General features: G+C 67.6%; 49 protein-coding genes and 1 pseudogene (2 of these 50 cut by a window edge). 11 read left to right on the forward strand and 39 right to left on the reverse strand.

Annotation, left to right across the window (positions count from 1 at the left end; all coding sequences use genetic code 11):
• Window positions 1–179: the 5' end (the start) of a methyl-accepting chemotaxis protein gene (locus DES41_RS39605; protein WP_114469949.1), read on the reverse strand. The gene continues 1,540 nt to the left of window position 1, outside the view; the window shows 179 of its 1,719 coding nt (coding positions 1–179); its start codon is at window positions 177–179; its stop codon lies off the left edge, out of view.
• Between the two features lie 153 nt (window positions 180–332).
• Here DES41_RS39605 and DES41_RS22830 point away from each other — a divergent pair, with 153 nt between their 5' ends.
• Complete coding sequence (locus DES41_RS22830; RefSeq protein ID WP_245965827.1) at window positions 333–998, forward strand: response regulator transcription factor; 666 nt, start codon at window positions 333–335, stop codon at window positions 996–998.
• Between the two features lie 32 nt (window positions 999–1,030).
• On the opposite strand, the gene DES41_RS22835 is transcribed toward DES41_RS22830, so the two are convergent.
• The 8 genes from DES41_RS22835 to DES41_RS22870 form a co-directional block, all read right to left on the reverse strand.
• Complete coding sequence (locus DES41_RS22835) at window positions 1,031–3,007, reverse strand: sensor histidine kinase (protein ID WP_245965828.1); 1,977 nt, start codon at window positions 3,005–3,007, stop codon at window positions 1,031–1,033.
• Window positions 3,008–3,839: 832 nt separating this feature from the next.
• Complete coding sequence (locus DES41_RS38495) at window positions 3,840–3,992, reverse strand: hypothetical protein (protein ID WP_170168260.1); 153 nt, start codon at window positions 3,990–3,992, stop codon at window positions 3,840–3,842.
• A 130-nt stretch (window positions 3,993–4,122) separates the two neighbouring features.
• The gene (locus tag DES41_RS22845; protein ID WP_114469953.1) at window positions 4,123–4,371 is read right to left on the reverse strand and encodes a hypothetical protein; all 249 of its coding nucleotides are present in this window, start codon (window positions 4,369–4,371) and stop codon (window positions 4,123–4,125) included.
• A gap of 912 nt (window positions 4,372–5,283) precedes the next feature.
• The gene (locus DES41_RS22850; RefSeq protein ID WP_147282932.1) at window positions 5,284–5,523 is read right to left on the reverse strand and encodes a hypothetical protein; all 240 of its coding nucleotides are present in this window, start codon (window positions 5,521–5,523) and stop codon (window positions 5,284–5,286) included.
• Window positions 5,524–5,544: 21 nt separating this feature from the next.
• Entirely contained in the window at window positions 5,545–5,961 is a 417-nt protein-coding gene (locus DES41_RS37935; protein WP_147282933.1) for a hypothetical protein, read from the reverse strand.
• A 272-nt stretch (window positions 5,962–6,233) separates the two neighbouring features.
• Window positions 6,234–6,935, reverse strand: coding sequence for a nitroreductase (locus DES41_RS22860; RefSeq protein WP_114469956.1), 702 nt, complete (start codon window positions 6,933–6,935; stop codon window positions 6,234–6,236).
• A complete protein-coding gene (locus DES41_RS22865) occupies window positions 6,932–7,501 on the reverse strand; it encodes a 4-hydroxylaminobenzoate lyase (RefSeq protein ID WP_114469957.1) in 570 nt (189 codons plus the stop codon). The genes DES41_RS22860 and DES41_RS22865 overlap by 4 nt, the downstream gene beginning before the upstream one ends.
• A 2-nt stretch (window positions 7,502–7,503) precedes the next feature.
• Window positions 7,504–8,493 (reverse strand): tripartite tricarboxylate transporter substrate-binding protein, encoded by a 990-nt coding sequence (locus DES41_RS22870; RefSeq protein WP_114469958.1) that lies wholly within the window; start codon window positions 8,491–8,493, stop codon window positions 7,504–7,506.
• A 121-nt stretch (window positions 8,494–8,614) separates the two neighbouring features.
• On the opposite strand from DES41_RS22870, the gene DES41_RS22875 reads away from it, so the two are divergent.
• Window positions 8,615–9,583, forward strand: coding sequence for a LysR family transcriptional regulator (locus tag DES41_RS22875; RefSeq protein ID WP_114469959.1), 969 nt, complete (start codon window positions 8,615–8,617; stop codon window positions 9,581–9,583).
• On the opposite strand, the gene DES41_RS22880 is transcribed toward DES41_RS22875, so the two are convergent.
• The 13 genes from DES41_RS22880 to DES41_RS22940 form a co-directional block, all read right to left on the reverse strand.
• Entirely contained in the window at window positions 9,580–10,287 is a 708-nt protein-coding gene (locus DES41_RS22880; protein WP_114470029.1) for an HD domain-containing protein, read from the reverse strand. The genes DES41_RS22875 and DES41_RS22880 overlap by 4 nt on opposite strands.
• A gap of 64 nt (window positions 10,288–10,351) precedes the next feature.
• Entirely contained in the window at window positions 10,352–10,807 is a 456-nt protein-coding gene (locus DES41_RS22885) for a carboxymuconolactone decarboxylase family protein (protein ID WP_114469960.1), read from the reverse strand.
• Window positions 10,804–11,199 carry a cupin domain-containing protein gene (locus DES41_RS22890; RefSeq protein WP_114470030.1) on the reverse strand — a complete coding sequence of 132 codons (396 nt, stop codon included), beginning with the start codon at window positions 11,197–11,199 and terminating at the stop codon, window positions 10,804–10,806. Before DES41_RS22890 ends, DES41_RS22885 begins: the two co-directional genes overlap by 4 nt.
• Before the next feature lie 94 nt (window positions 11,200–11,293).
• On the reverse strand, window positions 11,294–12,037 hold the full coding sequence (locus tag DES41_RS22895; protein ID WP_114469961.1) for a nitroreductase: 744 nt from the start codon (window positions 12,035–12,037) through the stop codon (window positions 11,294–11,296).
• Between the two features lie 610 nt (window positions 12,038–12,647).
• Window positions 12,648–13,658, reverse strand: coding sequence for a LacI family DNA-binding transcriptional regulator (locus DES41_RS22900; RefSeq protein WP_170168261.1), 1,011 nt, complete (start codon window positions 13,656–13,658; stop codon window positions 12,648–12,650).
• Between the two features lie 33 nt (window positions 13,659–13,691).
• Window positions 13,692–14,891 (reverse strand): L-talarate/galactarate dehydratase, encoded by a 1,200-nt coding sequence (locus DES41_RS22905; RefSeq protein ID WP_114469963.1) that lies wholly within the window; start codon window positions 14,889–14,891, stop codon window positions 13,692–13,694.
• A 31-nt stretch (window positions 14,892–14,922) separates the two neighbouring features.
• Window positions 14,923–15,891 carry a Bug family tripartite tricarboxylate transporter substrate binding protein gene (locus DES41_RS22910; RefSeq protein WP_114469964.1) on the reverse strand — a complete coding sequence of 323 codons (969 nt, stop codon included), beginning with the start codon at window positions 15,889–15,891 and terminating at the stop codon, window positions 14,923–14,925.
• Between the two features lie 120 nt (window positions 15,892–16,011).
• Window positions 16,012–17,535 carry a UxaA family hydrolase gene (locus DES41_RS22915; RefSeq protein WP_114470031.1) on the reverse strand — a complete coding sequence of 508 codons (1,524 nt, stop codon included), beginning with the start codon at window positions 17,533–17,535 and terminating at the stop codon, window positions 16,012–16,014.
• Window positions 17,536–17,624: 89 nt separating this feature from the next.
• Window positions 17,625–18,851 (reverse strand): UxaA family hydrolase, encoded by a 1,227-nt coding sequence (locus tag DES41_RS22920; RefSeq protein ID WP_114469965.1) that lies wholly within the window; start codon window positions 18,849–18,851, stop codon window positions 17,625–17,627.
• Between the two features lie 382 nt (window positions 18,852–19,233).
• The gene (locus DES41_RS22925; RefSeq protein WP_114470032.1) at window positions 19,234–20,829 is read right to left on the reverse strand and encodes an aldehyde dehydrogenase (NADP(+)); all 1,596 of its coding nucleotides are present in this window, start codon (window positions 20,827–20,829) and stop codon (window positions 19,234–19,236) included.
• Window positions 20,830–20,993: 164 nt separating this feature from the next.
• Window positions 20,994–21,287 carry a Dabb family protein gene (locus tag DES41_RS22930; RefSeq protein ID WP_114469966.1) on the reverse strand — a complete coding sequence of 98 codons (294 nt, stop codon included), beginning with the start codon at window positions 21,285–21,287 and terminating at the stop codon, window positions 20,994–20,996.
• Window positions 21,284–21,742, reverse strand: a complete 459-nt coding sequence (locus DES41_RS22935; RefSeq protein ID WP_114469967.1) for a nuclear transport factor 2 family protein — start codon at window positions 21,740–21,742, stop codon at window positions 21,284–21,286. The genes DES41_RS22930 and DES41_RS22935 overlap by 4 nt, the downstream gene beginning before the upstream one ends.
• Before the next feature lie 16 nt (window positions 21,743–21,758).
• On the reverse strand, window positions 21,759–22,586 hold the full coding sequence (locus DES41_RS22940) for an RraA family protein (protein WP_114469968.1): 828 nt from the start codon (window positions 22,584–22,586) through the stop codon (window positions 21,759–21,761).
• A gap of 147 nt (window positions 22,587–22,733) precedes the next feature.
• On the opposite strand from DES41_RS22940, the gene DES41_RS22945 reads away from it, so the two are divergent.
• From DES41_RS22945 to DES41_RS39615, 3 genes are all read left to right on the forward strand, one after another.
• Window positions 22,734–24,344 carry an IclR family transcriptional regulator domain-containing protein gene (locus DES41_RS22945; protein ID WP_114469969.1) on the forward strand — a complete coding sequence of 537 codons (1,611 nt, stop codon included), beginning with the start codon at window positions 22,734–22,736 and terminating at the stop codon, window positions 24,342–24,344.
• A 170-nt stretch (window positions 24,345–24,514) separates the two neighbouring features.
• Window positions 24,515–24,823: a LysR substrate-binding domain-containing protein gene (locus tag DES41_RS39610; RefSeq protein ID WP_281277226.1), complete on the forward strand. Its 309-nt coding sequence runs from the start codon at window positions 24,515–24,517 to the stop codon at window positions 24,821–24,823.
• Window positions 24,774–25,130, forward strand: coding sequence for a LysR substrate-binding domain-containing protein (locus DES41_RS39615; RefSeq protein WP_211333053.1), 357 nt, complete (start codon window positions 24,774–24,776; stop codon window positions 25,128–25,130). Before DES41_RS39610 ends, DES41_RS39615 begins: the two co-directional genes overlap by 50 nt.
• A gap of 582 nt (window positions 25,131–25,712) precedes the next feature.
• Here the strand turns inward: DES41_RS39615 and DES41_RS22955 are convergent.
• Window positions 25,713–26,297, reverse strand: a complete 585-nt coding sequence (locus tag DES41_RS22955) for a DUF2889 domain-containing protein (protein WP_114470033.1) — start codon at window positions 26,295–26,297, stop codon at window positions 25,713–25,715.
• Between the two features lie 181 nt (window positions 26,298–26,478).
• Between DES41_RS22955 and DES41_RS22960 the strand changes: the two genes are divergently transcribed.
• Genes DES41_RS22960 through DES41_RS22970 form a run of 3 tightly spaced genes read left to right on the forward strand, consistent with a single transcriptional unit; the run spans window position 26,479 to window position 31,673 of the window.
• On the forward strand, window positions 26,479–28,284 hold the full coding sequence (locus tag DES41_RS22960) for a long-chain-fatty-acid--CoA ligase (RefSeq protein ID WP_114469970.1): 1,806 nt from the start codon (window positions 26,479–26,481) through the stop codon (window positions 28,282–28,284).
• Window positions 28,285–28,304: 20 nt separating this feature from the next.
• Window positions 28,305–29,858 carry a class I adenylate-forming enzyme family protein gene (locus DES41_RS22965; RefSeq protein ID WP_114469971.1) on the forward strand — a complete coding sequence of 518 codons (1,554 nt, stop codon included), beginning with the start codon at window positions 28,305–28,307 and terminating at the stop codon, window positions 29,856–29,858.
• 6 nt (window positions 29,859–29,864) lie between these two features.
• Window positions 29,865–31,673, forward strand: a complete 1,809-nt coding sequence (locus DES41_RS22970) for an acyl-CoA dehydrogenase (RefSeq protein WP_114469972.1) — start codon at window positions 29,865–29,867, stop codon at window positions 31,671–31,673.
• Window positions 31,674–31,791: 118 nt separating this feature from the next.
• Here DES41_RS22970 and DES41_RS22975 read toward each other — a convergent pair whose 3' ends face one another.
• Genes DES41_RS22975 through DES41_RS23015 form a run of 9 tightly spaced genes read right to left on the reverse strand, consistent with a single transcriptional unit; the run spans window position 31,792 to window position 41,404 of the window.
• Window positions 31,792–32,580, reverse strand: coding sequence for a crotonase/enoyl-CoA hydratase family protein (locus DES41_RS22975; protein ID WP_114469973.1), 789 nt, complete (start codon window positions 32,578–32,580; stop codon window positions 31,792–31,794).
• Window positions 32,577–33,563, reverse strand: coding sequence for an acyl-CoA dehydrogenase family protein (locus DES41_RS22980; RefSeq protein ID WP_114469974.1), 987 nt, complete (start codon window positions 33,561–33,563; stop codon window positions 32,577–32,579). Before DES41_RS22980 ends, DES41_RS22975 begins: the two co-directional genes overlap by 4 nt.
• A gap of 24 nt (window positions 33,564–33,587) precedes the next feature.
• Window positions 33,588–34,751 carry an acyl-CoA dehydrogenase family protein gene (locus tag DES41_RS22985; protein ID WP_114469975.1) on the reverse strand — a complete coding sequence of 388 codons (1,164 nt, stop codon included), beginning with the start codon at window positions 34,749–34,751 and terminating at the stop codon, window positions 33,588–33,590.
• 1 nt (window position 34,752) lies between these two features.
• Window positions 34,753–35,691: an SDR family oxidoreductase gene (locus DES41_RS22990; RefSeq protein ID WP_114470034.1), complete on the reverse strand. Its 939-nt coding sequence runs from the start codon at window positions 35,689–35,691 to the stop codon at window positions 34,753–34,755.
• A 14-nt stretch (window positions 35,692–35,705) separates the two neighbouring features.
• Complete coding sequence (locus DES41_RS22995) at window positions 35,706–36,689, reverse strand: Bug family tripartite tricarboxylate transporter substrate binding protein (RefSeq protein ID WP_245965830.1); 984 nt, start codon at window positions 36,687–36,689, stop codon at window positions 35,706–35,708.
• 29 nt (window positions 36,690–36,718) lie between these two features.
• Entirely contained in the window at window positions 36,719–37,843 is a 1,125-nt protein-coding gene (locus DES41_RS23000) for an acyl-CoA dehydrogenase family protein (protein ID WP_114469976.1), read from the reverse strand.
• Window positions 37,844–37,846: 3 nt separating this feature from the next.
• Window positions 37,847–39,040, reverse strand: a complete 1,194-nt coding sequence (locus DES41_RS23005; protein WP_114469977.1) for an acyl-CoA dehydrogenase family protein — start codon at window positions 39,038–39,040, stop codon at window positions 37,847–37,849.
• Between the two features lie 13 nt (window positions 39,041–39,053).
• A complete protein-coding gene (locus DES41_RS23010; protein ID WP_114469978.1) occupies window positions 39,054–40,241 on the reverse strand; it encodes a lipid-transfer protein in 1,188 nt (395 codons plus the stop codon).
• 23 nt (window positions 40,242–40,264) lie between these two features.
• Window positions 40,265–41,404: an acyl-CoA dehydrogenase family protein gene (locus DES41_RS23015; RefSeq protein ID WP_114469979.1), complete on the reverse strand. Its 1,140-nt coding sequence runs from the start codon at window positions 41,402–41,404 to the stop codon at window positions 40,265–40,267.
• A gap of 178 nt (window positions 41,405–41,582) precedes the next feature.
• Here DES41_RS23015 and DES41_RS23020 point away from each other — a divergent pair, with 178 nt between their 5' ends.
• The gene (locus DES41_RS23020; protein WP_114469980.1) at window positions 41,583–41,891 is read left to right on the forward strand and encodes a type II toxin-antitoxin system RelB/DinJ family antitoxin; all 309 of its coding nucleotides are present in this window, start codon (window positions 41,583–41,585) and stop codon (window positions 41,889–41,891) included.
• 94 nt (window positions 41,892–41,985) lie between these two features.
• Window positions 41,986–44,856, forward strand: a complete 2,871-nt coding sequence (locus DES41_RS23025; protein WP_114469981.1) for a winged helix-turn-helix domain-containing protein — start codon at window positions 41,986–41,988, stop codon at window positions 44,854–44,856.
• A gap of 238 nt (window positions 44,857–45,094) precedes the next feature.
• Here the strand turns inward: DES41_RS23025 and DES41_RS23030 are convergent, their stop codons facing one another.
• The 3 genes from DES41_RS23030 to DES41_RS23040 form a co-directional block, all read right to left on the reverse strand.
• Window positions 45,095–47,014 (reverse strand): UvrD-helicase domain-containing protein, encoded by a 1,920-nt coding sequence (locus DES41_RS23030; RefSeq protein WP_114469982.1) that lies wholly within the window; start codon window positions 47,012–47,014, stop codon window positions 45,095–45,097.
• Window positions 47,011–49,365, reverse strand: coding sequence for an AAA family ATPase (locus DES41_RS23035; RefSeq protein WP_114469983.1), 2,355 nt, complete (start codon window positions 49,363–49,365; stop codon window positions 47,011–47,013). The genes DES41_RS23030 and DES41_RS23035 overlap by 4 nt, the downstream gene beginning before the upstream one ends.
• 252 nt (window positions 49,366–49,617) lie before the next feature.
• Window positions 49,618–50,019, reverse strand: a complete 402-nt coding sequence (locus DES41_RS23040; protein ID WP_114469984.1) for an OsmC family protein — start codon at window positions 50,017–50,019, stop codon at window positions 49,618–49,620.
• Window positions 50,020–50,251: 232 nt separating this feature from the next.
• Between DES41_RS23040 and DES41_RS23045 the strand changes: the two genes are divergently transcribed.
• Window positions 50,252–51,823, forward strand: a complete 1,572-nt coding sequence (locus DES41_RS23045) for an AMP-binding protein (RefSeq protein ID WP_114469985.1) — start codon at window positions 50,252–50,254, stop codon at window positions 51,821–51,823.
• Window positions 51,824–51,900: 77 nt separating this feature from the next.
• Here the strand turns inward: DES41_RS23045 and fusA are convergent.
• The 4 genes and pseudogenes from fusA to DES41_RS23065 all read right to left on the reverse strand — a co-directional run.
• Window positions 51,901–53,310: pseudogene (gene fusA / locus DES41_RS23050) on the reverse strand (elongation factor G); the annotation flags it as partial.
• A 124-nt stretch (window positions 53,311–53,434) separates the two neighbouring features.
• Window positions 53,435–54,421 (reverse strand): Bug family tripartite tricarboxylate transporter substrate binding protein, encoded by a 987-nt coding sequence (locus DES41_RS23055; RefSeq protein ID WP_114469986.1) that lies wholly within the window; start codon window positions 54,419–54,421, stop codon window positions 53,435–53,437.
• 31 nt (window positions 54,422–54,452) lie between these two features.
• Window positions 54,453–56,375 carry a feruloyl-CoA synthase gene (locus DES41_RS23060; RefSeq protein WP_114469987.1) on the reverse strand — a complete coding sequence of 641 codons (1,923 nt, stop codon included), beginning with the start codon at window positions 56,373–56,375 and terminating at the stop codon, window positions 54,453–54,455.
• A 4-nt stretch (window positions 56,376–56,379) separates the two neighbouring features.
• A protein-coding gene (locus DES41_RS23065) for an SDR family NAD(P)-dependent oxidoreductase (protein ID WP_114469988.1) crosses the window boundary here: on the reverse strand, window positions 56,380–57,043 show its 3' portion. 161 nt of this gene lie beyond the right edge of the window; only the last 664 of its 825 coding nucleotides appear in the window; its start codon lies beyond the right edge, outside the window — the gene reads right to left on this strand; its stop codon occupies window positions 56,380–56,382.

Below are 57,043 nucleotides of genomic sequence, written 5' to 3' on the forward strand. Positions count from 1 at the left end.
GCCAGGATGCGGACGTTGACGGCCAGGCTCTCGCGCCGGGCCTCGCCCAGGACGTAGTCGGCAAATTGCCGGTTGACCTCGCCCAAGCTGCCCAGGGCGAAGTAGCACACGAGCAAAACTAGCAGGGCCAGTGTGCCGAAGGCGATGGCAAGCTGCCGTTTGATGGATGGACTCTTCATGGTGTGTGACCTCGGTGGAAAGCGGCCGGGAGATAAAATGCTCCTTTGCTACAAATTGTGCCACTCAATCATTTATTCGCGATGAGCGAATAAATGAATTGCGTGGAAAAGTCTTTGTTTTCCGGACCGTCGATGCTTCCTACCACCCTTGCCTTGGTCGATGACGACAGCGAGTACAGCGAATTTCTGTCGCAGTACCTGCGCGACCAGGGGGTGCAGGTCGACACCTTCGGGGACAGCAACGACCTGTTGGCGCACCACGACGCCTATGGGTATGGCTTCTACGTGCTCGACCTGATGCTGCCTGGCGTCGACGGCGTGGAACTCGTCAAGGTGCTGCGGCGGCGCACGGATGCCGGCGTGCTGGTGGTGTCGGGCCGGGTCGCGCCGGACGTCTTCACGCAGGTGCTGGGTGCCGGGGCCGACATGTACCTGTCCAAGCCCGTTCAGTTCGACCAGGTCGCCCTGGCCATCCAGTCGATCCACCGGCGCACGGGCCCGGCGGGGCCCCAGGGAACGGTGTGGAAGCTGGACCGGCGCGCGCGCCAGTTGGTGGCGCCGGACGGCGCCCGGGTGGAGCTTAGCGAGACCGATGTCACGGTGATCGAGTGCTTCCTGGAGGCCGATGGCGAAGTCGTCAGCCGCGAGACCCTGCGTAGCCGACTCGGCAAGTCATCGGGTGCCGATGCGGCAGACGGCTTGAACGCCACCATTTACCGGCTGCGCCGCCGCATCGAACGGGCTACGCCCGAGCTGGTTCCGCTGCAGTCGAAGTCGGGCGTGGGGTACGTGTTCCGCGCAAACCTGAAAGCCTACTGAACCTAGGGCGGGCCGCTGGCCTGCTCCGCGGCTCAATCGTCCAGCGACTGCTCGACGATCAAGCGCATGGTGCTGCCATGCGGAGTATTGCGCACCAGTTCGACACGGCCGCCGTGCAGCTCCATTACCCGGCGCACGATGTACAGGCCCAGGCCGTGGCCCGGCTTGCCGGGTGGGTGCCGACCGCGGTTGCCGCGCTCGAACAGGCGACCCACCAGCTCGGCGTTGAAGCCGGGGCCCTTGTCCTCGACCTCGATCAGCAGCGCCAAGGGGTCGTCCGAATCGATCAACCGCACGACGACCGGCGCCTGCGGCGGGCTGTAGGTCAGCGCGTTAAGCAGCAGGTTGCGCAGCGCCAGGCGCAGCAGGCTCATATCGGCCGACACCGTGCGACTGGTCGCGATGCGCTCGACCCGGATCCGGTGGCGCTCCGCCGCGGGCATGTCGGCCAGCACCACCGCCACAAGCGTGTCGATGTCGGTGTCCGCCCCTTCGACAGCATACTGGCGGGCCAGCAGCGACGCCCCGGCGAGGGTGTTATCGATGCTGGCCAGCACCTGCCCCATGACCGCCTGCGCGCGCCCCAGGCGCACAGACGCTGCCTGCTCGCCCACGTCCACCAGCACAGCAGCCGCGCTCTGTAAGGCCGCCGATGCGTTATTGAGCGGCTGCCTCACCTCGTGGGCCAGCACCTGGGTCATCTCCTCGCGCTCGCGCAGAAGCTCGCCGAGCGCCTTCGCATGCTCCTCGATCTGCAAGCGCAAAGTCTGCTCGCGCAACAGTTCGGCCTTGCTTGTGCGGCGTTCCGTGATGTCCTGCACGGCCCCGGTCAGGCGCACCGCCCGGCCGCCTTCGCGTTCGACGTCGCCCACCAGCCGGACCCAGAGCTCCTTACCCTTGGCCGTGGTCAGGCGCAGCTCCAGGTCCCACGGCTTGCCCTCGGCAACGCTGCGGCGGATGGCTTCCTCGGCTAACGCGCGGTCGCCTTCTGCCAGGAAGCCGATCGCCTCGTCCAGGCTCAGGCGGTGACCCAGCTCGACCTCGTGGATGCGGCATGTTTCGTCCGACCAGCGCATGGCACCGGTCGCCAGATCGGCCTGCCAGCCACCAACGCGGGCAATGCGGCCCGTGCGGTCCAGGAATGCCTCGCTTTCGCGCAACGCCAACTCGGCACGCTTGCGCGAAGTGATGTCCGTGCCAACACCGCGCAAGAGCCATCCATCGCCATCGCGTTCCCGTTGGCGATTGTTGGACCAGGAAACCCAGCGGTCCTCCCCATCTGGTCCGGTGCTGCGCGTCTCGCAGACGACGCTCTCTCCGCTGAGGAGGACGTGCTCTAACACCCCTTGCACCATGGCCTGGTCGTCTTGACCCAAGAAAGCGAAAACGTTCGATCCGATGGCTTGCGCGGCATCGACGCCGTAGTAGCGCAGCCAAGCCGGGTTGGCATAGACGATCTCGCCGCGGTCGCGTACGAGTGCGACCAACTCACGCTGTTCCTCGACGAGTGCACGGTAGCGGGCCTCGCTCTGTGCAAGTGCTGCCTCGTACTTACTCCGGACGGACAAGGACCGGCGAATCAGGTCTCGTCTCATCATCAGCGCCTCGCCCACCATGTCGGCCAACATGCGCAGCATGCTGGCCTCGCGTTCACCCAGGTGCCCGGGCGTGCGGTCGATCACGCACAGCGTGCCGGCGCGGGAGCCGCCCGGCAGGATCAGCGGGGCACCCGCGTAAAACCGGATGTCCGGCGCCCCGGTAACCAGTGGGTTGTCGGCGAAGCGCGGATCGAGCGCAGCATTCGGCACCTCGAGCAGGCTGTCGCTCTGGATCGCGTGGGCACAGAAAGCGACGTCGCGCGGTGTCTCGTTGACGCCGGGCAGGCCGACGTTGGCCTTGAACCACTGACGCTCTTCGTCGATCAGGCTGATCAAGGCGATGGGGGTGCCGCACAGCTCGGCGGCGAAACGCGCCATGAGGTCGAACAGCGGCTCTGGCGGGCTGTCCATGATCAGAAGATCGGTGAGCGCCGCGAGGCGAGCGGCCTCATCGGGGGGAAGTAACGGTGGTTGGCGCATTTTTCCAGCTAGCGCTGCAGGTGCAGCAACGCTCGACTCTAACGTTGACTACAGCAGTTTGAACCTGCCCGGGCGGTTCAGCGTGCGCTGCTCATCGCGGGGCTGGCAAAGCCTCCGCGAGTCCCCGGTACGATTCTGGCCGCCCCTTCGGTAGCGTCACTCCTTGGATCGCCAGAAAAGTACCTGGCCAGGCAGCTGACACAGATCCTCCACATTCTTGAGCCGCAGGTTTCTATAGTAGTGCGCACCCTTGTCAGGGGTGGACCCAAATAGGAACTATGCGATGCCACGATGGGATGGTGATGGCGAAAGCCCAGATGTGTTCAGCGTATTCATGATGGTGTCCATTTGGTTTTCGGTCTTCTTCCTGCTGTTCATCATCCTGGAGAGCTAGTACCGACATTGGCTGCTACAGGTCCGCATCGATTGGAGGTTCGCTGCGCGGTCGGCGCGATGCATCAAGAGCACCGAGCAGCTCTCAGCCTGCTTCGATTTCGTACTGTCTTGGCGCCCAGTCACTCCACTGGGTGTCGCGAAGTCAGAGTCAAAAGACGGCCGGGCGTTACGACCTTCACAATTTGACCCGACGCCCACGGGTGCAGCGGGTTAGCGCCGTCGCAGTCCTGGCCCCACCGTTGCAAACCATTGCTCCACATGAGCCCGTGGCGTCGGCCCGCCCTTCGCAAGATCAGCGGGCCTTTCCCTTTGAAGTGCGTCAAACATGGCGGAGCGACCCACGGCGCGCAGTGCCATCGGCCTTGGCTCACGCCTGCACCGTACTCAGCACTCTTAGGACGACGACGAGGACGATCACGGCGGCGACAGCGCCGCAGATGATCAGCATGCGCTTGTTGGCGTATCGGTTGCGGCTTGACGAGGTGGGGACTGCGCCGTTTTCGGGCTTCGTTTCGAGCATGGAAGGCTTTCTGGAGTGGTGGCCCATTCCCGCGCGGTTTGATGCCCGCATCCGTGGGTCAACCAGCCGAAAGGGTGCAGGACAGGTCCCTGGCTGAGGTCAAATTGGAGACGCCGCCAACGTCCGGCCGCTACATGCGCATCAGCCAGCCCTGTCTGATGCAGTACCCAAGGAACGCGTGCGGGTGCATCGCTTCCTGGCCTGGTCCAGCTTCTTCGAGCGCTTCCGCTAGGACCCAGAAGCTCAGCGAGTCCACAGGTGCCGAGAACGCCGCTTCGACCTTGGCCCAGGCCGCCGCCCGTTTCCCCCGATACATGCGCGGCTGCCGGGCGATTCGGTAGTACCCGGTGTGGATTGAGTGATCGAAGAACAAGGTCATGTGAAGGCCGCACCGGCAAGCCTTGGGCCAGCCCCTTCCAGGCCGACCAGCAATGACTCTGCCGCGGTCAGCTCCGCATTCACGGCCGCTTCAGGACGTCGATGCCGCGAGAATGGTGGTGCGCCAGACCCTGGCAGCCCGGACAGCAGCAGGTGTCGGCAGCAGTGCGGTCTCCACAGGGCTTGCATCCTGTCGTTGAATCTCTAGGAATGCGTTTCGGGCTGCTTTCGGCTGCAGGCCTGAGGTCACTAGGACCGTGCTCACAGCTGCGGCGGCGGCAGCAGAAGCAGCCATGTCACGTGGTTGTGAAGGCCTCGTCAAGTTGAGATCAGAGGTTGGCACGTCTTGCCTTTCGCCGTCATTTGTAGTCCAGCGATCTTGCGTGATATGCCCCGAGCCATCGTGGAGACATCGTGACAGGCTCAAACTGGCCACGGCGGCGCACATAACAGCAGGGCAGCACCCAGGCGGGCCAGCACCAGCAGGCCCGATGTACATCAACCGAACCCCGAGAGTTACGCCATGCTCGTGCAGACATCTGCATGACTGGAGGCACGCGGGACCGACTACGTCATCGTGGTGGAAGGCCTCGGCCTGTCGCGCGAGAAAAACGGGCTGTCCGACGGACATGGCACGGACAAGCGCGATCGCCTGCTGGAGGTGTTGGTGCAAGCGCAGCGTCGCTACGGCTGCTGTTGACCGGTTTAGGCTTGACAGCCGAACGACGCGCTTTTCGAACGTGAATGGCAGGTTTCGCGAGCGGAGGTCACTTAGCTCAAAAAGCTCAAGGGCAGCACGCAGTCTGAAGCTGACGGTCGCAGCTGACAGGCACGTGACAGCTCCCGCCCGGGAGCGGCATTTGACTTTGAAACCGCTAGATGGACGCAGCCCACGATGCGTCGTCTGGCAGGTTCATACGGCGGTGCCAGTGTTGGACGAACGCTGGCCGCCACGCCAGAGGCCGATGAAATCCCGGGTGCCATTGATCGCCCTGGAATAGAGCCAGGTCGGTGTCAGCTTCTGATGCGGTAGCTTCCAGATGGGCTTGTAGCGGTGTACGTGTTCGTTGCCGATGAAGATGTATTCCTCACACGAGGCAATGATGGCCGCTTCGTCCACGCCCGTTTCGCTTCCTCCGGCACTGGGTGCCATGGAGTCGAAGCGGTGGGTTATTCAGCAGGCGATCACGACTTGTGGGCCGTGCTGTTCAACCGCGCGATGCGCATCCAGCTTCTCCACGTCCGGTCCATACGGGACGGTGGGTTGCCCGAGGCTTTGGTAGTGCGCCCTTATGGCTGGGTCTTCCTGTTGGCGGTTGTCGGTCGCCGCGATACCGAGCGTGCGCGCGAGAATACCTGTTCCCGCGCCGATCTCTATGGCGGTGCGACCACCGATTCGGTCTCCTAGGAAGTCGCATAGTTCGGCCGTGGGTAGACCATACACACCGTGCCGAACGCAGAACAGCATTCGTTCCTCCGCTGAGGTTTCGGCCAGAACCGCCGCGGGTACGACCTGCAGCCGGCCGTGTGCATCAAGTAGCTCCCCTGAGATGTCGCGGACGCGTGCCGGGTCGAGGCAAAAACTTTCCATGCCCCATTTTCCCGAATTGCCGGTCAGGCGCGATCAAGCGACGCACTAGAAACGCAAGACGCGAGGGGCAACAGCCCCGATAGCTGCTGCCCGGCCGAGAAGGAGCACGACTCGCGGACACGTTCTCAACATCTGTTCAAAAGCACCCGAATGGACAAGCGGCGTTCGCCCTGAGTCGAGAATGGCGGGAACAGTTCAACGGACAGGGCGCGAACCATTGCAGTGGCGGTCTCATCTGGCGCCGCCCCTTGCATTTCGGCTTCTTGGCGCGCTCATGGATCCGCGAAGTGCTGAAAGCTAGCGAACTCATGCACGGGCCGACGCGGTGTGGCCACCTGGTTGACAGGCATGTCGCGGTCGGGGTAGCCGAGTGACATGCCGCACACCGTCAGCTCGTACTCCGTGAAGGCCAGGTGCCGCGCGATGACCGGATGGAACCGCGCGAACGACACCTGCGGACAGGTGCCCAGGCCGCGCGCTGCGGCGGCAATCATCACGTTCTGGACCAACAGGCCCAGGTCGAGCCAGCTGTGGGGCGCCAGGCGCCGGTCGATGGTGAAGATCAGGCCGACCGGCGCGCCGAAGAACACGAAGTTCTTTTCGGTCTGCCGTATGCGGCTGGGCATGTCGGCGACGTCCACGCCAAGTGTCTTGTAGTAGGTCGTACCGAAATCGCGCTGCCGCTGGGCGTATTCGTCGGGCAGTGGGTCGGGGAAGTGCGGGGATGGCGGAAGCGTGTTGTCGCGGCAGGCGCGCACCAACGCGGCGCCCAGCGCTGCCAGGTGCGCACCGGCGACGGCGTGCACCTGCCATGGCTGGGTGTTGGAGTTGCTGGGCGCGCTCGATGCCACGTCCAGGACCTCTTCCAGCAGGGAACGCGGAACGGGGTCCGGCTTGTAGGCGCGCTGACTGCGCCGCGCCCGCAGTACACCGTCGACCACGCGCGTGGTGTGCGCGATGTCGCCCTGTGTCATGGCCGCTCCTCGGCCTGCGCTTCGACCGGTGGCGCGTGGTACGCAATGCGCCCGGCAGGCAGGTAGAACAAGGCGATGACCGCGCCGCCGCGGGCTTCCGGGTAGTGGTGGCTGCCCGGGCCGGGTGCCGTCCAGCCCGCTTCGCACCAGCCGTTGGGGCCTGCCAGCGCGGCGCCGGCGTTGAGGGGGACCACCATGTTCAGCTCTCCATAGGGATGCGCGTGGTACTGCCCGCGCAAGGTGTTGCCCGGGTTGCCCTGCGTGTTGGCCGTGCTGTCCATGTACACGGCCGTGATGCTGAACCAGTGCGTGCGCTCCGACGGCTCCACGAGGCGGCTGCGCCGGTAGTGCGGTCCGGTGATCTCGACGTTGGCGGCCCAGCCATCGTGCACGCCGGCCTTCACCAGGCGCGCGAGCTGCTCGTACACCGCGCTGCCCGGGCCATGGGACTTGTTCAGCCAGCGCTCGACGTCCGTGCCTGCGGTCATGTCCTTCACTTCGCCGAGGAAGGCGATGCTGCGCGCTATCAGTTCGTCACGGTCTTGGTTGCTGTCGTGGCTGTTCATGGTCACTCCTCTGATGTGAAGCCGGAGGCCCGGACCACCGGGCCCCATTTGTCGCGTTCGGCCCGGATGTGGCTTTCGTAGGCCTTGGGCGTGAGCGCGAACAGCTCCATCCCGACCTCCTCGAAGCCCGCCACCAGGGCCGGGTCCTTGCTGGCCGCGAGCACGTCGTCGTACAGCTTCTTGACCACGGCATCGGGTGTGCCCGGGGGAGCGAAGACGCCGTAGGATTCAACGGCGGTGATCGCGGGGTAGCCCTGCTCGGCAAACGTCGGGACGCCAGGCATGGCGCGCGAGCGCCTGTCGCCGCTCACGGCCAGGATGCGCAGTTTGCCGCTCTGCAGATACGGCAGGAAGTCGGCAACAAAGCCCAGGTACGCGGGGATCTGGCCGCCGAGCAGGTCATTCATGGCCGGCGCGGAACCCCGGTAGCCCACGTGCTGCAGCTTGAGAGCCGCCGCCTCGGACAACTGGAAGCCGAGGAAGTGCGCCATGGAGCCCGCCGCCGGCGACGCGAACATGGCGCGGCTGGGAGCCTGTTGCGCCCACCGCACGTAGTCGGCGAGGGTCTTGACGGTCGCGGGGACGGCGTTGCTGACGGCCAGGGCGCAGGTCGCCGAGACGACCGGTGTGATGGGCACGAAATCGGCCACCGCGTCGTACGCAAGCTTGGTGTAGACGTGCGGGTAGATGCTGAGCGCCGAGGTGTGCGTGCACAGCAGCGTGTTGCCGTCTGCGCGCTCGCGCTTGAGCTGTGCGTTGGCCAGGCGGCCCGCGCCGCCGGGCCGGTTGTCGACGATGGCGGTGATGCCTTGCTTGCGCCATGCCTCGGCCACGCGGCGCGCGGTCTGGTCCAGCGTGCCGCCTGCGGGGTAGCCCACGATGATCCGTCGCGGGGGCGCCGGGGCTTGCGCCCAGCCCATGGTCTGCAGTGCCGAAGTGGCCAGCGTGGCGAGGCCGAGGGCGCCGAAGCGCCGGCGTGAGAGTGGGTTCATGGGGGGGCTCCGCGAGGTTGCAAGGGGTTGAGGGCTCCATGATGGTCATCCGTCGCCATGAACGGAATCGCCCGTTTTGCAAGAGCACAATGCACGCCGTGCAATATCGGAGCCGCGCACCATGAGCATCGGACGCATCGACCTGAACCTCATCAAGGTGTTCGACGCGGTCTATGAAGACCGCAACCTGCTGCGTGCGGGCAAGCGACTGAACCTGAGCCAGTCGGCGGTCAGCCACGCACTCACGCGCTTGCGCGAGGTGGTGGGCGACGAGCTCTTCGTCCGTACGGCCAAGGGCATGGTGCCCACGGCACGGTCAGCGGCAATGGCCGACGGGCTGCGCAACTCGTTGCGCCGGATCGAGGCCACGCTGGGGGTGGAGCCCTTCGACCCGGGCAAGTCCACACGCCGCTTCGCGGTGGCCGCCAACGACCACCTGACGGCGGTGATGGTGGCGGAGCTGAGCCGGCTCATGGCGGTGGAGGCCCCCGGCATCGACCTGGTGGTGCGGCCGTCCACGCGCCTCGATCTTGCCGAGCAGATCGACGTCGGCAAGATCGACATCGCCGTGGGCATCTTCGCCCAGGTTCCGTCGCGCCTGAGCACGCGCATCTTGATGACGCAGGGCGAGCTGATCGTTCTGCGCAAGGGGCACCCGGCTGCACGCCGCAAGCTGGCGCTGCGCGACCTGGCGCGGTACCCCTTGGTGACGGTGTCGGTGGGCGGCCAGGAGGAGGGCGCGGTCGATGGTTTCATCCTGGAACGTGGCCTGGCACGACAGGCGGAGATGTTCGACCGCCATGCGCTGGAAGAGGCCTTGTCGGCCGACGGCCTGGCGCCGCGCTACCGCACAACCGTGCCGCACTCCCTGGCGATCCCCGCGCTGCTGCACGGCTCCGACATGTTGTCCATCATGCCGTCCTCGCTGGCGCGCAGCCTGGCAGGTGCGGGCGAGTTGCTGGTGCGCGAGCCGCCCTATCCAACCGCGCTGTCCACGTTCCGCGCGGTCTGGCACAGCCGCAATGACCACGACCCCGCGCACGTGTGGCTGCAAGAGAGCATCGCGCGGGTGGCGCAACAGGTGGCCTAGCCGTTTGCCGGGGGGTGTGGGTGGTCGTGGTGCGGGCAGCCGTCTGCGGCGTGGCAGATGGTGCGGCGCGTCCAGTCCGAAGCAAGGATGATGCTGCACATGTCCACGCGCTGGAAGGCGGGGTCTTTGAAAGCCAGGACATCGTCGTTGAAGGTGCCGAACGTGCTGAGCGGGCGGTGTTGCATGCCTTCGTAGAACGCGTCGATGATGCCCTGCGCGAAGTCTGCCTCCCGCGGAGAGGCGGCGACCACGGCCGCGCGCTGCGCCTCGGAAAACTGGTCGTAGCCGCGGCCCGCCACGTCCATGCCTGCCCCGGCCTGGACCAGCGCGATCTCCGGGCGCATGAACTGCGGGATGCCCGGCGTGGTGTGCAGCGCAACGGCGTTCCAGACGGTCTCGATGTCGGCATCGCGCACGCCGTGGCTCCGGAGGAATTCCCGCGCGGCATTCGCACCGTCCACTTCGAAACGCAGCTGGCTGTCGCGGTAACGTGCGGTGAGGCCGATGTCGTGGAACATCGACGCCGCGTAGAGCAGCTCCGGATCGAAGCTCAAGCCCGTGCGGGCCCCGGTCAGGTAGCCCCAGCAATACACGCGCACGGAGTGGTGGAAGAGCAGGTCGCTCTCGGTGTCGCGGATGTACTGGGTCATCTCCCGCGCGAGCTGGCTGTCGGGTATGTAGAACTCAGGAATGGCTGAAGGCATCATGGCGTGGTCCTCGTGCTGGTGGGTGTCGCTTGTGCGTGCGCGCTGCTGCAATGGTTCCGAATCACAGGGCGGCCAGGGCCTGGGGTGGGTTGCGGAATGCGATCGCCATCCGGTTGTAGGTGTTCATCAGACCGATCGCGATCGTCAGGTCCACGAGTTCGGGCTCGCCGAGCACGGAGCGGGCGGCGGCGAAATCGCTGTCGGGCACGCCGGTCTCTGCCACGCGGGTCACCGATTCCGCCCAGACCAGGGCAGCGCGCTCTTGCGCGTCGAAGAGCGCGCCCGCCTCGCGCCAGGCTTGCAGCAGGGCGATCTTTTCGATGGGCTGGCCCTTCTTCAGCAGGTCGCGCGTGTGCATGTCCAGGCAGTAGGCGCAGTTGTTGATCTGGGAAACGCGCAGGTACACCAGGTCGACGAGCACAGGCGACAGGCTGCTCGTCGTGATGTACCCATACACGCCGCCCAGCGCCTTGACGCCAGCCGGGGCGACCGTGTTGTAGTCGATGCGCTTGCTCATGGTCGTGATCCTCTGGTCGGTGATTGGATGGGGGTGGTGAGTGCCGTGTCGCCGCTGTCCACGACGAACACCGCCAGCAGTTTTGCGGGCCGGGTCTTGCTGGCATTCCGGCTGACCGAGTGCCGAGCGCCGGGAGGCTCATAGAAACTATCTCCAGCACGCAGGACCTGCCTGGGGCCTTCATTCACCTGGGACTCGATGGCGCCCGACACCACGTAGCCGTAGATGAACGCGGACTTCGCGTGCACATGGGAGGGCGAACCGGCGCCGGGCGCGTAGTCGACCACCAAGGCAACCAGCGACTTTCCGGGAATGTTCGCAATTTCCTGCCGCATCACAGGGGTGACTTTCTCGCCGGCGCCGTGCGCGTGTGTGACCGCGGTCGTCAGCATGCCGACGGTTGCGGCGGTGAACGTGATGGCACGAAGCCATGGTGCGCGCATTGATGTTCTCCTTGAAGGGAAATGGAGGGGGACGCGCTGAAGTTCAGCCGGCAAAACCGAGGATCTGCGCGAAGTCGTGCAAGCGCGCCCGTGGCATGACTGCCTGGTTCACCGGTGCCTGCGGATCGCCGTATCCCATGGACATGCCGAAGGCGGTGACGTCCTCCTCAGGCATCTGCAGGTACGACGCGATCTGATCGTGGAACTGTGCGAACGCCACCTGAGGACAGGTGTCAATCCCCCGTGCCTTGGCCGCAAGCATCACGGTCTGCGCGAACAGGCCGAGATCGATCCAGCTGTGGGGCTTCAATCGACGATCGATGCTGAAAATGAGGCCGACAGGGGCGCCGAAGAAGGCGTAGTTGCGCTCGGTCTGGCGCGTGCGCGCCGCGGCGTCGGAGCGTTCGATGCCGAGCGATGCGTAGTAGCGGGCACCGAAGTCCTGCAGCCGGTCGCGAAACCGATCGGGCAAGGGCTCAGGGAAATGCGCCGGTGCTGGCGCTACGCCGGCGCGTGACGCGGTGACCAGCTCATGCGTCAAACCGTCCTTCACCTCGCCGCTGACCACATACACGCGCCACGGCTGGATGTTGGCGCCACTGGGGGCGCAGGCAGCCTCGGCGAGGATCTCCTCCACGGCTTCCCGAGGGAGAGGGGCGGCATTGAATGCGCGCGTGGCCCGGCGCGAACGCACGACGCAAGAGACGCATGCTGCGATGGTTTTTGGCGACCATGGCGCAGCGGGGGCGCTCGGGACGTCGCGGTGTGGGGTGAGGGTTTCGGTCATCGTGTTCTCTTCTGATCGCTTGGAGAAACGCGATCTTCGAAGAGGTCCGACTTGAATGGAATTGATGTATTTGCAGATGCATATTGCAGGCGATGCAACTGCAGAGACTTGCCCTTAGGGGCTTGCCCATCGACAGCGGATCTACACCGACCTCAGCGCCCGCGGGGCGACGCCCATCCGAGAGCAACTACTTGCCAAAGCCCCGGCCGGCGTTGATCACTGTGGGATGGCGGCGAACCGCTTGCGGAGATCTGCGAGGGTGATGCCGACTTGCCGCATGAACGCTCTGCGCAAGACGTCCGCATCGGAGAACCCGGAGCTCACCAAGACCTGCTTCAGCGCCTGGCCAAGCGCTTGGAAAGACCTGTGGTCAGGGGCATGCGATCAGCAAGTCTTGCCGGGAGCTTCGTCAGCCTTGGCATCGTTCTCGGAGATGAAGGAGCGTTCGTGCTCCAGTGGTTGGTTGGCATCGCAAAGTCCGCCAAGCTGACCTTCCCCGCCGATGTCATGGGCGCCGGAGCGGCCAAATCTGTGCCCGATGAAGCTTCACATCGCTTTCAGTGTGAAAACACTCGGGCGTCGGGAATGCCTTAAATGGCTTGGGCGGCGCTCAGGTGCTGGCCCGGGCGATGACCTCGAAGCCGATGTCCACCGTGCGCGCGCCTTGGTTCTCGCCGGACAGTCTCGCCAGCAGCATCTGCCCGGCGCGCTCGCCGATCTCGGCGCGGCGGATCTGCACCGTGGACAGCCGCGGCGAGGCGGCGCGCGCGATGGCCAGATCACCGAATCCCAATACCGCCATGCGGCCCGGCACATCCCAGCCGTGCTGGCGGCATTCGAACAGCACACCGGCTGCGAGCAGGTCGTTGTTGCAGAACACTGCCGTGACCTCGGGCCGCTGCGCGACGATCTGCGCCAGCCGAGGGCCGGCGTCGTCAATCAAGGCAGGCGGGCGGATCAGTTCGGCCGGCACGTCGGAAACGCCGTGCTCAGCCGCCGCCGCGCGAAAGCCTGCCAACCGCTGCTGCGAACGCGCCTCCTGCGCGCCGATGAAGGCCAGCGCGCGGTGGCCGCGCGCGATCAGATGTTCAGCGGCCGCACGGCCCGCATCGTGGTTGGAGAAGCCGACCTGCATGTCGATGGCCTCGCCACCCAGCTCCCAGGTCTGCACCACGGGCAGGCCGGCGCGGCGCAGCTTGTCGCGCAGGGCAGGGGGTTGGCCTTCACCGGTGAGCACCAGGCCGTCGACGCGTCGGCCAAGGAAGGTGTCGACCAGGGCTGCTTCGTCGCCGGCGCGGTAGCCGCTCTGGCCCAGCAGCAGCTGGTAGCCGCCATCAGCCAGCGTGCGCGTCAGCGCCTCGATGGTCTCGGAGAAGACCAGGTTGGAGATCGTCGGCACGATGGCCGCGACGATGCGTGAGCGCTTGCTGGCCAAGCTGCCGGCCATCAGGTTGGGCACATAGCCGAGCTGCTCGATCGCGGAGCGCACGGCACGCAACGTGTCGGGCTTCACGCGTTCCGGCTCGTTGACCACGCGCGAGACGGTCACCAGCGAGACGCCGGCCGCGCGCGCCACGTCGCTCATGCGCACGCTGGAAGAAGAGATGGGAGAAGGGGGCACGCGCGGGATCATAGCCGCGCGATGGAAGCGTTTTCAGGGATGCTTGCCGAACTCTTCGAAGTCCGCGCGCCAGGCGATGGCCTGCTCGCTCAAGCTGTAGCCCAGGCCCGGCCGGTCGGACACGTGCATGCGGCCGTCCTTGAGCTGCATCTGCTCATTGAACATCGGGCCCAGCCACTCGAAGTGCTCCAGCCAAGGCTCGATCGGGTAGGCGGCTGCGAGATGCAGGTGGATCTCCATCGCGAAGTGCGGCGCAAGCTTGCGGCCCTTGAACGCGCCCAGCGCCATGATCTCCAGGAACGGCGTGATGCCGCCGACGCGCGGCGCGTCGGGCTGGATGAAGTCGCTGCCTTCGGCCATGATCAGCTGCGCATGCTCGCCGGCGCTGGTCAGCATCTCGCCGGTGGCGATCGCGGTGTCGAAGCGCGCGGCCAGCTGGGCGTGGCCTTCGAAGTCGTAGGCGTCCAGCGGCTCCTCGATCCAGGTCAGGTCGACGTTTTCGAAGGCGCGGCAGGCGCGCGTGGCCTTCTGCCGGTCCCATTGCTGGTTGGCGTCGACCATCAGCGGGAAATCGTGGCCAAGCAGGTTGCGCGCTGCGCCAACGCGTTCGATGTCGATGGCTAGGTCGGGCTGGCCTACCTTGAGCTTGATGCCGCCGATGCCGCTCTCGCGCGAGATGGCCACATTCCTGAGCACCTGGTCCAGCGGCGTGTGCAGGTAGCCGCCCGAGGTGTTGTAGCACTGCACGGAGTCGCGCTGCGCACCCAGCAGCTTGGCCAGTGGCAGGTGGGCGCGCCTTGCCTTCAGGCCCCACAAGGCAATGTCGAACGGAGCGATGGCCTGCGTGGTCATGCCGCTGCGGCCCATGCTGGCGCCGGCCCACAGCAGCTTGGTGAAGATGCGCGAGATGTCGTTCGGATCTTCGCCGATCAGGTTCGGCGCCAGCTCCTTGGCATGCGCATACATGCCGAGGCCCCCGGCACGCTTGCTGTAGCCGAAGCCGATGCCCTGGAAGCCGTCGCGCGTGCTGATTTCGGCAAAGATGAAGGCGATCTCGGTCAGCGGCTTCTGCCGGCCGGTCAGCACCTTGGCGTCGGAGACGGGCGTGGCCAGCGGCAGGAAGATCAGCGAGACCTTGACCCACTCGATGCGGTCGCCGGTCTCGGCGGCGGTGCGGGCGCCGTCCGCGATCTGGGCGTACGACACGATGTTGGATTCGACGGCTTGTGCCATGGTTGTGGACCTCGGGTTGCAGGGAGAAGAATCAGTCAGGCTTGAGCCCGCCCTTGCGGATCACCTCGGCCCAGCGGGCACTCTCGTCGTTGACGAACTTCGTATAGTCAAGGGACTTGGAGGCAACGACGACGAAGCCGTTGCCTTCCAGCTTGGCCCGCGCCGCGGGCTCGTTGAAGGCCTTGACCATGGCCGCTTCCAGCTTGTCGACAATGGCCTGCGGCGTGCCCTTGGGGGCGGACAGCCCAGTCCATGACACGGCGCTGAAGCCCGCGAATCCGGACTCGGCCACGGTGGGCACGTCCGGGTACTGCGGGTTGCGCTCGACGCTGGTCACGGCCAGCGCGCGCATCTTGCCGGCTTTCACGTGTGGCAGCGCGGCATCCTGGTTGGTGAACATCAAGGGAATCTGGTTGGCCAGCACGTCCGTCATGGCCGGGCCGCCGCCGCGATAGGGAATGCCCACGATGTCGATGCCGGCCACCTGCTTCAGGTATTCGGTCGTCAGGTGGCCCGACGAGGCGGGCACCTGGCCGTAGTTGACCTTGCCCGGGTTGGCCTTGGCGTAGGCAATGAACTCCTTGAAGTTCTTCGCCGGGAAATCGGGGTTGACCACCAACACGTTGGGGCCGGCCGCCAGCTGCGAGATGTGGACGAAGTCGCTTTCCTTGTAGCTGGGCTTGGGCGACTGGAAGCCATGGATCACCGCATTGCTGCCGATGCCCGACAGCAACAGCGTATAGCCATCAGCCGGTGCCTTGGCGGCCTGGTCCGAACCAATGGCGCCACCGGCTCCCCCCTTGTTGTCCACGATGAAGGGCTGCTTGAGCTGCTTGCCCAGTTCCTCCGCAATGAGGCGGCCCATGATGTCGCTGGTGCCGCCGGCTGGGAAGGGCACGATGATCTTGACAGGCCTGGTCGGGTAGTCGGCCTGGGCCTGTGCGGCAAAGGGCAGGGCAAGGCAGGCGAGGGCGGCGAGCAGCGAATGGCGTTTTTGCATGAAGGTCTCCTGAAGATGAATGAAAGCGCTTCCATTTGAAGGAGGCGTTGGCGGCAACTTCCTGGGGTTATCCCAGGGCCCGGGTGGTGGCGTCCCGCGGGTTGGGACGCGGCACAGCGGTCAGTCGGCGACGCCCAGCGGCCAGGGCACGAATTCGTTGAGCCCCACGCCCAGCGCTTCGCTCTTGGTCGCCTCGCCAGAGGCGTGGCGCAGCACCTGCTCGAAGATTCGCTGGCCCATTTCCGCGATGCTCGCCTCGCCGTCGATCACCGGGCCGCAGTTGATGTCCATGTCGCCGGCCATGCGCGCGTACATCGGGCTGTTGCTGGCCAGCTTGATGGTCGGCGCCGGCACCGACCCGAAGCACGAGCCACGCCCGGTGGTGAAGCAGATAAGGTTGGCGCCGCCGGCGATCTGGCCCGTGGCCGACACCGGGTCATAGCCCGGCGTGTCCATGAACACCAGGCCATGCTGCGTGACAGGCTCGGCGTATTCGTAGACCTCCATGAGGGGCGCGTTGCCGCCCTTCTTGGCGCCGCCCAGCGACTTCTCCAGCACATTGGCCAAGCCGCCGGCGTTGTTGCCTGGGCTGACCTGGCCGTTGATCTGCGTGTCGCGGCCCTTGTTGTAGTCCAGCCACCAGTCGATGCGGTCCACCAGCTTTTGGCCGATGGCCGGCGTACGCGCGCGCGCCGTCAGCGTGTGCTCCACGCCGTAGATCTCCGAGGTCTCCGACAGGATGGCCGTGCCACCGTGGCGGATCAGGATCTCCATCGCCGCGCCCAGCGCCGGGTTGGCCGACAGGCCCGAGAAGCCGTCCGAACCACCGCACTGCATGCCCACCATGATGTGCTCGGCCGATACGCTCCGGCGCCGCGCCGTGTCGGCCAGCGGCAGCATGGCCTCGACCAGCGCGATGCCGGCGGCGATCGCCTTCCTGGTTCCTCCCACCTCCTGGATCACCAGCGTGCGCAGCCTTGGGCCAGGTTCCAGCCGCTGGTGGGCGAGGAAGGCGCCGAGTTCGTTGTGCTCTTCGCCCAACGCGATGACCAGGGCGCCGGCCGTGTTCGGGTGGCGGATGTAGCCGCCCAGCGTGCGGCGCAGCATGTCCATGGGCTCGCCACTTTTTTCCATGCCAGAGCCCTGCTCGTGGATATAGGGCACGACACCGTCGACATGGGGGTACGCGGCCAGCACCTCGGCGTCGAAGTGTTTGGCGATATGGCGCGCCACGGTGGCGCCGCTATGCGACACGATGAACACGCCCACGTAGTTGCGCGTGGCCACGCGACCGTCGGTGCGCACGATGCCCATGAACTGCGCGCGTTGATCGGGCGGCAGCAGGTCCGTCGGGACGTAGTCCTGGGCGTGGCGATAGTCCTTGACCAGATCGCCGAAGGCGATGTTGTGGCTGTGCATCCAGGTGCCGGGTTCAACGTCCTCCGCTGCGAAGCCGATCACCGTGGCGTACTTGAGCACGGGTTCGCCCTTGGCGATGAAACGCGTGGCCATCTTGTGGCCTGCGGGCACCTTCTGCAACGTCGTGGTGCCCTCGGCGGCAGCGGCCGTGCCGGCGGGCACCTCCAGGCGGGCGACGACGACGTTGTCCTTGGCATCCAGGCGGATGAAGGGGTTGCGCAGCATGGCTTGCGTCGGCGCAATGGTGGAGGCCAGCGCGGGGGTGACGGGCTTGGCGGTGGTGGACTGCATGGTCGTTCAGGAGCCTTGGGTTCTTAGGCGAACACGCCGATGGGCCAGGGCACGAACTCGTTCTCGCCCACGCCCAGTTCTTCGCTTTTGGTCGGCAGGCCGGACGCGTGCGCAAGCCAGCGTTCGAACACCACCCGGCCCATCTCCTCTACGCTGGCGCTGCCGTCCAGCACGGGCCCACAATCGATGTCCAGGTCGTCCTGCATGCGCACGAAGGTTGCCGAGTTGCTGGCCAGCTTGACGGTGGGCACGCCGGCCGCGCCAAAGCCCGAGCCCGTGCCTGTGGTCAGCGCCAGCAGCGTGGCGCCACCGGCCACCTGGCCTGTCGCCGACACCGCAGCGTAGGCGGGCGTGTCCATCACGACCAGGCCGCGCGCCGTGACCGGATGCGCGTATTCGTAGACCGCCTGCAGCGGCGTGCTGCCGGCGCGTTGCCACGCGGATCTCGCCTTCTCGGCCGCGCTGGCCAGGCCGCGCGCGTCGCTGTGCTTCTGTCGCGTGAGCTGCGTGTCACGGCCTGCTGTGTACTGCTTCCACCAGTGGATGCGCTGCGCGAGCTGCTCGGCCACGGCCGTGCTGGCGGCGCGCGCGCGGGCCTGGGCCTCGATGGTGGCCAGGTCGCTGGTCTCCGACAGGATGGCCGTGCCGCCGGCCTGCACCAGCAGGTCGACCGCCGCGCCCAAGGCCGGGTTGGCCGACAGCGCGGCCTGCGCATCGCTGGCGGCCGATTGCAGGCCGACCACCAGGTGCGCCGCCGGGACGGTCTGCCGCACGCTCCGGTTGGCCAGCGGCAGCATGGCTTCGACCGCAGCAATGCCGGCCGCCACGGCGTTGGCCGTACCGCCGATCTCCTGCAACACCACCATGTGCAGCAGCGGGCCGAGTTCCAGCTTTTCCTGCTCGAAGAAGCCACGGATGTTGTTGCGCTCGCAGCCCAGCGCGATGACCACGGCACCGGCGATGTTGGGATTGCGGATGGTGCCGGCGATCGTGCGGCGCAACAGGTTCATGGGCTCGCCCGTCATCTCCATGCCGCAGCCCAGCTCGTGCACGAAGGGGAGCACGCTGTCGACATTCGAGAAAGCTGCGATGCGCTTGGCGCTGAAGTGGTCGGCCACCATGCGTGCTGCTGTGGCGCCGCAGTTGCCGACAACGAAGATGCCGATGTGGTTGCGCGTGCCAACGCGGCCGTTGGGGCGCAGGTGGCCTTGAAAACCAGCGGCATCGAGGGTGGGGTAGGGCGGGTACATGGGGCCGGGGTGCCTTTTGATGGTCTCGAACAAGCGGAAGCGCTTCCATAAGTACTTACCAGAGCGACACTCCTATATTGCGGATGTTAATGGTAGCGCTTCCATTTTGTCAATCACCGCTGGAAGGGTCCCTGGACTTAGGCTGCGTTCTGTTGCGATCCGGTCAGGGGCGGGGGGTCAGGTGATTCACACGCTGCCTCGCCATCGGCGCGTTTGCGTTGCCCAACCCAGCGTGGCTTATCCCTGCCATCGGCGAATGCGCGCACCGTCTCCGGCTGTGCCTGCGGCAGCGGCGAGTCCGCGTAGCGCAGGCAATACCAAGACGCCACCTGGGCCGCACTGCGTCTCCGAGGCCTGACCGGGGCGCAGTCGACGGTGCTCATCAGGGCTGCTGCAGCGCGCCATCGACCAGGCGCCACAGCCCGAGCGGATTGCCCTGCTGCAGCGCCTCAGGCAGCAACGTGTCCGGGAGGTCCTGGTAGCACACGGGCCGCAGGAAGCGCTCGATGGACTCGGCGCCGACCGAGGTGAACATCGCGTTCGCCGTGGAAGGAGATGGGCCGCCATGCACCATGGCATGGCAGACCTCCACGCCGGTCGGAAAGCCGTTCACGAGGATGCGGCCGGCCTTGCGCTCCAGCACCGGCAGCAGGCGGCGCGCGTCGGCATGGTCCTCGGTGTCGAGTTGCAGCGTGGCGGTCAGCTGGCCTTCCAGGCGCTCGGCCACCTGCAGCATCTGCTGCACGTCGCGCGTGCGGATGACGATCGCCGCCGGGCCGAAGATTTCGTCGCTCAGCGCCGGCGTGGCTAGGAATTGCTCGGCATCGGTGATGTACAGCGCGGCCTGCGCAGCGTTCGGGCGCGCGCCGGCGTCCACGCCACTGGCGACGCGTTCCACACCGGCCATGGCTTCCACCTGCTGCATGCCGGCCTGGTAGGCCGCATGGATGCCGGGTGTCAGCATGGTCTGCGCGGCATGCGTGGCCAGCGCGTCCCGCGTGGCCTGCAGGAAGGCGGCGAGGCCGGGGCTGTCGCAGGCCAGTACCAGGCCGGGGTTGGTGCAGAACTGGCCCGCGCCCAGCGTCAGCGAGGCGGCGAAGCCCTTGCCGATGGTCTCGGCTCGTGCGGTCAGCGCGGCAGGCAGCAGGAACAAGGGGTTGATGCTGCTCATCTCGGCATACACCGGGATCGGCTGGTGCCGCGCGTTGGCGATCTTCTGCAGCGCCAGGCCGCCCTGGCGCGAGCCGGTGAAGCCGACGGCCTGGATGACGGGGTGGGCCACCAGCGCCTCTCCGAGCTGCCGGCCGCCGCCGATCAGGAGTGAGAACACGCCTTCGGGCAGGCCATGCGCCTTGACGGCCGCCTGCACGGCCCGACCGACCAGTTCGGACGTGCCCAGGTGTGCGCCGTGCGCCTTGACGATGACGGGCGCGCCGGCAGCCAGCGCTGCGGCCGTGTCGCCACCGGCCACCGAGAAGGCCAGGGGGAAATTGCTGGCGCCGAAAACCGCCACGGGGCCCAGGGGCACCTTGGCCAGACGCAGATCAGCGCGGGCCATGGGCTGGCGCTCGGGCTGGGCCGGGTCGATCGTGGCCTTCAGGAAATGGCCGTCGCGCACGACCTTCGCAAACAGCCGCAGCTGGCCCACGGTGCGGCCGCGTTCGCCCTGCAAGCGGGCCAAGGGCAGGCCGCTCTCGGCATGCGCACGCTCGATCAGCGTGTCGCCCAGCGCCAGGATGTTCTCGGCGATGGTTTCGAGGAAGGCTGCGCGCGTGGCCAGCGGCATGGCGCGGTAGGTGTCGAAGGCGACGTCAGCGAGTTGGGCCGCGCGGTCCACGTCGGCCGCGTCGCCCATGCCGAAGCTGGGCTCAGCGATCTCGGCGTTGGTCGCCGGGTTGAAGGCGCGCTGCGTGCCGGCGTTGCCGCGCACCGCGCTGGCGCCGATGAGCATGTCACCAGTGAGGGTGGTTTTGAGCATGTCGTGATCGATGGCGTTGGGAAGGTCGTTACTGCGTCGTGCGCTGAGGCGACCGACGGCCGCGGAGCAGGCCATGCTGGAGCACTCGCGCAACTGGCTTTGCCAGTCCGCTGGGTGCGCCCCTCTTCGCGCAGCAAAGGGGCGCGGGGCAGCCGCCTGGGGCGCTATACCGTGTAGTCGACAGCTGCCCAGTCGAAATAGGGCTTCAAATCAGCCACGAGGGCCTGGTGCAGCGGGTGCAACAGATATGCGTCGAGCGCCTGGGCATCCTCGACCTCGGACTCCAGCACGTAGTCCCAGCTGATCGGCCGCACGAGTTCGTTCGCGGCCACGCGCCAGTGGCGGATTTCCGGGATATGCGCGCCCAGCGCGGCCATGCGCTCGGTCAAGGCGCCCTCAAGGTGCGCGTCCTTGTCGGCTCCGGCCTTGCGCTTGAACAGCACGACGTGGCGGATCACTTGGCGCTCCCCGCGCTTTTGAGTGCGTAGCCGCGGCCCTTGTAGTCGAAATCGACCAGTTCGTTGATCGGGGTGCCCTTGTCGGCCGGCGAGGCGTAGTAGGCGCGGATCTCCTTGATCTTGCCGTTCTCGAAGTCATACCACTCGGCGCCGCGCAGCGCTGTGCCGCTCTTGTTCTTCCAGTGCGTCCACTCGATCATGGCCTCAGGCTTGTCATGGCTGATCAGGATGCGCTCGATGGTCCATTGCGAGCCCAGCGTCTCGACGCACCAGATCCACTTCTTCGAGATGGTGTCGGCCGTGCGCCAGGGCACCTCGGGCAGGCCGGCCGGAAAGTAGTGCACGGCATCGGGCGTGAAGCAGTCCATCAGCGCCTGGTAGTCGGCCGCATTGCAGGCGTCGAAGTAGCGGCGAATCAGCGCGTCGTAGTAGTCGGGGGTGTAGGTGGTGGCCATGTCGTCTCCCTCGGGTTCAACGTGTGCCAGCGGGCAGCGCGGGCTGGATGGCGGGCCGGCCGGCGGCCACCCATTCCTTGTGCTGGCGGCGCGTCGCGTCGCTGGGCGGGTACAGGCCCCACAGTGCCTCGCCGGCCTGCACGCGCAGCGCCAGATACGCCTCGATGTCGTCGCGCTTTTCGCAGAGGTCGGCCATTTCCTCCGCCAGGTGCGCTGGGATCACGGTGATGTTGTCGCCGTCGCCGTGGATCACGTCGCCCGGGTACACGGCCACGCCGGCGCAACCGATCGGCACCTGCAGGTCGGCGACGTGGTGGTAGCTGAGCCGCGTGGTCGCGGTAACGCCGGTGCACCAGATGGGAAAGTCCATTCCCGCCAGCTCGGTGCCGTCGCGAAAGCTGCCATCGGTGATCACGCCGCGCGCGCCGCGCATCATCATGCGGGTGATCAGCATGTTGCCCATGGAGGCGGCGCGGCCATCCTTGTTGCTGTCGATGACCAACACGTGGCCGGGCTCGATCTGCTCCACGCCGACCCATTGCAGGTTCTCGGCCGAGGGCTCTGTCGTCAGGTTGCCGTAGGCATCGATGTCCTCGCGCGCCGGGATGAAGCGCATGGTGTAGGCGCGGCCGGCAAAGGGCTTGATCTTGCGGTTCAGTGGCGTCAGGCCGTGCAGCACGGGCTGGCGGAAGCCCTTGATGTAAAGCTGCGTCGTCAGTGAGCCGCTGGTGGCCTTGGCCAAGCGGTCCAGCACGGCGTCTGAAACATATGGCGCGGGCGCCCGCTGCGGTATGGCGGCGAGGGGGGCGGGGTTGGAGGCGTTGGGGGCGTTGGAGTTGGGCATGGTTTGTCTCAACATGTGGGAGACGATGCAACGTCGGCATCGCCGCTGCTGGCCTGCCAATCCTAGGAGATGGCCCGGAAATTAGAATCAGCGGGATCAGGCTCGCGCATCGTGAGTCCGGCCAAAAACCCACCAGTTGAGACAAACATGGCGACATCTCAGGCGACAGCAACGGGCGAGGGAACCGGCGCACTCGAAAAAGCCCTGGACGTGCTGGACGCCATCGGCGCCGCGCCTGCCGGCTTAGGCCAGGCCGAGCTGGCTGAGCAGTTGGCGCTCCCGCGCACCACGGTCTACCGCCTGCTGGCAACGCTGGTCACTCGCGGCCTGGTGCGGCGCGACCCGTTGCGCAAGGTCTACTGCCTGGGCTTTCGCTGTTTTGAGATGGCGCGCCAGGCTTACGCCATGCCGGACCTGGTGGCTGCTGCCACTTTGGAGCTGCGCGCGCTGCGCGACCTGACGGGCGAGACCACCTACCTCGCCACGCTGGACGGGCGCGAGGTGATCTCGCTGGAGCGTTGCGACGGCGCGCACAGCCAGCGCTCCGCGGCCGTGCTGGGCCAGCGCAAACCGGTGCACTGCACCAGCCAGGGCAAGGCCATCCTGTCGCAGATGACGGACGAGGCGCGCGACGCCATCGTCCGCGATGCGGTGCTGAAGGCCCTCACGCCGCTGACCATCACCGACCGACGCCGGCTGCAGGCCGAGCTGCGCATCACCAAGGCGCGTGGCTACGCCATCGACGACGAGGAGATCGTGCTCGGCGTGCGCTGCGTAGGCGCGGCGGTGGTCGATGCCGCAGGTGCCGTGCGCGGCGCCATCAGCGTGGCCGGCCCGGCCTGGAGACTCACGCGTGCGCGGCTGGAGCTGCTGGGCCCCGAGGTGGCCGAGGCCGCGCGCCGCGTGGGCGCTCAGATGCAGCCGCAGCGCGAGCAGGCCGCCGAGCCCGGCGAGGCTGCGGTGCAGGCGCTGCCCGGCCCCTGGGCCTTCCACGGTGCGCATCCGCTGTGGTCGGCCGACGGCCAGCGGCTGTACTGGGCGGACGCGCTGGCGCCCTGCATCCGCGTGGTGGAAGACGGCGCAGATCGCAGCTTCTACCAAGCCGATGCACCGCTGGTCAGCCTGCTGCTGCGCGATGGTGCGTTGGTGGCGGTGACCGAGCATGGCGCACTCGCCCTCGATGGGCAGGGGGTACCGGCCGGCGCATTGCCCTGGCCGGCTGGTAGCACGCTCGCGGCCTGCTCCGGGGCCGACGGTGCGCTTTGGGCGGCGCTTGCGCTGCCAGAGTCCGGTGCTGCCATCGGCCTAGTCCAGGCCGACGGGCGGCTGCAGGTTCACTGGCGCGTCAGCGAGCCGGTCGCCGCCTTGCGGTGGCGCGCGGGCGATGCGGCGCATGATGGGGCGCTGCTGGCGACGGCTCCGGGCTCCGGAGCCATCTTGCTGCTACAGCCGGGCCAGCACCAGGTGCGCCGGCTTGCCACCATGCCCAAGGGTTCAGGCCGGCTCGGCGGGCTGGCGTTCGACGAGCACGGCGGCGTGTGGGTGGCGTTGGCGGAGGGCTGGTCGGTCGTGCGCTTCACGCTTGAAGGGCAGCTCGACCGCGTGATCGGCCTGCCAGTGCCTAGCGCCACTGATCTGGCGTTTGATGCAGCCGGATCACATGGACGGCTGCACATCACAAGCGCGCGCAACAGCGTTCCGCTAGACGCGCTCGGGGCGGCACCGCTGTCGGGGCGGTTGCTGACAGTGGAGGTTTGAACACTGAACAAGTGTCGGTTTCCAACTTCGAGAATGGCCCGTGTGCCCGAGGCGAAGGCCATGACCGGGCATATCTGCGCGGACTCGCTTCTGGGCTCCTTCAGAACTGAGGCTTCGCTTCAGGCGCGCCGCAGCTTCATATTGAACTGGAACTTGTCCGAGGGGTACAGATTTATCGAGGCCTCGGCCACCTCGCCGCGCGTGTGATGGCGCCGATCATCCTCACGTTCCTGCGGCGCTACCACCACGTGCATGTCGACCTGTTCACGGAGGGGCGGCTGGTCGATATCGTTGCGGCCGGCTTTGACATGGGCCTGAGGCCCGCCGATCTGGTGCCCAGCGACATGGTCTCTCTGTCACTCGGCCTGCATCGCAGCAACGCCGTTGTCCCATCGCCGGATTTCCTGCGCATGGCACGGCAAGCCCATCGTGCCGACCGACCTGTACCGCTTTCGCTGCATTCGCGCCCGGCTTCCTAACAACGCTTTGTTCCGTTGGCGGTTCGAAAAGGATGGGGAGGCCGTCCAGATCGACGTGCAGGGCTCCATCACGCTGGATGAGCCGAGCCTTGTGCGAATCGCCGCGCAAAGTGGAATCCGGCTCGGCTACATCATGGGGGCGGATGTACGCGAGGAACTCGTCGCGTCTCGGCTGGTGCGCGTTCTTGAGGACTGGACGCCGGCCTTGGCTCCGTTGGCGCTGTACTACCCAGGTAGGAAAAATCCGCTGGCTGCGTTCCGTTCATTCATCCAAGTCGCTCGCGAGTTCGCTGAAGGCAACAGATAGAGGCGTTGGCGCGCGAATCGACGGGCTGGAAATGACGAAACGGCCTGGCTTCGTTCTGTTTAGAGAAATGGCGGGAATGCGCGCCGCAGCGGTCTCCGACTGCAATGCGTTGCAGGGCCGCTACGGGCGCACGGCCGCCGGCCCATGTAAACCCGCTGCCGGCTAGGAGCTTACGTTCGGCTTGCGCCGACAGACGACAGCACCATAGCCGGAACCGGTCCATCAGCGAGAACTCGTCGCCAGATCGCGCGAACGGCTGCTCGCGCAGTTGGGTGAGTTGGCGCTCTGCGCCCGCAACGGTCTTGCATTTAGCAGGATCCAACGACCGGTGTGGGCGCTTATGGAGAGCTCTCCATAAGCGCCCGTTGCAGCCCTTCGCGCCGCAGTCATGAGCGACAGCTCTACTCTTGCCAACCAGTGAATTTCTAGGCCCAGATAACGGCTGCGCAGCGCCGGTCGACCCTCAACCTTCGGCCTGCCGGTCGCGCTGGTATCGCCTGCCGAGAGCTCGGTGGAAGAAGATTGAATAAATTCAGCGAACTGCAAGAGCGGATTGCTTAACGGGTCATGCACGACTGCACGTTATTCCGCGTGAGACGCAGTAGCACGCCGGTGCAGCGGCCAGATAGCTTGGAGTGCTTGGCCATCGCTGCGATAGGCCTGGCAGGTGTCGGCTAGCGCAGGGCGGGGTAGAGCGCCGGCTCGAACGTGCACCGCACGCAGGTCTTCCCGCTCACGTCCCAGTGCGAACCAGGTCTGCATGGCGGTCGTAGCCGCCGGCCCGATCAGCTCCGTAACATGCGTGCAGCCTTTGGCCCCGCCCACGAGGGCGCGGACGTTCCTGGTGAAGCCCGGGCCGATCTTCAGGCCGACCAGACTGTCGTAGACGGCGTTGCCCTCGGCGCACCACGGCGTAGGGGCTGCCTCGGTGTGCACCTGGATGACGCGGAGCACCAGCCCGGCGTCCACGGTCAACACGAGGCGCATTCGGTGCAGGTCTTCGCCAGGACCCAGCGGCTTGAAGAAGAGTTTCGAGCCGGCTGTTGAAATGTCCCGCATGCTGCTTTCCACGTCGACCAGGCCGTCGTCGCGCAGGTAGCCGTGGCAGACGATCTCGCGGGTGTGGACCAGGCGGGGCGTGGCCGTGAGCGGTGGGTGCAAATCCATGGTGTCTGTGTCCTGTGGGTGTTGGGCAAGGTGTTGCTCCATGGTCGGCAAACCGTGCCACGCCGGCACCACCCCGGGCGGGTGGCCGGCGGCCAGGGGCCACCCGTTCGGGGTGGCGGCGGCAGCCCCGATGCACGGTCTACTCGATGCACCAAGAGACGAGGCAGACCCGGAAGGCACCATGCAAGCACCCCGCACCACCCACCCATGCCCCACGCCCGCAGGCGTGACCGAGCGCCCTAGCGGTGCCCTGCGCATCGCTGCGGCGCGCGCCCACGGCGGGCTGCCACGCGAGGCCTACATTCCCGAGACCAGCCTGTTTGCCAACCTCGAAACCTCGGCCCGGCGCTACCCGGCCAAGACGGCGATTCAGTTCTTCGGCAACGCCGTGCGCTATGCCGACCTGCTGGCGCAGGCCGAGGCCATGGCCGGCTACCTGCAGCAGGCATGCGGTGTGGCACCTGGCGACCGGGTGGTCGTGTTCAGCCAGAACTGCCCGCAATTCATCGCGGCCTACTTCGCCATCCTGCGGGCCGACGCCGTGTTTGTGCCGGTCAACGCGATGCTGGTGCATGACGAGCTGGCGCACATCGTGCAGGACAGCGGCGCGGTGGCCGCATTCGTGGCCAGCGAGCTACTGGAGCGCATCGCCCCACTGGTGGGCAGCGGTGCGCTGCGGCACCTAGTGGTGCATGCCTATGGCGACGCGCTGGGCGACGAGCCGGACGGCGACCCCGGCCTGCCGCCGCCCGACTGGGTGCGCGCAAGCATGGGTGGCCGTGCGTTGCCACCAGCCGCCGTGGCCTGGCAGGCCGCGCTGGCGCGGGCGCATGTGCCCGGCCCGAACCGCGCCGGCCCCGACGACCTCAGCATGCTGCCCTACACCTCGGGCACCACCGGCAAGCCCAAGGCCTGCGTGCACACGCACCGCACGGTGATGACGTCCTGCGTCGGCTCCTCGCTGTGGCGGCGCACACACCCGTCGTCGGTGTACCTGGCCGTGGCGCCGCTGTTCCACCTGCTCGGCCTGCAGAACAACATCAACTCGGCGATCTTCTGGGGCGGCACCATCGTGTTGATGCCGCGCTGGGACCGCGAGGCTGCCGCGCTGCTGATCGAGCGCCACCGCGTGAGCTTCTGGGCGGCGCTGCCGGCGATGCTGGTCGACTTCTTCGCGCAGCCCGGCATCGAGGAGCGCGACCTGTCCAGCCTGGCCGTGGTGACCGGCGGCGGGGCCGCCACGCCGCAGCATGTGAACGACATCCTCAAGAACCGCTACGGCCTGGACTACATCGAAGGCTACGGCCTGACCGAGAGCGCCAACTTCCTGTGCGCCAACCCGATGCACCAGCCCAAGAAAGGCTGCCTGGGTGTGCCGACCTTCGGCGTCGACCTGCGCATCCTTGATCCCGAGACGCTGGCCCCGGTGCCGCAGGGCGAGGTCGGCGAGATCGTCGTGCACGCCGCGCAGATCATGCTGGGCTACTGGAACCATGCGCAGGCCAATGCCGAGAGCTTCTGCGTGCAGGACGGCAAGCGCTTCTTCCGCACCGGCGACCTGGCCAGCATGGACGAGGAAGGCTACGTCTTCATGCGCGACCGCCTCAAGCGCATGATCAATGCGTCGGGCTTCAAGGTCTGGCCGGCCGAGGTCGAGGCCGCGCTGCATGCACACCCGTCCATCCTGGAAGCCTGCGTGATCGCCGCGCCCGACGCGCGCCGCGGTGAAACCGTCAAGGCAATGGTCACGCTGCGCGCCGGCAGCCCCGACGACAGCGCCAGCCTGCTGGCCTGGTGCCGCGAACACATGGCGGCGTACAAGGCGCCGCGCATCGTGCAGATCGTCGACGCGCTGCCCAAGTCCGCCACCGGCAAGATCGCCTGGCGCGAGTTGCAGGAGCAGGAGACACGCACCGCCCAGGCGGCCGAGGCTGCCGGAGTTGCCGCGCTGGCAGACGGCGCCACGCAAGCGGCGCCCGCCCACTGACCGAGCCCGAGGAACAAGCCATGTCCATGACCCTCGCGCTGCAGCGCGCGATCCAGGCCACGCCCGAGCGCACCGCCACCGTGTTCCACCAGCGGCGCCAAAGCTTTCGCACGTTTGGCGACCGCGTGGCGCGCACCGCCGGCGTCTTGCAAACCCTGGGCATGCAGCCCGGCGACCGGGTCGGCCTCCTGGGTGTCAACTCCGACCGTTGGCTGGAGGCGCTGATGGGCGTGTGGTGGGCCGGCGGCGTGCTCAACCCGGTCAACACGCGCTGGAGCGTGGCCGAGATCGTGTATTCGCTGGACGACTGCGACACCGGCATCCTCTTGGTCGACGACCACTTCCTGCACCGCGTCGAGGGCATTTGCGCCAGCGCCAAGCGCCCGCCGCGCATTGTCCATGTCGGCGATGGCCCAACGTCCGAGGGCATGCTGTCGCTGCAGGCGCTGGTCGCTGGCGGCGCGCCGGTCGACGATGCATCCCGCGCCGCCAGCGACCTGGCCTGCATCCTGTACACCGGTGGCACCACGGGCTTTCCCAAGGGTGTGGTGCACAGCCACGGCACGCTGTGGTCCATCGGCATCCAGCGGCTGGCGCAGACACCGATGCCCGGCGACAGCATCGCGCTGCACGTGGCGCCGCTGTTCCACATGGGCGGCATCGGCCGCGCGCTGGTGCAGTTCATCGCCGGCCAGACGCATGTGCTGGCCACCGGCTTCGACGCGCGCGAAGTGCTGCAGACCATCGAGCGCGAACGCGTGACCGACCTGCTGCTGGTACCCACCATGCTGCAGGCGCTCATCACGCATCCCGAGTTCGACTGCTTCGACCTGAGCAGCTTGAAGCGCATGGTCTATGGCGCATCGCCCATCGGCGAGTCGGTGCTCGAACGCGCGCTGGCGCTGCTGCCGGACGTGGAGTTCACGCACTCCTACGGCATGACCGAGCTGGGCAACGCCACGTCCAACCCGCCGCAGAACCACGGTGTGCAGGGGCGCGCCAGCGGACTCTCGCGCTCGGCCGGCCGTGCCACCTTTGGCGTGGCCGTCAAAGTGGTCGACGAGACGGGCCAGGAACTGCCGCGCGGCGAAGTCGGCGAGCTGATCGCCTGTGGCCCCAACCTCATGCTCGGCTACTGGAACAAGCCCGCCGAAACGGCGCGCGCCCTGCGCAATGGCTGGCTCTACACCGGCGACGGCGCCCGCATGGACGCCGGCGGCAACGTCTTCATCGTCGACCGCCTGAAGGACATGATCGTGAGCGGCGGCGAGAACGTCTACTCGGCCGAGGTCGAGAACGTGATCGCGCGCCATCCTGCCGTGCAGGCCTGCGCCGTCATCGCGGTGCCGGACGCCCGGTGGGGCGAAGCGGTGCATGCGGTGGTGGTGCCCAAGCCCGGCGGCCAGCTCGACGACGCGGCCCTGCTGGCGCATTGCCGCAGCCTCATCGCCGGCTACAAATGCCCCAAGAGCTTCGAGTTCCGTGCAGAGCTGCCGCTGTCAGCGGCGGGCAAGGTGGTCAAGCGCGCCTTGCGTGAACCCCATTGGGCGGGTCAGTCCCGCAAAGTGAGCTGAGTTTTTATGCCCTACATTGCCCCTTTGAAAGACATGTTGTTCGACATCGAGCATCTGGCCGGCATCGACCAGGTGGCCCGGCTGCCGAGCTTCGAGGACGCCGGCCTCGACACCACCCGTGCCGTGCTGGAGGAATGCGCGCGCTTCAACCAGGACGTGGTGGCACCGCTCAACGTGGCCGGGGACCGGCAACCATCGTGGTTCCAGGACGGCGCGGTGACGACGACGCCAGGCTTCAAGCAGGCATTCGCGCAGTTCGCCGCCGGTGGCTGGCAGGGCCTGCAGCACCCGCCCGCATACGGTGGGCAAGGCTTGCCCAAGACCGTGGGCGCCGCCTGCGCGGAGATGCTGCACGCCGCCAACATGAGCCTGGCCCTGTGCCCCATGCTGAGCGAGGCCGCCATCGAGGCCCTGCTGATGGCCGGCTCCGATGCACTGAAAGCCACCTACCTGGAAAAGCTGGTCACCGGCCAATGGACCGGCACCATGAACCTGACCGAACCGCAGGCCGGCAGCGACCTGGCGCTCATCCGCACCCGCGCCGAGCCGCAGCCCGACGGCAGCTACAAGGTCTTCGGCACGAAGATCTTCATCACCTACGGCGAGCACGACATGGCGCCGAACATCGTGCACCTGGTGCTGGCCCGCGTGGCCGGCGCGCCGCCGGGCGTGAAGGGCATCAGCCTGTTCCTTGTGCCCAAGTTCCTGGTGAACGCGGACAGCAGCCTCGGCGCGCGCAACGACGTGCAGTGCGTGAGCATCGAGCACAAGCTGGGCATAAAGGCATCCCCCACCGCCGTGCTGCAGTACGGCGACGGCATGGCGGGCAGCGCCGGCCCCGGCGCCGTGGGCTACCTGGTGGGCCATGAGAACCGCGGCCTGGAGACCATGTTCATCATGATGAACTCGGCCCGCTACGCGGTGGGCGTGCAGGGCATCGCCATTGCCGAGCGGGCCTACCAGCACGCCGTGGCCTATGCCCGGGACCGCGTGCAGGGCCGCCCGGTGGATGGCTCGGCCGACGCCAGCGCGCCCATCATCCACCACCCGGACGTCAAGCGCATGCTGATGACGATGCGCGCGCACACCGAAGGCTGCCGCGCCATGGCCAGCGTGGCAGCCACCGCCCACGACGCGGCCCACCGCCACCCCGATGCCGACACGCGCCAGCAGAACCTGGCCTTGTACGAATTCCTGGTGCCGCTGGTCAAGGGCTACAGCACCGAGATGAGCGTGGAGGTGGCCTCGCTCGGTGTGCAGGTGCACGGCGGCATGGGCTACATCGAGGAGACCGGTGCTGCGCAGTACCTGCGCGATGCGCGCATCCTGACCATCTACGAAGGCACGACCGCCATCCAGGCCAACGACCTGGTGAGCCGCAAGACCGTGCGCGACGGCGGCCAAGTGGCCAGGGCCATCGCCGCGCAGGTGATGGCGACCGAAGCCGAACTGGCCGGGCAGGGCGGTGACGATGCCCAGGCCGTGCTCCAGTCGCTGAAGGCCGCGCGTGAGGCTTACGCCAAGGTCGTCGACTTCGTGGTGGGCCAGGCCAGCACCTTACCCGGTGCAGTTTTCGCGGGCAGCGTGCCCTACCTGCTGGCCACGGGCAAGCTGGTGGCCGGCTGGCAGTTGGCGCGCTCATTGCTGGTGGCGCAGCGGCTGCTTGCCACCTGCCAGGATGGGCCCTTCATGCAGGCCAAGACCGTCACCGCGCGCTTCTACGCCGAGCACATCCTGAACGCTGTGCCGGCCGTGGCGCAGAGCATCGTCGCGGGTGCGGCCAGCGTGACGGCGTTGCCTGCCGAGGCGTTCTGAGGCCATGGAGGTTGTGGCGCGCTGGACGGCTGGCGCGCCGATCTGCAGGCTGAGCGCCTCGCTTGCAGGGCCGTGCACGTTGCAGCGGGTGGGCCCTGCGCAACACGGCAGCCGACATTCAGCCCTGAAACACCGGCGCTCGCTTGTCGATGAATGCCGCCACCGCCTCGCGGTGGTCCGCCGTCTGGTGCGCCATCACCTGGAACGCGGCCGACATTTCCAGCAACGTGTCCAGCCGCGAATGCAGCGCCTCGCGCAGCAGCCGCTTGGCCAGCCGCACGGCATGCGGCGGGTTGGCGGCGATCTGGTCGGCCAGGGCGCGCGCTGTCGGCATCAACTCGTCGCGTGGCACCACGCGCGACACCAGGTTCCACTCTGCCGCCTGCCGCGCGTCGATCGTCGCGCCGGTCAAGGTCAGCTCGGTCGCGCGTGAAAGGCCGATGATGCGCGGCAGCAGCCACGCACCGCCATCGCCCGGAATGATCCCGAGCTTGACGAAGCTCTCGGCAAACCTGGCCTCTTCGGCTGCCACGCGGATGTCGCACATGCAGGCCAGGTCCAGCCCCGCGCCGATGGCATGGCCGTTCACGGCCGCGATCACCGGCACTTCGAGGTTGAACAGCGCCTGCGGCAGTTTCTGGATGCCCAGCCGGTACTCGCGGCGCAGGTCCATGGGCGGCATCTCGGCGTAGCGCCCCATGTCGCGCACGTTGCCGCCCGAGGAGAAGCCCGGGCCCGCGCCCGTCAGGATCACCGCGCGCACCGTGTGGTCGGCATGGATGCGGTCGATGGCCGCCAGGAATTCAGGCACCGCCGTGTTGCCGGTGAGCGGATTGCGCCGCTCGGGGTCGTTCATCGTCAGGGTGACGATGTGGCCGTCCTGCGCGTAGTCCAAGAAGTTGCTCATGCCACGATCTCCTGCATCACGAATTGCAGCACCGACGAGGCGGTGCCGCCGAGCAGCGTCTCGCCGACGATGCGGTTCCAGTACGTCTCCGAGCCATCGGCCATGCGCCATGCGTGCAGACGGCGGCTGTAGAGCTGCAGGTCGAACTCCTCGGTGACGCCAATGGCGCCGTGCAAGGCGTGCGCTGTGGCTGCCACCAGCGGCACCGATGCACTGGTGCGCGCCTTCGCCGTGGCGGCGGCCAGCAGGGCGGGCACATGCTCGCCGGGCTGGAAGGCCAGTTCGGCCGCCACGCCCGCGCAGGCCACATGTTCGGCCATCACGCTCAGCTGGTGCTGCACCGCCTGGAACCTGCCGATGGCCTTGCCGAACTGCGCGCGGTCGTTGCAGTAGGCGAGCGTCATCGAGAACATGCGTTCCATGGCCCCTGCCATGGCGGCGGCGTGCAGCGCGGCGCTGAACACCGCCACCTGCGCGCCGTGGTCGCCGACCGGCGTGCCGATGGCGTCTGCCGGCCAGCGCAGCGATGCGGCCAGGCTGCCGCAGATGCCATCGTGCGTGCGCTCTGCCCGCGCGCAGTCGAGCAACACGAGTTGCCCATCGACATTGGCCAGTGCGTGGTCGGCGATGGCGCCGGAGGGCACGTTGCCCGCGCTGACGGATCCGTCCGCTGCGCGCCGCGCATGGCCCACCAGCGTGAGCATGCCGTGCGGTGCCGCCACGTCGCCCAGCAGCGCCCGCGCGGCGATGCTCTGCGCTGCCGGCACCGGCACCGCATGCCGGCCGAAGGCCACGAAGATCGGGAACACCGCCTCCAGGTCGAGCCCGGCGCCGCCGGCCTGCTCGCTGCCCATCAGTTCGAGAAACCCGCTCTCGGCCAGCGCATTCCACAGCGCCGTGGGCGGGCCGCCGTTCTCGATGGCGCGGATCGCGGCGGGCGTGCACTGGTCCACGAGGATCGCCTCGATGGCTTCTGTAAACATGAAGTGTTCTCCTGGAAGGGAAGCTCAGCGCAGACCCAGGCCGCGCGCGATCATGCCGCGCAGGATCTCGCGCGTGCCGCCACGCAGCGAGAAGGTCGGCGAGATCTGGCTCAGGTAGGCGATGGTGCGCATCAGCTCGGCATCGTCGGCCGCGCCGCGTGCCGGGTCGGCCGCCACGGCGGCTTCGATGGCGGCGGGAATGGCCTGCTCGAACGTGGTGCCGATGTCCTTGACCAGCGCCGCTTCGACCACCGGGCTTTCGCCGCGCGCCAGCTTGGTGGTCACAGCCACCGACAGGCTGCGCAGCGTGGCCAGCTGCGTCGTGAACTCGCCCAGCAGCGTGGCGTCCGCTTGTGAGCAACCCGACTTGCGCAGGCTCTGCATCCAGGTGTCGAGCAGCACCACGCTGGAGTACAGGCGCTCGGGGCCGCTGCGTTCGAACGCCAGCTCGGCGTTCACCTGCATCCAGCCGCTGCCTTCGTCGCCGATCAGTGCATCGTCGCTGAGCAGCACATCGTCGAACGTCACTTCGGAAAAATGCGCGTCGCCCGTCAGGTCGACGATAGGGCGCACCTGCACGCCGGGCAGCGAAAGGTCGACGATCAGCTGGGACAGGCCAGCTTGCCGGTCCTCTGGCGCGCCCGAGGTGCGCACCAGCGCGATCATGTAGTGGGAGCGCTGGGCGTTGGTCGTCCAGATCTTGCGGCCCGTCAGGCGCCAGCCGCCATCCACCCGCACGGCGCGCGTGCGCACGCTGGCCAGGTCCGAGCCCGCGTTGGGCTCGCTCATGCCGATGCAGAAGAAGGCCTCGCCGCGGCAGATGCGCGGCAGGTAGAAGTCCTTTTGCGCCTCGGTGCCGAACTTGTGCAGCAGCGGGCCGCTTTGCCGGTCGGCAATCCAGTGCGCCGCCACGGGCGCGCCCGCAGCCAGCATCTCCTCGACCAGCACGAAGCGGCGAAAGGCGTCCAGCCCGGCGCCGCCGTAGCGGGCGGGCAGGGTGATGCCGACCCAGCCGCGCTCGGCCAGGCGCCGGCTGAAGGTGGCGTCGAAGCCCATCCAGCTGCGCGCACGCACGGATGGCGGTGCCGCTTCCAGATGCTCTGCCAGGAAGGCGCGCACCTCGTGGCGAAAGGCCTCGGCCGCGTCGGGCAGCCGGGCGAGACGGACGGCTTCGATCAGCTGGCTCATGTCAGGTCTCCACGGCCGGAATGTCGCCGGTGGTCAGCGCGTTGGGCGCGGCCTTGGCCACCAGCGCGGGGATCAGGCCGCCAAGTTCTTCCACCGTCCAGCGCCCTTGCTTCTCGATGCGCGGGCCGGCGTGCCAGCCCTCGGCCACCGTGATGCGTCCGCCGCGCGCGCCGAACACGCGGCCGGTGATGCCGCGCGATGCGCTGCTGCCCAGCCAGGCCACCAGCGGCGCGACGTTCGACGCATCGAGCGGGTCGAAGCCCGGCGCCTCGTTGCGCACCGCCTGCCACTTGGCGCTGGCGAAGATGTCTTCCGTCAGGCGGCTCATGGCCGTGGGGTAGATGGCGTTCACCGTCACGCCATAGCGGTCCAGCTCGCGTGAGGCGATGACCGACAGGGCGGCGATGCCGGCCTTGGCTGCGCCGTAGTTCGACTGGCCGGCGTTGCAATACAGGCCCGAGGACGAGCTGGTGTTGATGATGCTCGCATCGCGCTGGCGGCCCGCCTTCGACTCGTTGCGCCAGTAGGCCGCCGCGTGGCGCGAGGGCGCGAAGGTGCCGCGCAGGTGCACGCGGATCACCGCGTCCCAGTCGTCCTCGTCCATGTTGACCAGCGTGCGGTCGCGCAGGATGCCGGCGTTGTTGACCAGCACGTCCAGGCCGCCGAAGTGTTCGATGGCCGTGTCGACCATGCGCTTGGCGCCGGCCCAGTCGGCCACGTCGTCGCCGTTGGCCACGGCCTGGCCGCCCAAGGCCTCGATCTCGGCCACGACTTCCAAGGCCGGTCCGGTGGCCGCGCCGGGGCCGCCGTCGCCGCGCCCGCCCAGGTCGTTGACCACGACCTTGGCGCCGTGGCGTGCGAACTCGAGTGCGTACTCGCGGCCGATGCCGCGGCCCGCGCCGGTGATGACGACCACGCGGTCCTTGCAGAGTTGGTGCATGTCCTTGTCCTCGTTCACTTCTGCGAGAGGTCGACCAGCTTGGCAAGGGCGCGGTAGCGCGCGCTTTCCGAGGCGATCATGTCGGCCATCTCCTTGCTGCCGACGGTGTAGACCTCCGCGCCCGCGGTGTCGGTCACATAGGTCTTGAACTCCGGCTGGGCCATGGCCTTGAGCAGCGCAGCCTCCAGCGTCTTCACGGCCGGCTCCGGCGTCGTGGCCGCGACGCCCAGGCCGATCCAGACGTACAGGTCGTACTGGGGTTGGCCGCTCTCGCGCACGGTGGGCACGCTGGCCAGCTTGGGGTGGCGCTCCTTGCCGGTCACGGCCAGTGGGCGCAGCTTGCCGGCGGCGATCAGCGGCAGGGCGCCGCCGATGTCGAGCAACGCCAGGTCGACCTGGCCGCCCATCAGGTCGGTCTGCACCTGGCCCGGGGTCTTGTAGGGGATGTAGTTGAACGCGACGCCAGCGCCCTGCTGCAGCATCAGCGCGCCGATGCGGTAGTGGTTGCTGTAGCTGGCCATGCTCACGGCATTGGGCGCCTTGCCGGCCGCCGCCATCGCCTCGGCATAGGTCTTGTAGGGCGAGGCGGCGCCCGTCACCAGCACCGCGGCGCTGCGCAGCATGGTGGCCAGTGGCCGCAGATCCTTCTGCGCGTCGTAGGGCAGGCTGTCGTTGATGATGGGGTTGATCACCATCGAGGAAGGCGACAGCATCAGCACGCTGCTGCCGTCGGCCGGTGCGGCCAGCAGGCTTTGCACGGCCAGCACGGCGTCGCCGCCAGGCTTGTTCTCGATGAAGGTGGACTGGCCGCCCAGCTCCGGCGTGGCCAGCTTGGCCACCAGCCGCGTGATGGTGTCCGAGCCGCTGCCCGGACCCAGCGGCACGATGAAGCGCACCGGGCGCGTGGGGAAGGCGTCGTTGGCCAGTGCCGGCGGCAGGGCGGCGGCGCACAGCGAAGTCAGGGCGCCCAGCAGGCGCAGGGTGTGGCGGCGGTTCATGAGGTGTCTCCTTTTGGTGTTCATCGAGGTCACAGGCGTGCCAGGCGCGCGGCTTGCGCGTCCACGTCGCCGAACAGCTGGTCGAGCACGTGGATGCGGCGCAGGCAGTGGCCCACGGCGTATTCCTCGGTCATGCCGATGCCGCCATGCGACTGGATCGCCTGCTGGCACAGTGCGCGTGCATGGCGGCCGATGGCCAGCTTGGCGCGCGGCAGGTCGGTGGCGGCGCTGTCCGACGCCGGGTCGTCGGCGGCCACGGCGGCTGCGATGGACATGCTGCGCGCCATCTCCAGCGCGACGGCCATCTCGGCCACGCGGTGGCGCAGCGCCTGGTATTCGCCGATCAATCGGCCGAACTGCTTGCGCGTGTTGACGTAGGCGGTGGTCAGCGCGAAGGCTGTCTCCATCGTGCCCACCATGTCGGCGCAGACGGCGGCGGCGCCTGCGGCCAGCGTGGTGTGGATGGCGGTTGCGGCGCGTGCGTGGTCGCCGGCATCGCCCAGCGGCTCGGCAGGTGCGCCGTCGAATATCAGCTCGCCGGCCGGCGTGTCGTCCACCAGGCGGTAGCTGCGTAGCGGGGCATCGGCGGCATGCACCAGGAACAGCGCCAGGCCGGTTGCGTCGCCGGGCTCGCCGTGCATGCGCGCGCTCACGACGAAGCGGCTGGCCGCAGCCGCGTGCAGCACCAGCGACTTGGCACCCTGCAGGCGCCACTGGCCTGCGTGGCATGTCGCACGCGTCTGCACCCACATCGGGTCGTGGCGCGCCTGGGCTTCCTCATGCGCCCAGGCCATGCGCAGCGCGCCGCTGGCCAGGGTGGGCAGCAGGCCATCTTTCTGCGCCTCGCTGCCGGCCGACAGCACGGCCGTGGTGGCGAGCACGCTGCTGGCCAGGTAGGGCTCCAGCAGCAGGGCGCGGCCGAATGCCTGCATGACCGGCAGGCGGTCGACCGCGCCGCCGCCCAGGCCGCCGAATGCTTCAGGAATGCCCAGGGCTGTCACGCCCATTTCGGCCAGCTGGCCCCAGGCCGCTGCGCTCCAGCCCGCGTCCGAGGCCGCGATGGCGCGGCGTTGCTCGAAGCCGTAATGGTCGTCGAGCAGGCGTGCCAGGCTTTCGGCCAGGGCCTGTTGATCTGCGTTCAGTTCGAATTGCATGGCTTAGCCCAGCAGCGTCTTGGCCAGAATGTCCTTCTGCACCTCGCTGGAGCCACCGTAGATGGTGGCTGCGCGGAAGAAGAAGTAGCGCGAGGCCGCGGCGGCCAGTGGATGCAGCGCGGCATCGGAATCGCCGGCACCACCATCGTCTTCAGCGGCGCGGCGTTCCAGCCCGGCCGGGCCGGCGATGCGCGCGATCAGTGCCGTCAGCTCCTGCATCAGCTCCGAGCCCTTGAGCTTGAGCACCGAGGCAAAGCCGGCGTTCTTGCGGCCGATCTCCGGGTCGAGCAGAAAGCGCCAGTTGGTCAACTCCAGCGCGCGCACCTCGGCGCCCAGCACCGCCAGCTCCGCGGCGAGCTTGGGGTCGTCGTGCAGGCAGCGCGCGCCCTGGCGGGTCTGCGCGGCCAGCTCGTGCGCATAGGCCAGGCGCTCCCAGCACAGGCCCACGTTGGCGATGTTGGTGCGCTCGCTCGCCAGCAGGTACTTGGCACAGTCCCAGCCGCGGCCTTCCTCGCCGACCAGGTTGGCCACGGGCACGCGGGCGTTGTCGAAGAAGACTTCGTTCAGGTGGTGCTGCCCGTCGATGGAGACGATGGGCCGCACCGACACGCCGGGCGTCTTCATGTCGATCAGCAGGAACGAGATGCCGTCCTGCTTTTTGGCCGACTGCTCGGTGCGCACCAGCGCGAAGATCCAGTCGGCGTGGTGGGCCGAGGTGGTCCAGATCTTCTGCCCGTTGACCACGTAGTCGCCGCCATCGCGCACAGCACGGGTGCGCAGCGAGGCCAGGTCCGAACCCGCATCGGGCTCCGAGAAGCCCTGGCAGAACCACAGGTCCAGCCGCGCCAGCTGGGGCAGGAAGAAGCGCTTCTGCGCCTCGGTGCCGTAGCGCAGCAGCACCGGCCCCAGCATCGCGACATTGAAGGGCAGGGGATGCGGCGCCGCGGCGCGCTGCAGCTCTTCGACCAGGATCAGCCGCTCGGCCGTGCCCAGCCCGGCGCCGCCGTATTCGCGCGGCCAATGCGGCGCGGCCCAGCCGCGTTCGTGCAGGATGCGCTGCCAGGCCACGATGTCCTGCTTGCGGCCCGGGTGGCCCCGGTGCAGCCGCGCGCGGATGTCGGCGGGCAGGCGCTCGCGGATGAAGGTGCGCACCTCGTCGCGGAACGCCGCCTCGCTCGGGTTGAGTTGCAGGTCCATGGTGGCCGCGCTGTCAGTTCTGGCCGTACAGCGTCACCACGCAGGCGCCGCCCAGGCCCACGTTGTGTTGCAGGCCCAGGCGCGCGCCTTGCACCTGGCGCTGGTCCGCGCTGCCGCGCAGCTGGTGCGTCAGCTCATAGCACTGGGCCAGGCCGGTGGCGCCCAGCGGGTGGCCCTTGGACAGCAGGCCGCCAGAGGGGTTGACCACCACCTTGCCGCCGTAGGTGTTGTCGCCGTCGCGCACGAACTTCTCGGCGCCGCCTTCCGGGCAGAAGCCCAGCGTCTCGTAGGTGATGACCTCGTTCTGCGCAAAGCAGTCGTGCAGCTCGCACACGTCGATGTCCTCAGGGCCGACACCGGCCGCCTCGTACACGCGCTTGACTGCGGCATCGGTCATGTGCGTGCCGATCCAGCTCAGCATCGAGGGCGGCTCGAACGACTGCACCGGGTCGGTGACCATCGCCTGGGCGAGGATCTGCACGTCGCTGCGCAGCCCGTGCTTCTTCGCGAAGCGCTCGGACACCAGCAGCGCAGCGGCACCGCCGCAGGTGGGTGGGCAGGCCATCAGGCGCGTCATCACGCCGGGCAGGATCACCTGGTCGTTCATCACGTCCTCTGTCGTGACGATGGTGCGGAACAGCGCCAGCGGGTTGTTGGCGGCATGGCGGCTGGCCTTGGCGCGCACGGCGGCGAAGGTCTCCATGCCGCAGCCATAGCGCGTCATGTACTCGCGGCCGGCGCCGCCGAAGGTGCGGATGGCCTGGGGCATGCCCTCCATGTCGGCTGTCATGCCGCGCAGCACCGGCATGAAGCGCTCGCGCGTGGGCGGGCGGTCGTCCCAGTGCGACTTGAGCGCGCCGGCCTGCATCTGCTCGAAGCCCAGCGCCAGCACGCAATCGGCATCGCCCGAGGCAATCGCCTTGCGCGCCAGATACAGCGCAGTGGAGCCGGTCGAGCAGTTGTTGTTGACATTGACCACCGGGATGCCGGTCATGCCCACTTCGTACAGCGCGGTCTGGCCGCAGGTGGAATCGCCGTAGACGTAGCCCACGTAGGCCTCTTGCACGTCCGCGTAGCCGATGCCGGCATCGGCAAGCGCGCGGCGGGTGGCCTCGGCGCCCATCTCGGTGTAGCTGAGGCTCTTGCCCGGCTTGGCGAACGGGATCATGCCGACGCCGGCGACGATTACTTTGTCAGTCATGGGGGTGTGTCCTGTGGGTGGAATCAAAGCTTGCGGGAGATCAGGTCGCGCTGGACCTCGCTGGTGCCGCCGAACACGCGCGTGATGCGGTAGTCGGTGAAGGCGCGGGCAATCGGGTACTCCAGCATGTAGCCGTAGCCGCCGTGCAGCTGCACCATCTCGTCGATGCACTTCCACAGCGTCTCGGTGGCGAACAGCTTGGCGATGGCGGCCTCCTGCACGCTGATGCGGCGCCTCATGTGCTCGCCGATGTAGTAGTCGACCAGCGTGCGCACCGCCACCGCCTGCGCCTTGATGTCGGCCAGCTTGAACTTGGTGTTCTGGAAATCCCACACCGTGCCGTCGAAGGCCTTGCGCTCCTTCACGTACTCCAGCGTCTGCTCCAGCAGGCGTTCGAGCTTGGTGGCGCAGTACACGGCGATGATCAGGCGCTCCTGCGCCAGCTCCTGCATCAGGCAGATGAAGCCCTTGTTCTCTTCGCCCAGCAGGTTGTCCACCGGCACGCGCACGTTGTCGAAGAACAGCTCGGTGGTGTCGGCGGCGGGCTGGCCCACCTTCGTGAGCTTGCGGCCGCGCCGAAAGCCCGCCCGGTCGACCTCGACCATGATCAGGCTCACGCCCTTGGCGCCGGCCGTGGGGTCGGTCTTGCAGGCCACCAGGATCATGTCGGCGTTCAGGCCGTTGCTGATGAAGGTCTTGCTGCCGTTGATGACGTATTCGTCGCCATCGCGCACGGCGCTGGTGCGGATCGACTTGAGGTCGGAGCCGGTGCCCGGCTCGGTCATGGCAATCGCCATGATGTGCTCGCCGCTGCAGATCTTGGGCAGCCAGCGCTGCTTCTGCTCCTCGGTACCGAAGCGCACGATGTAGGGCGCGGTGATGTCCGAGTGCACCGACAGGCTGAAGCCCGAGACGCCCGAGCGGTGCAGCTCTTCCGCCAGCACGCAGGAGTGGCCGAAATCACCGCCGCCGCCGCCGTACTCGGTCGGCACGGTCACGCACAGCAACCCCTCGCGGCCGGCCTTGCGCCAGGTCTCGCGGTCGGTGCGGCCGGCCGCGTCCCACTCGGCCTGCCGGGGCAGGCATTCGCGCTCGAAAAACCGCCGCGCGGTGTCGCGCAGCATCTCGTGGTCGTCGCGGTAGACGGTACGGTTGATGTTCACTCAGGTCTCCTGTGTCGTTGCTGGCGATTCTGGAAGCCGGGGCTGGGAAGCCCACTACCCTGATCGGGTGGCGGGGGCTGGTGGATGGCCCTGAGCCGCGCCGGCGCGCCAGGCTGCACGCGGGTTTTTGTCATTCATGTGAACTACACTGAGCCTCCTTTCCAACGGACACGCTCCCATGGCTCTTGCCAATGCCGTTGTGCAAACACGCATCGCCGCCGACGTGCGGGACCGCGCCGTCGAGGTGCTCGACGGCCTGGGGCTGACGGTCTCGGATGTGATGCGGATCGTGTTGACACGCGTCGCCAACGAAGGCGCGCTGCCGGTCGGCCTGGTCGCCGACACGAAGGCGCACGACGCGTGGTTCCGCGCGAAGGTGCAGGAAGCGCTGGACGACCCACGCCCGGCCATTGCGCACGAGGATGTGGAGGAGCACTTTGCCAAGCGCCGCGCGGCGGCGGCGTCGCGCAAGGGCGTGAAGGGCTGAGGAGCATTCAGCGCAAGGGTGGCCGCCTGGATTGCGCAGCGCCATGCCTCGCATGGCGCGGGCAGGTCTCCGCGCCCACAATCACGCCCGACGCATGCCCACCAAACCACCCGCCCGCCTTCACGAAGCCGAACCGGCCGACTCCGTGTTGAGAGCCCTGGTCGCCACCAAGCTCGTGCCGCCCCGCAACGCTGGTCGCATGGTTGCGCGCGAGGCGCTGCTGGCGCGCCTGATGGAGGCCCGCCGCCTGCGCTGCGTGGTGCTGCAGGGCCCGGCCGGCAGCGGCAAGACCACCACCCTGGTCGCCTGGCGCCAGGCGCTGCTGCCGCTGGGCTTCGACGTGGCCTGGCTCAGCCTGACGCCCGAGGACAACGAGCCCAGCCGCCTGCTCGACTACCTGCTGGCCAGCGTGGCGCAGGTGGCGCCCGCCGCCACGCAGGAGGCGGCCGACTACGCTGGGCGCGGCGTCGACAGCGAGGCGGTGGAGCGCGCGCTGATCGCGCTGGTGCGCGGCATCGCCACCCATCCGCGCGAGCTGGTGCTGGTGCTCGACGACCTGCAGCACTTGACCGACCCGCGCATCCACGAGGCGCTGCAGTGGTTGGCGGACTACGCGCCGGCCCGCTTGCACCTGGCCCTGGCCTCGCGCGGGGCGCTGCCGCTGTCGCTGGACCGCCTGCGCGCCGAGGGCGGGGTGCTTGAGATCGACGTGCGCGACCTGCGTTTCTCGCCCGCCGAGTCCGACCGCTTCCTGCGCGCGCAACTCGGCAGCATCGGCCCGCGCGACGCGCTGGCGCTGCACGCGCTGTGCGACGGCTGGGCCGCCGGCCTGCAGCTGCTGGCCATCAACTGGAAGAAGCGCCGGCAGGAAGTGGCGGCGGGCCAGCGCGGCGCTGGTGGCGCCATCAGTGCGGGCAGTGTGGCCAATGGTTCAGCCCAGGCGCCCGACGCCTTTGCGCGCGCCCACGTGCAGGACCCGCAGGCCTTCGCCGCCTACTTCGAGAAAGAGGTGCTGGCCCACCTGGCGCCCGCCGACCTGGAGCTGCTGACCAGCGTCTCGGCCTGCAGCCGCTTCTGCGCGCCGCTGTGCGCGGCCCTGCTCGGCCGGCCGGTGGACGACCCCGCCATGGCGCCGCTGCTGGCACGGCTGGAGGCCGAGAACCTGTTCATCGTTCCGGTGGACAGCAGCGCCGAGCGCGAGACCTGGTTTCGCCTGCACCCGCTGCTGCGCGAAACGCTGCGCCAGCGCCTGACCCAGCGCAGCGAGGCCGAGCAACGCGCGCTGCACCACCGCGCCTGGCAGTGGTTTCAGGGCCGTGGCCTGATCGACGAGGCGGTGCGCCAGGCCGTGGCGGCGGGCGAGGGCGCGGCGGCCGCGGCGCTGGTGGAGAAATCGGCCCACGGCCTGGCCGTGCGCGGCGAATTGCGCAAGCTCGTCGCGCTGGTGCGCCAACTGCCGCCGGCGCAGGTGCAGGCGCGCATCGGGCTGCGGCTGTGGATGATCCGCGTCGAGCTGTTCGCGCGCGAGCTGGATGCGTTCTCCACCAACATCGCGCGCCTGCGCCCCGACATCCCGCCGGACGACGCCGCCAGCCAATACTGGCTGACCCTGCTCGAAGCCTCGCTGGCCCTGCAGCGCGACGACACCGACGCCGCCCAGGCGCTGCTGCCGCGCCTGCTGGCCGCGCCCGAGGGCGTGGACGCACTGGCCACCGGCGCGCGCGACAACCTGCTGTCGTGGCTGTACATGCACCGTGGCGACTGCGAGCGCGCGCGGCGCGTGCAGCAGGACCAGCCGATCCGCCTGGTCGACGGCGTGCCGCTGCGCGGCACCTCGTCGGGCAGCCTGCAGGGCCGCGCGCTGGTCGGCCTCAGCTATGCCGTCGAGGGCCGCATGACGCAGGCCGAGCGCATCTACCGCGAGGTGCTGCGCGAGGCCGGCGAAGGCGGCAGCGCCTGCGTGGACGCGGTCTACCTCTCCACCGCGCTGCTGGGCGAGGTGCTGTACGAACACGACGAGACCGAGGCCGTGGTGGCGCTGCTGGAAGACCGCGTGGACGCGCTGGAGCGCGTTTCCATCCCCGATTCGGTATTGCGCGTGCACCGCTCGCTGGCGGCCGCGCACTGGGTCGCCGGCCGCAGGCTGGAGGCCATGGCCTGGCTGGAGCGGCTGGAGGACTACAGCACGTCGCTGGGCCTGGACCGGCTGCTCGTGTTCAGCCTCACGCTGCAGGTGCACTACCGCCTGCAGATGGGCGACGTGGCCGCCGCCGAGGTCGCGCTGCTGCGGGCCAACGAGATCGATGCGCGGCATGCGCACGCAGAGCACAGCGCACGCGGCGAGATCGCCGTGGTCTGCGAACGCGCGCGCATCCGCTGGGCGCTGGCGCGTGGCGACATCGACGATGCGGCACGGCGCATCGCGCCGCTGATCGCCAACATCGAGGCGCGCGGTCGGCAGCGGCTGGTGGCGCAGTTGAAGCTGCTGCAGGCTTTGATCGAGCGGCGGCGGGGCAGAGGAGACGCGGCGCGCCAATGCACGCTGGCGGCATTGCGCAGCGGGCACCGGCTGGGGCTGGTGCGCAGCCTGCTGGATGCGGATCCGGCGGTGATGGAACTGGTGCGCGACGTGGCGCAGGATGCGGGGCTGGACCCGGTGCTGGGGTTCTATGTGGAGAGGCTGGAGGGGGCGGGGCGGCGGGTGTCAGCGGCAGCGGAGACGACCGTTGCAGCAGGCGCGGATGCGGATGCCGAGCGGCGCCCGGTCGAGCCGCTGAGCGACCGCGAACGCGATGTGCTGGACCTGCTGGTGCAGGCAATGCCCAACAAGAAGATCGCGTTGGCGCTGGGGCTGTCGATCGATACCGTCAAGTGGCACTTGAAGAATATCTACGGGAAGCTGGGGGTGGCAGGGAGGGATGAGGCGGTGGCTTGGGTGCGGGGCGTGGGAGTGCGTGGTGCGTAAAGGGTGGATGGGGGGATCGGACTGAGGTTTGACCTTGGGCGGTGAGGCCTGGAGCGACGGGTATGCGCCCTCTGGAGTCCGTTGCCACGCAGCCTTGGATGGGGGCTGTGCAGCGAAAGCGGGCCCTCTTGGTTTCCCCGTTACCGGCTTCTGCCGAACGCATTGCTGCCTTTGCCGAGCAAGTGCCCAATTCGTGAAGCTACTCGCAGACCAGTAGTCACGGGTAGCCGGCGTCGATTCAGTTGATCAATTCAACCTCGCCTTGATCGAACCATCCGTACTGGAGGATGGCGTTACGAGCCAGTGCAGGATCCGGCGAGTAGTAGACGATGGCCAAGCTCTTCTCGGCCCGGCTGCATGTCACGTAGAACAGGCGGCGGGTGCGGTCTGAACCGGTCTCTCGGCCGGCGGCTTCATTCTCACGGTCAGCCTTCGACTTCTCCTTGGTGCCAAAAAACTTATCGTAGGCAAAAAGGAAGCCTCGCGCCTCGTCGTCGTTGATCACTACAAGCACACGTGGAAACTCAAGCCCCTTGACGCCCTGGTGTGTCCCGAACTGCGACTGTCCTCGCGCGTACAAGTCGTAGCGCTCGATCTGGCTCAGGGGGGCTTCAAGCGCTTTGCTCCATGCGCTCAGCTCAGAAGTCGTGTCTTCCTCTTCTCCTTCCTCGGCACTCTCCATCTGACTGCCGTGCCCCGCGATATCCTCCATCGCTGCTGCCTTGGTGTCACCGGCAACGAACGGAGCCAGCGCTTCCGGGATGACAAACAGACCCGTCTGCGCAACAAATTCAAGCACCACTTGAGCAGTGATCTCGCGCTGCTCTGTGATCAGAGCCAGGAGCCCATCGCATGCCGCCTTGGCCTTGCCGAACTGCGCGACCTGATTCGATCCAGCCTCTTGGAGCGCTGCGCGGTCCAGAAGCGGCGATGACGCCTTGATGATCGCCGTAGCCCCAAACCGATCGTTCGCGCGAAGCGCCTTGACTAGCGGCAACACGTCCCGAATGAAGAATCCAAGACCTGCGCCGGCGCCTTGGAGTAGGCTCGTCCTAAGTTTTTCGATCGTCCAAAGCGGCTCGAAGAATTCCACGAAGCCGAATCGCCGAGCAGACATCAGATGCTCAAGCGCAAGCGTCTTCACCATGTCAGAGTTCTGCCAGGCCGGGTCGTCGGCTATCGTCGCCATACGTTGGCGCACTGTCTCTTCGATGGCGAAGGGGGCGGCGCCCGCTTGGGGCGCGATGAAGACCCGCACCACGCCCTCTTCAGCGTCGCTGCGTGGGACCTGTTCCTCGCCATCCACATCGCGGCGGATGCTGTTGATTACCTCGATGACGCGAGACGGGCACCGGTGGTTCATCCGCTTGCGAGGCATGGCCCACCTAGCCGGGATGGCCTTGTCCAGCCGCTCCTTTCCGTCCGAGTAGATGCGCTGCATCATGTCGCCGAACAGTCCCAGGCTGAACCGTCCATGGAACTCTTCCTCCACATGCAGGAACGCGTCCATGAGCGTCTTGTTTGTGTCTTGGCTCTCATCAATGAGCAAGACCGGACACCGGCTGACCAACATTCGCCGCAGCCCGGGCTTGCTGGTCAGGAAGGCCGCCGTCATGGCGATGACCTCTGAATGATTCAGAGAATCACGCGTGCGGTTGTCGCTGGTCGGGCTGTAGATGAACTTGACGATGGAATCCATCCGCGCCAGTCGGCGGCGCTTGCTCTCCATGGACCGAAGCCGCTCAGCGCCCGCCTTCGTGTTAGCTCGCCCCTTCTTGTGCAGTTCCTCAAGCTCAGCAATCTCATCTTCGAGATTCTTGGCGACCCATTGACGGATGTCGGCGTTGAAGCCGCCGATCAGCGACCACGAGAATGCGTGGATCGTCATGACCTCTACCCGAGGGTCGAACTCGAGACGTTGCTTGATTTCGTCGCAGGCGGCGTTGGTGTACGTGATGACGCCAATCTTCTTGCCAGTCAGAGTCAGCTGCCGGCCGTACTCGCCATCGATCGTCTTCCTGACGGCGCTGACCAACGACCGTGTCTTTCCTGATCCAGCGCCTGCGTACAGGAAGAAGCTTCTTGGCTTGCCCAGGTCAAGACACTCGATGATCGTTGCGTCGGCCTCGGCGTCGAATTGATCGTCGGCGGCCGTCATGGTGCAGCCCCCGGCCCTGGGCCCGCGGCGTTTGCTGCCGAAGCCGCGATGGCCGGCGCTGCCATCAAGATTTCCACCTGCTTCTTCTTCATCTGTTCCAGCAGCCACTCCAGACCCTCGGCGATGTACTGCGGCACCTTCAGACTGTTGAAGTTTTCCGCCATCAAGACGTCGAGGGCGAACTCTGCCTTCTTGCCTTCCTTAAGCGCCGTGTACATGCTGGCACCAACTGCGGTTACACCGCCACCATTCGCGATGGCAGTCCGGAACTTGGCGTTCAGTCCCGGGCCGGCAAACGCAGCAAAGAAGTCCACGTTCTCGAACACGAGCGCGTCCTCAAACGTGTAGGGGTAAGCAGTCTCCTTGGCAGCGGTGCCTGGCATCGTGACCTCAACGGGTTTCTGGTACGCCACTCGCACAGCGAATAGCGTGTCGCCCGCATCTGCGATCGTCTTAGCTGCAGGCTTCGCATTGATGAGGGCATCGACGTCGTCCAGCGCTGGCACCCAGGTCTTAAGTGTGGCGTTGTTGGTTTTCTGCCCAGCGCCCAAAGCCGGTTGGACTGATGAGCCGCCCGTCGCTGTCAGGCTGTCCAGGTCCGTGACGATCAGCGTCGACAAGCCCAGATGATCAATCAAAGGACGCAGACGATGGGCGTGGCTACCGCCAATCTCCAGCAAGGTGACGTAGCTCTGATGCAGCACCTTGTAGTGAGCCCGAATGAAGTTAGGGATGAGCATGCGCTCGGCTGGACCCTCGACGAGGATCGCTGCGTCGGCGAAGAACAGGTCGGCGTGCTGCGCACGCAAATACCGGCTTACGAAGCGTTCAGTCTCCGTACCCTCCCCGAACACCTGCGAAACGTTAATAACCGTCGACACCGGCACCTTGGCCACCATGCCGGCCGGCAGCCTCCGGAAGTACCGCAAGCTAGCGAAAGCCGTCTCGTGCGCAACGTGGCTCGAGTGCGTGCTGACGATAAGTTGCGTGCGCAGGGCGTCGCTTTCTCCCAGCTCTGGGCGCCGGCGCAGCACGTCGTAGGCCTTCTTGATGAAGACTTGCTGCACCTGCGCATGCAGGTGAGCTTCAGGCTCCTCAACGAGCACCAGGTGAAGCGGTTCAAAGCTCGCGGCTTCGGCACCCTTGGAGGCTTTGCCAACGCGCATCCAGGCATCCCGGAAGCTCATCAGCCGGAAGATCATCGAGATGAGGTTCTGGAAGCCCAGCCCGTTGCTGCCCTCCGGCAGCAGTAGGAGGGGCATGACCGCGCCCGCATCCGAAACCACGTCGACCTCGAAATTGACTGCCGCGCTGTGGTTCAACCCATCGATCGCACGCAAGCGTGTCGATACGCGCGGCCGTGGGTCGCTGACGCCCGGATAGCCCAGGCCCGCCACCTCGGTGAAACATTCGTTGAAGCTCTCCGTCAGCTTCAGGTCGAATGCATCCTCGGCCGCCTCCATGGCCTGTAGAGCCTCCAGGTCCATGGGGTCCGGCCCCTTCGCGGGATCAAGGTGCTTGGCGTAGTAGCTTCTGAGCTGTTCCGACAACCGCGTTCCGCCCGCAGAGGTTTGTAGTTCGTCCTCTTCTTCGACGCCATTCGGGATCTCGCCAAAGCCGCGCTGCGCGGGGATGTCATGCACCTTGATCAGGCCACTGAGAGGATCACCTTCGATCGGCAATGCCGATGCCGGAAGCGTCTGTGGCAGGGCCCGAAGCCTTTCAGGGCTGGCAAGTAGCGCTGGATCCAGCGGATAGGCCCGGATCGTGAACATCGAGCTCAGCCGCTTGGAAAGGAAATCCACCAAGGTTTCAGGCCAAACCGTCAGCTTGAGAGCGGGTGCTGCGCCGGCAGCCTTGGCAGCTGCCGCAGCCGCCGCTGCAGCACGCATGACATTGGCTTCGGTGATCGCGGTGATGAAATCCGTGAAGAGAGCGTTGAGGTCTTTGGGCTCGTAGCGCAGTCGTACTCCCAGGCGTCCGCCCGTCCACTCCATAAGCGGGACCAAATCTCGGACCCGGTGGACTTCGTCTTCCTTGACATGCAGCCACAGATCCAAGGCCGGCAGAGCGTGCACCCAGGCATCCAGGGTGAGGTCTGCAACCCCACCGGCTTGGTTCGCTCCAAGCCATGCTTCGCCGATGTCCACGAGCGCCCGCAAGTGGCACAACGTGAAGTCGTGGATTTCGAAGGGACAGCGACGCGGAGTTAGGAAGCGCCGCAGGGCCAACATGGCTGAGGTCTTGCCACTGTTGTTCGCACCGACGAACAACGTCGTCTTGAGCGACAGATCTATGCGCGCTGACAAGAGCTTCCTGAAATTTGCGATCTCGACAAACTCGATGTGCATGTCGCACCCTTACTACTGCATGTAATTTGTGTAACGTTAACCGAATAGCAAACGCACGGATAGCTGCGGCAAGTGCCCGGAGTCAGTTGCGGCTGCTGCCACAGCTCTACGTCTCTTCATAGACACAGCCGACATTCGATGCCACGAATCAAGCGATTTCAGGCAGTGTGAAGCAGTCGTTCGCAACTTTGCGGTGGTCGACTGCACCTGGCGGGATGCCGCTGCAGTCCCGCCCTAGCGCCAGCTCCCCGTTCAACCGTTGTTCAGCACGACCGCAGCCCCTGCACGAATCGTGTTGTGAACCTCTGCGACCGCGTCCGTCTGACGCACCAGCTCCGCGACGTCCTCGGCTTTCGCAGGTGACGACACCATGACCGCGTAGCGAATATTGGTTGCCGCCAGGCCGATGCCGGGGAAATCCGCGGTCGCCTCGACCACGACCCCTTCGACGGGGATGTGGAGGCGTTCAGCCTCGCGGTAAAGGTCGTTGCAATAACAGGTCGCCAGCGCGAGCATGAGGAACTCGCCACCGTTGACCGCCGAACCTTTTCCAGACGGCTTGGGGGGTACAGCAAGAGGCTGCCTGCTGTCGCCCGTGCGCACGAACACTTCATGCGTGGCCTGGGAGTTCCTGACAGTTGCGGATATCAGCACGATGCGCTCCGGTGGGGCCGATGCGGCTCCAGCCGAAATTCTGCCACCTGCCACCTACCGGCCGCGCGCCCCTTGCCGCTGCCGGCCACGCGCTGCGCAAGCCGGCGGGCTCCTCCCGCTGTAAACCTCTCAGCCACCCAGCAGGGGTGGTCGCACAAGCTGCATGCGCCTGCCTACTCGCATCAGCCCGTTCGCCCCCGGCGTCGGCCATCCACCCCAAGTCCGGCCCGCCATGCCCCCACCGCCCAACCCCGCCCTCTACCAGACCTCCACCTTCGCCGAGCTCTACCGATCCGCCTTCAAGGCCTTCGCCCACCGCGAGGCACTCGTCGCCAGCGGCGCCGGCCCACGCCTGACCTACCGCCAGCTGGAGCAGCAGTGCCACCGCATGGTGCGCTGCTTCCAGGCCCTGGGCCTGCAGCGCCAGGACGGCATTGCCGTGCTGGCCACCAACCGGCCCGAGTCGGTGGCCACCATCATCGCGGCGCACCTCATGGGGCTGGTCTACACGCCGCTGCATCCGCTGGGCTCCGAGGAAGACCAGGCCTTCATCCTCGTCGACGCGCAGGCCAAGGCGCTGGTGGTCGACGTGCAGCGCCATGCCGAGCGCGGGCTGGCGCTGGCGCAGCGGCAACTGGTGCCGCATGTGCTGACGCTGGGCCCGGCCGCCTACGGCACCGATCTGCTGGCCGCGTCCAGCGGGCTGGACGGCAGCGACACCGTGCTCGACGTGCAGCCTGACGACATCGTCAAGATCGCCTACAGCGGCGGGACGACGGGCCAGTCCAAGGGGATCGTGCACCACCAGCGCACGGTGGTGACCTCGGCGCTGCAGCAGCTCGCGTGCTGGGAATGGCCCGAGCAGGTGCGCTTTCTCGCGGCCACACCGGTGTCGCACGCGGCCGGCGCGATGATCCTCACGACCTTTCTGCAGGGCGGCGCGGTGCATCTGCTGGAGCGCTTCACGCCCGCCGGCTTCCTGCAGGCCGTGGCGGCCGAGCGCATCACCACCACCTTCCTGGTGCCCACGCAGATCTACGGCCTGCTCGATGCGCCCGAACTCGGCGCGCACGACATCGCCAGCCTGCGCCTGGTGCTCTACGGTGCCGCGCCCATGGCGCCGGCGCGCCTGCGCCAGGCGCTGGACCGGCTCGGGCCGGTGTTCGCGCAGGTCTACGGCCAGGCCGAGGCGCCGATGACCATCAGCTACCTGCGCCGCGACGCGCACGACCTGGCCCACCCCGAGCGGCTGGGCAGCTGCGGCCGCAGCCTGCCGGGCAACCAGGTGCGCCTGCTCGATGCCGACCATGCCGAGGTGCCGGTGGGTGAGCTGTGCGTGCGCGGGCCGCTGGTGATGTCGGGCTACCTCGACCGGCCGCAGGAGACCGCCAAGGCCTTCGCCGGTGACTGGCTGCACACCGGCGACATGGCGCGCCGCGATGCCGACGGCTACCTCTACCTGGTCGACCGTGCCAAGGACATGATCATCAGCGGCGGCTTCAATGTGTATTCGAGCGAGGTGGAAAGCTGCCTGGCGCAGCACCCGGCCGTGGCGCTGTCGGCCGTCATCGGCGTGCCGCACCCGAAGTGGGGCGAGGCGGTGATGGCCGTGGTGGTGCTGAAGGACGGCGCCCGGGTCGAGGCGGCCGAGCTGATCGCCCACGTCACCGATCGCAAGGGCGTGGTGCAGGCGCCCAAGGTGGTGGAGTTCGTCGACGCGCTGCCGCTGACGGCGCTGGACAAGGTGGACAAGAAAGCGCTGCGGGCCCGGTACTGGGCAGGGCAGGCCAGGCAGGTGGGATAGAAAGCGGCCGCACGCAGCGGCCGCTGCAGGCCGGCTACCAAGTGGCCCTCGGCAGGCGCGGTCACGGTCTCGCGCTAGGCGATGCTCAGCGGCCGCGTGCGGACCTCGAAGTGGTACACCTCGCGCAGGCGGTCGAGCGCGACGCGTAGGTGCAGTTCGCCGAGCCCGTACAGCACCGTCTCGTTGGTCGCGGCCACGTGCTCGATGCGCAGGCACGGGTCTTCGGCCGCGAGCTTCCCCAGGATTTCCCAGGCACGCTGCTCGTCGCCATGGCGCTTGGGCTCCACGGCCAGGCCGTACACCGGCACCGGAAACGCCAGCGGCGCGAGATGCACGTGGTTGTCCTCCGCCGCATCGTGCAGCACGGCATCGAAATGGATGTCGTCGACCTTGGCCACCGCCACGATGTCGCCCGGCACCGCGCGCGCCACCTCCAGATGGTCCTTGCCCTGCAGCATGAACAAATGCCCCACCTTGAAGGGCTTGCGGCCGTCGCCGATGTAGAGCTGGCTGTCGCGCGTGACCGTGCCCTGGTGTACGCGAAAGATGCCCATCTTGCCGCCATAGGGGTCGACCGTGACCTTGAACACATGCGCCAGCACATGCAGCGACGGGTCGGGCCTGGCCTGCATGGGCTGGGCGTCTGCGCCCTCGCCAACCATGAAGCTCGGCGGGTTGGCCTCGGTCGGGTCGGGCAGCAGCTTGACGATCACGTCCAGCAGCTCGGCCACGCCGGCGCCGCTGCGCGACGAGACGAAGCACACCGGGATCAGGTGGCCTTCGCGCAGCGCCTGCTCCAGCGGCGCGTGCAGCTCGGCCGGGTCCACGTCGCCCTCCTCGAGGTAGCGGTCGACGAAGGCGGCGTCGACCTCGACCACCTGCTCCACCAGGGCACGGTGCGCCGCTTCGACGGGGCCGAAGTCGGAGCGCCCGAAGCGGTTGAAGAAGCAGTCCACGACCTGTCTGTTGATCGCGTCGGGCAGGTTCAGCGGCAGGCATTCGCGGCCGAAGGTCGCCTGGATGTCGGCCAGCAGTCCCGCCAGCGAGACGCCCTGCGCGTCGATCTTGGTGACGATGATCATGCGGGCGAGCTGGCGCGAGGCCGCGTACGCCATCATGCGCACCGCCATCGGCTCGATGCCGGTAGCGGCGTTGATGACCACCGCCACCGTCTCGACCGCCTCCAGCGCCGGCAGGCTCTGGCCCAGGAAGTCGACGCCGCCGGGCGTGTCGATCAAGTGGATGCGCGTGCCGGCATGCGTGAGGTGCATCACCGACGCGTTGAGCGAGTGCAGCATGCGGCGCTCCAGCGGGTCGTGGTCGCTGACGGTGCTGCCGCGCTCGATGTTGCCGCACGCTTTGATGGCCCCCGCCTTGTACAACAAGGCCTCGGCGAGAGAGGTCTTGCCGGCGGCCGCGGCGCCAACCAAGGCCAGCGTTCGCACGGCTTGCATGTCAGCCGCGGGGCCGTTTGATCGGCTTGGCATGGCGGGTCTCCTTTGCGCGCCCGGCAGACCGGCCCGGCGGCCCGCAATGGCTCGGGCGTTGCATGTGGACGCCGGGCCAGCGTACGGGATCGGCCGGGCGGATGCAAGTTGCCGCCAACCCGACTCACTCCACCTTCGCCCCCGACATCTGCACCAGCTTCTGGATCACCGGCCCGGCGGCCTCCACGTTCTTCCTGAACTCGGCCGAGCTGTTGCCCATGCCCACCAGGCCAAAGGCCTGGAAGCGTGCCTTCATGGCGGCGGTCTGCGCCACGGCGCGCGCTTCTTTTTCCAGCCGCGCCAGCACCGCGGGCGGTGTCTTGGCCGGTGCGGTCAGCATCACGCCGCCGAGGGGCTTGAACTCTTCGTCCGTGAAGCCAGCCTCGGCCATGGTGGGTGTGTCGGGCATCTCCGGCAGGCGCTTGTCGCCGACGATGGCCAGCGCGCGCAGGCTGCCGCTGGCGAGGTGCGGGGCCATGGTGCCCAGCGTGCCGATGCCCATCGGGATCTGCCCGCTTAGGATGTCCAGCGTCATCGGCGCTTCGCCCTTGTAGGCGATGTGCACCATGTCGAGCTGGCGCGACTCGCTCAGGTAGGCCATCAGCAAATGGCTGGACGAGCCGAGGCCGAACGAGCCGTAGTTGACCTTGCCCTTGTTCGCCTGGGCCCAGGACACCAGTTCCTTCATGCTGCGCACCGGCACGTCTTTGCCGACCGCGAACACCAAGCTGGCCGAACACAGCTCGGAGATGAAGGCGAAGTCGCGCTTCACGTCGTAGGGCACCTTCGAGAACATGGAGGGCACGTAGTAGATCGGCGTGGCATGCGAGAAGAACAGCGTGTAGCCATCGGGCGCTGAACGCGCCACCGCCGCACCGCCGAGCATGCCCGAGGCGCCCGGCTTGTTGTCCACGATGACGGGCTGCCACAGGCGCTTGCCCAGCTCATCGGCCATCACGCGCGCCAGCACATCGGTGGCGCCGGCCGGTGGGGCCGGTACCACCAGGGTGATGGGCCGGGTCGGGTAATCCTGCGCAAGTGCCAGCGCACTGCAGGCGACGGCGGCAAGGCCCACGATGGTTTTGAATAGATAGGAAGAAGCGGTTCGCATGGTGTTGTCTCCGTTGCTGTGGTCCGAATGCTCAGGCGCGCGCGACCCCGGGGCCGGGGTCCGGCTGAAAAAGCTGCTCCACCAGATGCGCCCGCCGCGCGCGTGTGGCGGCCTGGTTCACGTAGCCCTTGTCTGCAATCTCGTTGGCATCCATCGACGGCGGCTCGGCCATCAGCAGCAGCCGCCGCACGCGCAGGCTGGCGCTGCCGGTGTCCTGGCGCAGGCGCTCGGCGATGGCGGCGAGCAGGGCCGGGTGATCCACCAGCGCAGCGGCCTCCAGCCCGGCCAGTTCAGGCAGCAGGCACTGGCACGCCGCCACGTTGGGCCAGGCCAGCGCGGCCACATAGGTCTGGTCGTGGCCGCAGATGACGGCGTCGGTGATCAGCGGCGCGCAGCGCTCGACCAAGCCCAGCCGGACCGCGCCGGTGCGCACCCAGGTGCCGTTGACCAGCTTGAAGTCTTCCGCCACCCGGCCATCGAAGCGCATGCCCTTGGCCGGGTCGGCCATGTCCACCAGCCGCACCGCGTCGCCAAGTTGGAAGAAGCCTTCATCGTCGAAGGCCGCCGCCGTGAGGTCGGGCCGCGCCACGTAGCCGCTGAAGTTGTGGGCGCCGCGCACGCGGATCTCGTAGCGGTCGCCCTCCAGCGGCACCAGCTTGATCTCGGTGCCGGGCGGTGGCGCGCCGATGTTGGCCAGGTCGTCGCTGGCCCAGTTGCGGTAGGTGCCGACGCCGGTGGTTTCGGTCGAGGCCAGGCCGGTGCCGAAGACGATGCGCTCGCCCACCGTGCGCTCGGCCACGCGCTGGATGCGCTCGTTGACATCCTTGGGCAGGCTGGCGCCGCCGTAGCCGAAGCTGATGACGCGGGCAAACAGGCTTTTGGCCAGCTGCGGATCGCGCTCCAGTTCGGTGGCCAGCAGGGTCCAGGCCGAAGGCACGCTGGTCAGCACCGTGGGCGAGATCTCGCGCAGGTTGCGCACCGTGCGCTCGAACAGGCCCGGCAGCGGCTTGCCGTCGTCGATGTAGTGCGTGGCGCCCAGCAGCACCGAGCGGCCCAGGTTCAGCACGCCGCCGAGGGCGTGGTGCCAGGGCAGCCAGTCGAGGAAGACCGGCGGCTCGTCCTGCTCGGCCAGGCTGGCCAGCATGTCCGCCAGGTTGGCGGCGGTGGCGTGCAGGTTGGCGTAGCTGATCGGCACGCCCTTGGGCACGCCCGTCGAGCCGGACGTGAAGAGGATCCTGGCGATGTCCTGGGGCTGGATGGCTGCGTGCGCGGCGGCCACTTGCGCGATGCGGCTGGGCGTCAGTTCGGTGGCGGACAGTGCCGACCAGGGCCGCACGGCGCCACCCGCGCCCTGCACGGTGATCACCGGCACGCCGGCCCCGCCGACCACGCCCACCGCGCGGTCGAAGGCGGCGGCATCCTGCACGAACAGCGCCGCCGGCGGCACCAGATCGCACACGCCCTTGAGGCGCGCGAAGTCGCGGCTCAGCGTGGAATACGCAGGCGACACCGGCGCCACCGCCACGCCGACGTACTCGGCTGCCAGCAACAGCACGAGTTGTTCCAGCGAGTTGGGCGACAGCACGACCAGCGGGCGGCCCTGGCCCAGGCCCAGGTCGAGCAGTGCCGCGCCCACGGCCTGCACCTGTTGCCACAGGTGGCGCCAGGTGATGCGCTGCCATTCGCCACTGTGCGCATCGCGCTCGCAGAAGGCCGGCAGGTCGCCGCGGCGCTCGGCCCAGTGCGGGATGAAGCCCGCAAAGCCCGTGCGCCCGGTGGCCTTGGGCGTGAGCGGGGAGCGCAGGACCAGCGTGCCATCGGCGCGGCGCTCGCAGGTGGATGTGCGGACCGTGTAGGGCACGGCCCGGTAACGCGGCGTGGTGGGCGGCGTAGCGGGTGCCGTGGTGGCTGCCGTGGCGGGCGCCTCGGCAGCGGCGTGGGTGAGGGTGGTCATGGCGCTACTGCGGCGAGCCGGCCACCGCCACCACCTGGCCGGTGATGAAGTTGGACTCGGGCAGGCAGAACAGGTACACCGCACCGGCCGCTTCTTCGGGTGTGCCGCCGCGGCCTAGCGGGTTGCGCTGGGCGTGCGACTTCAGCAGCTCGGGGTTCAGGCCCACGCGGATGTCGCGGCCATCGATGTTCACCGTGGCGCCGGCCTTGGCGTCGGCGCTGGTCATGCGCGTGGTGATCAGGCCGAAGGCCACCGCGTTGACATTGACCTTGAAGCGGCCCCATTCGCGGCTCAGCGCGCGCGTCATGCCGATCACACCGGCCTTGGCCGACGAATAGTTCATCTGGCCCGCGTTGCCGTTGAGCGCCGAGGTCGACGACACGTTGACCACCTTGCGGTAGATCTCCACGCCCGCTTCCTGGTCGGCCTGGGCCTGCGCCTTGATGACCGGGTAGGCGGCGCGCAGGATGCGGAAGGGCGCCGTCATGTGGCAATCGACGATGGCGTGCCATTGCTCGTCGGTCATGCGCTGGATGACGTCGTCCCAGGTGAAGCCGGCGTTGTTGACGATGATGTCGATGCCCTTGAAGTGGTCGACCGCAGTCTTGATGTAGCGCTCGGCGAAGTCAGGTGCCGTGACATTGCCCGCGCAGGCCACGGCCTCGGCG

It is taken from the genome of Pseudorhodoferax soli (assembly GCF_003337555.1).
Classification (GTDB): domain Bacteria; phylum Pseudomonadota; class Gammaproteobacteria; order Burkholderiales; family Burkholderiaceae_C; genus Pseudorhodoferax; species Pseudorhodoferax soli.

Coding starts and splice junctions, on each gene's coding strand:
- DES41_RS22890 (WP_114470030.1), bottom strand. CDS start 11,199: ATGCTGACGACCGCGGTCACACACGCGCACGGCGCCGGCGAGAAAGTC.
- DES41_RS23030 (WP_114469982.1), bottom strand. CDS start 47,014: ATGACGGCCGCCGACGATCAATTCGACGCCGAGGCCGACGCAACGATC.
- DES41_RS22975 (WP_114469973.1), bottom strand. CDS start 32,580: ATGAGCAACTTCTTGGACTACGCGCAGGACGGCCACATCGTCACCCTG.
- DES41_RS22875 (WP_114469959.1), top strand. CDS start 8,615: ATGAGCATCGGACGCATCGACCTGAACCTCATCAAGGTGTTCGACGCG.
- DES41_RS22845 (WP_114469953.1), bottom strand. CDS start 4,371: ATGACCTTGTTCTTCGATCACTCAATCCACACCGGGTACTACCGAATC.
- DES41_RS23035 (WP_114469983.1), bottom strand. CDS start 49,365: ATGCACATCGAGTTTGTCGAGATCGCAAATTTCAGGAAGCTCTTGTCA.
- DES41_RS22910 (WP_114469964.1), bottom strand. CDS start 15,891: ATGCAAAAACGCCATTCGCTGCTCGCCGCCCTCGCCTGCCTTGCCCTG.
- DES41_RS22860 (WP_114469956.1), bottom strand. CDS start 6,935: ATGACACAGGGCGACATCGCGCACACCACGCGCGTGGTCGACGGTGTA.
- DES41_RS23005 (WP_114469977.1), bottom strand. CDS start 39,040: ATGGACCTGCAACTCAACCCGAGCGAGGCGGCGTTCCGCGACGAGGTG.
- DES41_RS37935 (WP_147282933.1), bottom strand. CDS start 5,961: ATGGAAAGTTTTTGCCTCGACCCGGCACGCGTCCGCGACATCTCAGGG.
- DES41_RS22945 (WP_114469969.1), top strand. CDS start 22,734: ATGGCGACATCTCAGGCGACAGCAACGGGCGAGGGAACCGGCGCACTC.
- DES41_RS22990 (WP_114470034.1), bottom strand. CDS start 35,691: ATGCACCAACTCTGCAAGGACCGCGTGGTCGTCATCACCGGCGCGGGC.
- DES41_RS23000 (WP_114469976.1), bottom strand. CDS start 37,843: ATGCAATTCGAACTGAACGCAGATCAACAGGCCCTGGCCGAAAGCCTG.
- DES41_RS22970 (WP_114469972.1), top strand. CDS start 29,865: ATGCCCTACATTGCCCCTTTGAAAGACATGTTGTTCGACATCGAGCAT.
- DES41_RS38495 (WP_170168260.1), bottom strand. CDS start 3,992: ATGCTCGAAACGAAGCCCGAAAACGGCGCAGTCCCCACCTCGTCAAGC.
- DES41_RS22880 (WP_114470029.1), bottom strand. CDS start 10,287: ATGCCTTCAGCCATTCCTGAGTTCTACATACCCGACAGCCAGCTCGCG.
- DES41_RS22985 (WP_114469975.1), bottom strand. CDS start 34,751: ATGAGCCAGCTGATCGAAGCCGTCCGTCTCGCCCGGCTGCCCGACGCG.
- DES41_RS22940 (WP_114469968.1), bottom strand. CDS start 22,586: ATGCCCAACTCCAACGCCCCCAACGCCTCCAACCCCGCCCCCCTCGCC.
- DES41_RS22920 (WP_114469965.1), bottom strand. CDS start 18,851: ATGTACCCGCCCTACCCCACCCTCGATGCCGCTGGTTTTCAAGGCCAC.
- DES41_RS22960 (WP_114469970.1), top strand. CDS start 26,479: ATGCAAGCACCCCGCACCACCCACCCATGCCCCACGCCCGCAGGCGTG.
- DES41_RS23060 (WP_114469987.1), bottom strand. CDS start 56,375: ATGACCACCCTCACCCACGCCGCTGCCGAGGCGCCCGCCACGGCAGCC.
- DES41_RS22885 (WP_114469960.1), bottom strand. CDS start 10,807: ATGAGCAAGCGCATCGACTACAACACGGTCGCCCCGGCTGGCGTCAAG.
- DES41_RS23045 (WP_114469985.1), top strand. CDS start 50,252: ATGCCCCCACCGCCCAACCCCGCCCTCTACCAGACCTCCACCTTCGCC.
- DES41_RS23055 (WP_114469986.1), bottom strand. CDS start 54,421: ATGCGAACCGCTTCTTCCTATCTATTCAAAACCATCGTGGGCCTTGCC.
- DES41_RS22915 (WP_114470031.1), bottom strand. CDS start 17,535: ATGCTGCGCAACCCCTTCATCCGCCTGGATGCCAAGGACAACGTCGTC.
- DES41_RS22835 (WP_245965828.1), bottom strand. CDS start 3,007: ATGGACAGCCCGCCAGAGCCGCTGTTCGACCTCATGGCGCGTTTCGCC.
- DES41_RS22870 (WP_114469958.1), bottom strand. CDS start 8,493: ATGAACCCACTCTCACGCCGGCGCTTCGGCGCCCTCGGCCTCGCCACG.
- DES41_RS23010 (WP_114469978.1), bottom strand. CDS start 40,241: ATGACTGACAAAGTAATCGTCGCCGGCGTCGGCATGATCCCGTTCGCC.
- DES41_RS22995 (WP_245965830.1), bottom strand. CDS start 36,689: ATGAACCGCCGCCACACCCTGCGCCTGCTGGGCGCCCTGACTTCGCTG.
- DES41_RS22895 (WP_114469961.1), bottom strand. CDS start 12,037: ATGACCGAAACCCTCACCCCACACCGCGACGTCCCGAGCGCCCCCGCT.
- DES41_RS22935 (WP_114469967.1), bottom strand. CDS start 21,742: ATGGCCACCACCTACACCCCCGACTACTACGACGCGCTGATTCGCCGC.
- DES41_RS22955 (WP_114470033.1), bottom strand. CDS start 26,297: ATGGATTTGCACCCACCGCTCACGGCCACGCCCCGCCTGGTCCACACC.
- DES41_RS22850 (WP_147282932.1), bottom strand. CDS start 5,523: ATGGCACCCAGTGCCGGAGGAAGCGAAACGGGCGTGGACGAAGCGGCC.
- DES41_RS22965 (WP_114469971.1), top strand. CDS start 28,305: ATGTCCATGACCCTCGCGCTGCAGCGCGCGATCCAGGCCACGCCCGAG.
- DES41_RS22905 (WP_114469963.1), bottom strand. CDS start 14,891: ATGGCACAAGCCGTCGAATCCAACATCGTGTCGTACGCCCAGATCGCG.
- DES41_RS23025 (WP_114469981.1), top strand. CDS start 41,986: ATGCCCACCAAACCACCCGCCCGCCTTCACGAAGCCGAACCGGCCGAC.
- DES41_RS22925 (WP_114470032.1), bottom strand. CDS start 20,829: ATGCTCAAAACCACCCTCACTGGTGACATGCTCATCGGCGCCAGCGCG.
- DES41_RS23020 (WP_114469980.1), top strand. CDS start 41,583: ATGGCTCTTGCCAATGCCGTTGTGCAAACACGCATCGCCGCCGACGTG.
- DES41_RS22980 (WP_114469974.1), bottom strand. CDS start 33,563: ATGTTTACAGAAGCCATCGAGGCGATCCTCGTGGACCAGTGCACGCCC.
- DES41_RS22865 (WP_114469957.1), bottom strand. CDS start 7,501: ATGAACAGCCACGACAGCAACCAAGACCGTGACGAACTGATAGCGCGC.